The sequence below is a fragment of the Spirillospora sp. NPDC000708 genome, assembly GCF_040299565.1.
Lineage (GTDB): Bacteria > Actinomycetota > Actinomycetes > Streptosporangiales > Streptosporangiaceae > Spirillospora.
Genome location: NZ_JBEPCJ010000004.1, coordinates 185,641 through 243,311, shown reverse-complemented (window position 1 = coordinate 243,311; position 57,671 = coordinate 185,641). Strand labels below are relative to the sequence as shown.

Genomic DNA, 57,671 nt, shown 5'->3' with positions numbered 1-57,671 from the left:
CGGCGCGGCTGGCGGGCGTCGCGGCGCGGCTGCGGGGGCCGCAGGTCCCCGGGGACGCCGACGCCGACCGGGTCGAGGCGGGCGCCAGGGCCGCGCTCGGCGACGCCCGCTACGACGCCGCCTACGCCGAGGGCGCCGCCCTCACCCGCGACGAGGCCCTCGCGATGCTCGACGTCGGCGCCGGCCTCCCGTCGCCCGGCTCCTGGCGGGAGCTCACCGCCGACTGACCCGCCTCCACGGACCCGGTCGTACGCCGCTGACGGTTCGCGCGCACGGCCGCGCCCGGGACGGTCAGCGGACGGTGCGCGCCCCGTCAGCGCGCCCCGCGAACCTTGCGGACATGTACTCCTCAGCCCGCAAATGGGGCACGTTCGCGATCTGCTGCCTGCTCGCCATCGTGCCGAACATCGACCTGACCGCCCTCAACCAGGCCATCCCGCACCTGAGCGCCGACCTGCACCCGTCGGCGACGCAGATCCTGTGGATCGCCGACGCCTACGGGTTCGCGCTCGCCGGACTGCTGATCACCATGGGCGGGATCGGCGACCGGATCGGGCACAAGAAGCTGCTGCTGACGGGCACCGCGCTGTTCGCCGTCGCGTCCACCGTGACCGCGTACGCGCCGAGCGCCGAGCTGCTGATCGCCGCGCGGGCGCTGCTCGGCGTCGCCGGCGCGACGCTGATGCCGTCCGGGCTGTCGCTGATCCGCCGGGTGTTCAGCGACCCGAAGGAGCGGACGATGGCGATCGGCGTCTTCAGCGGCATCGGCGGCCTCGCCGTCGGCCTCGGGCCGGTCATCGGCGGCGCGCTGCTGGACCACTTCTGGTGGGGCTCGGTCTTCCTGATCAACGTGCCGATCATGGCCGTGGCGTTCGTCGCCGGGGCCTTCGTCCTGCCCGAGACGCGCTCCGCCGTGACCGGGCGGCTGGACCTCGTGAGCGTGCCGCTGTCGATCGCCGGCGTCCTCGGCCTGGTGTACGCGGTCAAGGAGGCGGCGGCGCACGGCGTGGACGAGCCCCGGGTGGCGGTCGCCGCGGTGGTCGGCGCCGCCGCGCTGGCCGCGTTCTGGATCCGGCAGACCCGGATCGCCGAGCCGCTGATCGACGTCCGGCTGTTCCGCCGCGCCGCGTTCTCCGGCTCCGTCGGCACCAACATGTTCGCGATGTTCGCCCTGGTCGCCCAGTCGCTGATCTTCTCGCTGTTCTTCCAGCTGGCGCTCGGCTGGTCGCCGCTCAAGGCCGGCCTCGCCGGGCTGCCGGGCGCCGCGGGCGCCATGGTCGGCGGCGCCGCCCTCGCCCCGCCGCTGATCAACGCCCTGGGCCGCGCCCGCGTCGTCGCGATCGGCATGCTGGTCGCCGCCGGCGGGTTCTCCCTCTTCGTCACCGTCGGCCTCGACAGCGGCTACTGGGTGATGCTGGCGGGGATGCTGATGTCCGGCATGGGGATGGGCATGGCGCTGACCACGACCGCCGACACCGTCCTCGCGTCGGTCCCGAAGGACCGCTCCGGCGCCGCGTCCGCGATCTCCGAGACGGCCACCGAGCTGGGCGGCGCCCTCGGCATGGCGATCCTCGGCAGCGTCCTGAACGCCGTCTACCGCGACTCCCTGCACCTTCCGGCGAACGTCCCCGCCCCCGCCGCGTCCGCGGCCCGCGACTCCCTCGCCGGCGCCTTCGAGGCCGCGTCCGCCCTGCCCGCCAGGGTCGGCGGCCCGCTCCTCGGCGCCGCCCGCGACGCCTTCGTGGACGGCATGCACGGCGCCCTGGTCTGCAGCGCGGGCCTCGCCGCCCTGGTCGCGGTCTTCGCCCTGGTCACCCTCCGCTCCGTCCCCAAGGTCATCCCCGACGACGCCCCCGCCGAGCCCCCCGCCCCGGCCCCCGTCCAGAACACCCGGTAACCCATGCCGGCCCGTGCGGCCCGGTCCCTCTCCAGGGGCCGGGCTTCCCCATTTGGAAAAAGTGATATCACTTTGCTATGTTAGTGATACTCACGGAGGAGGTGGCCGGCGTGGTGGACGCTGGGGCGAAGGTGGAGATGCCGCGGCCGCGGGTCGAGGAGCGGGCGGCGCGGGACCGCGGCGGGTGGCCGATGCTGGGGCTGGCCGTGGTCGTGGTGCTGGTGGGGGTCGCGGCGCTGGTGGCCGGGGTCAACGGGACGGGCGCGGCGTCGGTCGCCGGGGTCGCGGCGGGGATCGTGCTGATCATCGTCGGGATCGTGCTGGCGCTGGGGCTGACGCCGGTCGCGCCGGGCGAGGCTCGGGTGCTGCAGCTGCTGGGGCGGTACAAGGGGACGGTCCGCGAGGACGGGCTGCGGTGGGTGAACCCGCTGACGGACCGGCGGAAGGTGTCGACCCGGATCCGCAACCACGAGACGGGCCTGGCGAAGGTCAACGACCTGGACGGCAACCCGATCGAGATCTCGGCGGTGGTCGTGTGGCAGGTGCGCGACACCGCGCGAGCGGTGTTCGAGGTGGACGACTTCGTGGAGTTCGTGGCCTTCCAGACCGAGGCGGCCGTCCGGCACATCGCGGGCAGCTTCCCCTACGACGCGGCGGAGCGGACGTCGCTGCGCGACAACGCCGACGAGATCACCGGGCGGTTGTCGGAGGAGCTGCGGCAGCGGGTCGCCTCGGCGGGCGTGGACATCGTGGAGTCGCGGATCACCCGGCTGGCGTACGCGCCGGAGATCGCGCAGGCGATGCTGCGCCGGCAGCAGGCGGGCGCGGTCGTCGCGGCGCGGGAGCGGATCGTGGACGGGGCGGTCGGCATGGTGCAGCGGGCGCTCGACCGGCTGGACGAGGAGGACGTCGTGGAGTTGGACGAGGAGCGCAAGGCGGCGATGGTCAGCAACCTGCTGGTCGTGCTGTGCGCCGACCGGGACGTGCAGCCGGTCGTGAACACCGGCACGCTCTACCAGTGACCGCGGGCAGTGGCGACCGAGCGCAAGAAGATCCTGCTGCGGCTCGACCCGGCGGTGCACGACGCGCTGGCCCGGTGGGCCGGGGACGAGCTGCGCAGCACGAACGCGCAGATCGAGTTCCTGCTGCGGCAGGCGCTGGCCGACGCCGGGCGGATGCCGGGGTCGGCGGGACGGATGCGGCGGCCGGGCCGGCCGCGCAAGGCGCCCGGCGAGCAGGGGGCGCCGGACGTGCAGGGGGCACCGGGCGAGCGGGGCTCGGGGCGGGGTGAAGGCGAGGGGTAGGGGATGGTCGAGGTTCCGGAGACGCTGCCGGCGAGGATGTACCTGCTGGCCTACGACCTGCGCAAGCAGCGGATGACGGCGCGGGGCGCGCGGCTCGGGTACGTGCTGCGGGGTGCGGCGCTGACCGAGCTGTTCCTGGACGGGCGGCTGGAGGAGCGGCGGGGCAGGCCGGTGCCGGGCACGCCCGGCGAGGACCCGTACGGGCTGGTGGCGCAGATCTCGGCGTCGAAGCCGCGGCCCTGGCACCACTGGGTGCGCAGGGAGGCCCGGTCCGCGGTCCGGACGGTGCGCGACGAGCTGGAGCGGGGCGGCTGGATCCGGGTGCGGGGGCGCCGGGTGCTGGGTCTGTTCCCGGCCGAGGAGGTCACCGTCCGGGACCCGCGGGTGGTGAAGCAGCTGTGGGGCGGGGCGTCGTCGGCGCTGCGGGGGCGTCCGGTGGCTCACGTGAACAGCTACGACGCGGCGGCAGTGGCGCTGGCGGCGGCGGGCGAGCTGAAGTCGGTGCTGCCGGGGTCCGAGCGGCGGCGGCACAAGCGGCGGATCGCGGAGCTGACGGCGCGGTCGGGCCCGGCGGCGCCGGCGGTGAGCAAGGTGATCCGGTCGCAGCGGGCCGCGATGGCGGCGGGCGCCGCGTCGGCCGGCTCCTGACCCGATCCGCGTTCAGCTGCGGCGTGCCTCCCTCGCGAGGGCGGCACGCCGCGCGTCGGCGGTCACTCGATGACGAGCTCGACGGGGATGTTGCCGCGGGTGGCGTTGGAGTAGGGGCAGACCTGGTGGGCGCGCTCGACCAGCTCGCGGCCGTTCTCCAGGCCGTCGGGGAGCTCGACGCGCAGCACGACGCTGAGGCCGAAGCCCTTCTCGACGCTGCCGCCGATGCCGACCTCGGCGGTGACGGAGACGTCGCGGACGTCCTGGCGGGAGCCGCGGGCGACGGCGCCGAGGGCGCTGGCGAAGCAGGCGGCGTAGCCGGCGGCGAACAGCTGCTCGGGGTTGGTGCCGGCACCGCTGCCGCCCATCTCGCGCGGCGGGGCGAGGGTCAGGTCGAGGCGCCCGTCGGAGCTGACGGCGCGCCCCTCCCGCCCGTTGGCGGTGGCGACGGCGGTGTAGTGGGTGTCCATGCCGGTCCCTTCGATTGGTTGCCTCCAATTCAATTTGACACACTTAAAGTCGGTCCAGTGCGGAGACCTACAAACTTCCAAGGGTCGAACTTGTAACGGCCCACCACCGCCGGGGCGGGGGCGGGCGCCATAGCGTTCTCGGACATGGACCCCGAACGCGTTGTCTATCCCCTGATGAAGTACGTCGTTCTCGGACCCGCGATGCGGGTGGCCTTCCTCCCCCGGGTGAGCGGCCTGCGGAACGTCCCGCGGACGGGGCCGGTGATCCTGGCGGCCAACCACCTGGCGTTCATCGACTCGTTCGTGCTGCCGCTGATCGTGCCCCGGCGGGTCCACTTCCTGGGCAAGCACGAGTACTTCACCGGGACCGGCGTGAAGGGCCAGGCGACCGCGACGTTCTTCCGCGGCGTCGGCGCGATCGCGGTGGACCGCTCGGGCGGGCGGGCCGCGCTCGACGCGCTCGACACCTGCGCGTCCGTGCTGGAGCGCGGCGACGTCTTCGCGATCCACCCCGAGGGGACCCGGTCGCCGGACGGGCGGCTCTACCGGGGCCGGACGGGGGTGGCACGGCTGGCGATGCGCACCGGCGCGCCCGTCGTGCCGGTGGCCATCAAGGGCACCGACCGGGTGCAGCCGCGCGGGCAGGTCGTCCCGAAGCCGGGCCGCATCGAGGTCCGGATCGGCGAGCCGATGCGGTTCGCGGGACGCGACGCCGGGATGCCGCGCGGCAAGGTCGCCCGGGTCGTCACCGACGAGATCATGGAGGCGATCCAGAGCCTGTCGGGGCAGGAGTACGTGGACGACTACGCGCCGCGCCCCGCCGACACCCCCTGAAAAACCGGTCGTGGCGCCGGCCCGGGCGCCGGTACGGTCCCGGTCCATGGACGAGCGGTTCGGACGGTACCTGAACGTCGTCGACGTCGAGGCGACGTGCTGGGAGCGCAAGGCGCCCGGACAGGTGAACGAGATCATCGAGATCGGGCTGTGCGTCGTCGACCTGGAGGAGCGGCGGCGCATCGCGAAGCACCGGGTCCTGGTGCGGCCGGAGCGGTCGGTGGTCAGCGCGTTCTGCACGGAGCTGACCGGGCTGACCCAGGAGGAGGTCGACGGCGGCATCTCCTTCGCCGAGGCGTGCGCGCTGCTGGAGCGCGAGCACCGGTCCCATTACCGGGCCTGGGCGAGCTGGGGCGACTACGACCGCAAGCAGTTCGAGCGGCAGTGCGCCGGGGGCGTCCGGTACCCGTTCGGGCGGCGGCACACCAACGCCAAGGCCGCCTACTCCGCCGCGCACGGGCTGCCGCGCCGGCTGGGCATGGCGGGGGCGCTGCGGCACGCGGGGCTGCCGCTGGAGGGCCGGCACCACTCCGGCGCCGACGACGCGTGGAACATCGGCGCGCTCGTCCTCGACATCGTGGGACGCGGCGCCTGGCCGGACGGGACGGGTGCGACGCAGGGGACCGGAGGGGCCGGCGGGCCCGGTCTCCGCTGAGACGGGGGTTTGAGCGCGGGGCCCAGGGCACCCATCAAGGAGACGGACGCCGGAGACGACGGAGACGCGACATGGACATCAGCCTGGACCTCCTGCTCCCCCGGGAGACGGCGAGCGTCCCCGCGACGCGCAAGATCCTCGACGCGTCGCTGCAGGCCCTCGGGGTGGCCGAGGACATCCGGGACGACATCGAGGTGATGCTGACCGAGGCCTGCACGAACGTCATCAAGCACGCACGGCACGGCGACGACTACACGGTGCGCGCCCTGATCCACGACGACCGCTGCGTGATCAAGGTGATCGACTCGGGCCGGGGGTTCGACGCCGAGCGGATCCCGGAACCCGACCCGGTCTCGGAGGCCGGCCGCGGCCTGATGATCATGCGGTCGCTGGCCGACGACGTGCGGTTCGACTCCTACCCGGAGGACGGCGCGCTTGTCGCGCTGGAGAAGCACCTGGACTACGCCGCCGGCAGCATCGGCGGCCGGCTGGCCGAGCGGACCCCGCAGAGCTGACCCGAGCACCGAAGACCGGAGCCGCGAAGACCAGAGCGCCGAGGACCAGAGCGCCGAGGACCAGGGCGGCATGGAGCGGAGCGGTCGGCCGGCGCGGGCGGGGAACCGGAGACGGCCCCCCGCCCGCGCCCGTCTACCGCTCGACCCGGAGCACGGCCACCGCGACCAGCAGCGCCGCGGCGGCGAACCCCGCGCCGGTCGCGAACGCGGCGTCCATGTCGTGCAGGAGCGCGGCCGTGCCGGCGTGCCCCGACCCGTACACCGTGACCATCACGGCCGACCCGAGCGACCCGCCCGACCACAGCATCGTCTGCGCGACGCCGGACGCGGCGCCGGAGTCGGCGGGCTCGACGCTGCCGAGGATCGTCGCGTTCAGCGGCATGATCGACAGGCCGCCGCCCGCGCCCATCAGCATGAACGGGCCGAGCACCCCGGCGGCGTACCCGTCGCCGGGCGAGAGCCGCGTCAGCCACAGCAGCCCGGCCAGCGCGCACGCCATCCCGGCGATGACCAGGACGCGGGCGCCGAACCGCTGCAGCAGGCGCGGCGCGGCCCGGACCGTCGCGAACTGGAGCCCGACGAACGGCAGGAACGCGGCGCCGGCCTTGAGCGGCCCGTAGCCGAGGACCTGCTGGAGGTACAGGGTGCAGAAGAAGAACGCGCCGAAGTTCGCCCCGACCAGCAGCAGCTGGCACAGGTAGGACGCGGCGCGGTCGCGTCCGGTGAGCAGCCACAGCGGCATGATCGGCTGCGCGGTGCGCGCCTCCACGGCGACGAACCCGGCGAGCAGGACGGCGGCGGCGCCGAACGCGGCGAGCGCCCGGCCGTCGCCCCAGCCGTCCGAGCCGACCCGGATCAGCGCGTAGACCAGCGCGGTCATGCCGGTGGTGGCGAGGACGGCGCCGGCCGCGTCGAAGCGTCCGGGGCGGCGGGCCGTCTCGGTGAGCACGCGCGGGGCGACCAGCGCCAGCGCGATACCGACCGGCACGTTGACGAAGAAGACCAGCCGCCAGGACGCCGCCTCGGTGAGCACGCCGCCGACGAGCATGCCGACGGCGGCGCCGGCGCCGGTCACGGCGGAGAAGACGCTGAGCGCGCGGACCCGCGCCCGCCCCTCGAAGTTGGTGGCGATCAGCGCCATCGCGCTGGGCGCGGCGACGGCGGCGGCGACGCCCTGCGCGGCGCGCGCGGCCAGCAGCCACCACGCCGCGTTCGCGAACCCGCCGAGCAGCGACGCGGCGGTGAACAGCGCGACGCCGGCGGCGAACGTGCGGCGGCGGCCGAACACGTCCCCGGCGCGCCCGCCGAGCAGCAGCAGGCCGCCGAATGCGAGCATGTAGGAGTTCTGGACCCAGGCGAGTCCACCGGTCGACAGCCCGAGGCCCGCCCGGACGTCGGGGAGCGCGATGGTGACCACGGAGGTGTCGAGGCCGATCATGAGCTGGCAGCCCACGATGACGGCGAGGACGACGCCTGGACGATGATGGACGCGGGGGCCGGCCGGCGGAGCGGTGGGCTCCTCCGGCGCGGCCGTACGACCGTGCGGTGCGGCGGGCACGGCGAACCTCCGGAACGGAATTTAGGGAACGGCGAAGTACACTATGTGGGGAACGTACCACCGATCGGCGAGGAAGAGAACGTTCGCGTTCACTATTTTCGGGAGCATGCGGTGACCCCGGCCACCCGCAGGCGCGGCGACGCCCTCGAGGCGGCGATCTTCGACGCGGTGTTCGAGCAGCTCGAAGCGGTCGGCTACCGGAAGCTGACCATGGAGGGCGTCGCGTCCGCGGCCCGCACCGGCAAGGCCGCGCTCTACCGGCGCTGGTCGTCCAAGGACGAGCTCATCACCGACGCCCTCAAGCACGTCCTGCCCGAGCCGCCCGTGCAGGAGCCGAGCGGCGACGTCCGCGCGGACGTGCTGCGGCTGTGCCGGACGTTCCAGCAGACCATCGAGGCGTGCCACGGCGCGCCGGTCCGGGTCCTCAAGGAGGAGACCACCCGCGAGGACGGCAAGGGGCTCATGCACGACGTCGTGCAGTCGCGGATGACCGGCCCCGTCAAGGAGGCGCTGTATCGGGTCCTGGAGGACGGCGCCGAGCGCGGCGAGGTCCGCCCCGGGGCGGTGACCCGGCAGGTCGCCAACGTCGGCCCGGCGATGATCGTGTACCAGAACCTCACCGGGGCGCCGGAGGTCACCGACGACTTCATCGTCTCCCTGGTGGACGACGTCATCATGCCGATGATCCGCCCCTGAGCGGGGCGGACCGCCGGCGCCGCGCTCAGAGTGCCATCTCGTCCTTGCGCGCCGCCCCGCCCTTGCGCGCCGCCTTGTCGCCGCGCGCCGCCTCGTCCGTGCGCGGCGCCCCGTCCGTGCGCGCCGCCTCGTCGACGACCACGCGGTGGTGCCAGTACGGCGGCGCGATGCCCTCCTCGCGCAGCACGCGGTGCAGCCGCTTGAGGAACTGGTGCTTGATCTCGAACTGGTCGCCGAACTCGGTGGAGCGCAGGATGACGTGGAAACCGACGGTCGAGTCGTTGAAGTCGTCGAAGCGCACCAGCACGTTCGCGTCCTCGATGCCGCCCTGCACGTCGTGCATGACGTCCTTGCCGACCTCCACCAGCAGCTTCTCCACCCGGTCGAGGTCGACGTCGTAGGCCACCTTGGCGTACACCATCACCGACATGTCCTGCGCCGGGCGGTGGTAGTTGGTGAGGATCGTGTCGCTGAACCGCTGGTTCGGGATGACCTCGATGTTGTCCGACAGCGTCCGGATGGAGGTGTTGCGCCAGTTGATGTCGACGACGTACCCCTCCTGGCCGGTGGCCAGCCTGATGTAGTCGCCCGGCTCGATCGTCTTGGACGCGAGCACGTGCACCCCCGCGAACAGGTTCGCCAGGGTGTCCTGCAGCGCCAGCGCGACCGCGAGGCCGCCGACGCCCAGGGCGCCGAGCAGCGGCGTGATCGAGATGCCGAGGCTCTGCAGCATGATCAGGATGCCGATGCCCATCACCAGCACCCGGGTGATGTTCGCGAAGATCGTCACATTCGCGGCGGTGCCCTGCCGGGCCGACGCGACCGAGGTGACCACCCCGGCGATCATCCGGGCCAGCGCCAGCGAGAACACCAGGATCGTCGCCGCCGACAGCACCCGCCCCGTCACCAGCAGCGTGCCGTGCGGCAGCTTCAGCGTCTTCGCGGCGAACCACGCCCCGGTCAGCAGCGCCACCGGCACCGCCAGGTCGCGCACCAGCCGCGCCGCCAGGTCGTCCCAGGCCCACCGGGTGTCCCCGGCCCGGCGGAACAGCCGGGCGGTCAGCATCCGGAGCACGACCGCGATCGCGAGCGCCGCCACCATCACGACGGTGGCGGCGACCAGCCGCTCCCAGCTCACCCCGTGGAAGGCGTGCTGCATCGTTCCTCCTCAGGGCGGCCCCGCGCCGCCCGTCGTCCGGCAGTGCGCAATCCTTGCCGCAAACCGCCCTCGATCGTAGTGAAACCTCGCAATTCTGCGAGACACCTCACAGCGGGGTTCCCCTCACCCCCCGGATACGATCGATCAAGTGGTAGGCGTGGAGAGGATGCGCCGGCTCGGGGTCACGGCGCTCGGACTGCGGAACGGCCCCCACAAGGTGACGGTCGACCGCGACCTGGAGGTCCGGGCCGCCGACGGCGTCAGGCTGCTGGCCGACCGGTACGCGCCCGCCGACGTCGAGCGCGCGCCCGTCGTGCTCGTCCGCTCGCCGTACGGGCGGCGCGGGCCGTTCGGGCTGATGTGCGGGCAGGCGTTCGCCTCGCACGGCTTCCAGGCCGTGGTGCAGAGCGTGCGCGGCGGCTTCGGCTCCGGCGGCGTGTTCGAGGCGCTCGACGAGCGCGAGGACGGCCTCGCCACCATCGCGTGGCTGAAGGAGCAACCGTGGTTCGGCGGCACCTTCGCGATGCACGGCCCGAGCTACCTCGGCTACGTCCAGTGGGCGGTCGCCGCCGAGGCCGGACCGGAGCTGAAGGCCCTGTCGATGCAGGTCACCGCGTCCACCTTCCGGGACGCCGTCAACGTCGGCGGCACCTTCGCGCTGGAGTCGGCGCTCATCTGGGTCGACCTCACCGCGCGGATGAAGAACTCGCTGTCCGGCATCACCACCGGCATCATGTCGCCGCGCCGCGCCCGGCGCGCCGCGCTGTCGGGCCGCCCCCTCGCCGAGCTGGACCGGATCGCGACCGGCGAGCAGCAGCGGTTCTTCCAGGAGCTGCTGGTCAACGGCCCCGACACCCCGTTCTGGGACAAGCGCGACTTCAGCCCCACCGTCTCCCGGGTCGGCGCGCCGGTGAACATGACCGGCGGCTGGTACGACATCTTCCTGCCGTGGCAGCTCAAGGACTACGCCGCGCTCCGCGCCGCCGGGCACCGCCCCTACCTCACCATCGGCCCCTGGTTCCACGCCGACCAGCGGATGATGCGCGGCTCCGTGCACGAGTCCGTCAAGTGGTTCCGCGCGCACCTGCTCGACGACCCGTCCGGCCTGCGGGAGAAGCCCGTCCGGCTGCTGGTCACCGGCGTGGACGAGTGGCGCGAGTTCCCCGACTGGCCCGTCCCCGGGATGCGCGAGCAGCGCTGGCACCTGCAGCCGGCCGGCGCCCTCTCCCCCGACGAGCCGCCCGAGTCCGAACCGGACGCCTACCGGTACGACCCGGAGCACCCGACGCCCTTCCTCGGCGGCCCGACCCTGCTCGGCGAGACCCATCCCGTCACCGACCAGCGCCGCCTCGAACGCCGCCGCGACGTGCTCGTCTACACCTCGCCCGTGCTGGACGAGGACCTGGAGATCATCGGCCCGGTCACCGCGGACCTGCACGTCCGCTCGAACCGCGAGCACACCGACTTCGTCGTCCGGCTCTGCGACGTCACCCCGGACGGCGAGTCCCTCAACCTGTGCGAGGGCATGCGGCGGCTCGTCCCCGGCGCGCCCGAGCCCGGCGAGGACGGCGTCCGCCGCGTCACCGTGGAGCTGTGGCCCGCCGGGCACCGCTTCCGCCGCGGGCACCGCGTCCGCGTGCAGGTCGCCAGCGGCGCCTACCCCCGCGTCGCCCGCAACCCCGGCACCGGCGCGCCCATCGGCACCGCCACCGAGATGCTCACCGCCGACCAGGAGGTCCTGCACACGCCGGACCACCCGAGCGCGATCGTCCTCCCGGTCGTGCCCCTCCGCTGACCCGCGGAGCCGCGACCTGCGGAGCGCCGCCGCGGGGTCAGCGCGAGCGGAGCGCCTCCAGCGCCTTGTCGGCGTGGGTGTTCATGCGGATCTCGCTCTTGACGACGGCGAGGACGCGGCGGTCGGTGTCGATGACGAAGGTCTGGCGCTTGGTGGGGAGCACGGCCAGGCCCCGCTTGACGCCGAAACGGGCGCGGACGGTGCCCTCCGGGTCCGACAGCAGCGGGTAGGCGAACGAGTTCTTCTCCGCGAACTCCTTCTGCTTGGCGACGGGGTCGGCGCTGACGCCGACGGGATGCGCGCCGACCTCGGCGAGCTCGGCGACCAGGTCGCGGAAGTGGCAGGCCTCGGCGGTGCAGCCGGGCGTCATCGCGGCAGGGTAGAAGAACAGGACGACCGGGCCCTGCTCCAGCAGGCCGGTCAGGGTGCGCGGTTCGCCCGTCTGGTCGGGCAGTTCGAAGTCGTCAACGACGTCACCGACGTTCATGCGACGAACGTAGCCCTCCCGCGCCGCCGGCGGGAGGGCGGGGCGGGCCGAGGAGCGCGGCGATGCGCTCCCGCGTCCAGGGGCCGGACGCGCCGGGGCAGGCCGCGAGGTAGGCGGCGGCGCGGGCCGCGGACCAGTCGTGCGCCTCGCGGAGGCCGTTGCCGAGCATGGCGAGGTACGGCGCGGTCGGCGCGTTCAGCTCCGCGGCGGACGACGGGTGCGGCGCGGTGAAGGTCAGCATCGGGTGGCCGCCGCGCTCGCCGACCTTGACGATCGTCTCGTAGCGGCCGGGGCCGAGGCGCTGGCGGCCGTGCGCGACCGCCTCCGACAGGTCGTGGTCGGCGCCCACGTCGCGGCGCATCTCCTGGGACACCACGTCGCAGAACTGCGGGCGGGTCAGCAGGTAGGCGCGGGCGGCGGCGCGGCCGGGCAGGGCCGCGTCGTAGAAGGCCATGCCGCCGCCCCACACCCGGGACGTCAGCGCGAAGTAGATGCCGCCGGGCAGCGTCACCGACAGCTCGGCGCGCGCCGGGCGCGGGTCGCGGCAGCCGGTGTAGTGCCGGGCGCCGCCGGCGGGACGCCCGCCGGACAGGTAGCAGGCGAACCTCGCGCGGAACAGGTTCGAGCCGTACGCGACGTACCAGAGCGAACTTTCGTCCATCCCTTCCAGTATCCACGCTGGTGAGAGGCCCTGGAGGGGCGCGATGGGGAGAGCGTTCCGATTCGCGAGGTTTGACGGGGAGAGCGTCCGGAAATAGATTCCTGCGAGTCAGGTGTCTACGACGCAGATACCTCCAGGCTTCCCCTGTGTTGTCCCGGAGGATACGTCATGCACCGCACGCTGAACATCGCTCTCGTGTCCGCCTCCGACCTTGACGGCGAACACCTGCAGTCAGTCCACGTCCGGGATCTCGCCCGTTCGCTCGCCCGCACGGACGCGGGCCACCAGGTCACGGTCTACGCCCGGCGCCAGGACGAGGACGCCCGCGGCCGGGTCCGCCTCGGACCGGGCGCGACCCTCGTCCACCTGGACGCCGGCCCGGCGCGCCCGCTGACCGACGACGAACTGCTCGAGCACGTCCGCGACTTCGCCGACGAGCTGCGCCACCGCTGGTCCGGCGCCGGACGCCCCGACCTCGTGCACGCGCACGGCTGGATCGGCGGCCTCGCCGCCTGCGCCGTCGCCCGCGAGCTCGGCATCCCCTTCGCCCAGAGCTACCACGGCGTCGCCGCCTCCGAGCGGCGCGCCGGCCACCAGGTCCACCCGCACCGCGACCGGCTGGAGAAGGCGATCGGCCGCGGCGCCGACGTGGTGCTGGCCGGGCACGCCGAGGAGGCGGGCTCCGTGGTGCGGATGGGCGTGCCGCGGCCGTCGGTCGCGGTGGTCCCCTACGCCGTCGACGCCGAGCAGTTCGCGCAGACCGGCCCCGCGATGCCGCACGGCGACCGCGACCGCCTGGTGATGGTCTGCGACGACCTGGAGTCCGGCGACGTGGCGACCGCGCTGCGCGCGCTGGTGCACGTCCCGGGCGCCGAGCTCGCCGTGGCCGGCGGGCCCGCCCGCGAGGACCTCGAGAACGACCCGGTGGTGCACCGGCTGATGATGCTGGCCAAGGAGCTGCACGTCGCCGACCGCGTCATCTTCCTCGGCCGCCTGCCCCGCAAGGCGCTGCCGAAGCTGCTGCGCACCGCGAGCCTCGTGCTGTCCCTGACCCCGGCGCAGCCGTCCCCCGAGGTGCCGCTGGAGGCCATGGCCTGCGGCGTCCCGGTGGTGGCGACGCCCGTCGGCGCCAACACCGACGAGGTGCTCGACAAGATCACCGGCCTGCACGTGCCGGCCGGGCGGCCGACCGTGATCGGCCGCGCGGTGCGCCGCCTGCTCGGCGAGGAGACCACGCTGCACGGCTACTCGATCGCGGCCGCCGACCGCGCCCGGTCCCGGTACTCGTGGGACCGGATCGCGGCCGAGACGCTGCGCGCCTACGAGCGGGTGCTCCCCGTCCCCGAGCCCGAGCCCGTCGTCGAGGACGAGGTGGAGAGCGAGACCGAGCGGGTCCCGGCACTCGCCGGCTGACGCCTCCGCCACCGCGGGCCCCGGATCCCTCCCCCCAGGATCCGGGGTCCGTTTCATTTCGATCCCGGCCCAAGGGCCTCGCCTGGCGGCTCGCCCTTGACCGTGCCCGGGCGGGCGCGACCTCGCTTCGCGAGCTTCCCGGTGGGGGCTCGCGAGCATGTTTTCGCAGGTCAGGGTATGACTACGCACTGTGAAGACACTGAGACGCATTGAGATCGGGTGGCCCGTGCTGGGCGTCACCGTCGCCGCCGACCTGGACGAACGCAACCCTGCCCTGGCAGACGCGATCTGGGACGCGCTTCCGTACCGGAGCCTGCAGGGGCACGCCCTCATCGCCGGCCATCACCTCTACCACGTCACGCCCGTGCACGACGTGCTGCACCTGCCCGCCGCGCACCGGGTGGACCGCCGGACCGTCCCGGACGGCACCCTGTTCTGCTCGCGGCTCCAGCATCTCGGCATCAAGTACGGGGAGCTGACCGAGCCGATGGCGGCGACGCCGATCGGGCGGGTCGCGGAAGGGGACCTGGACGCGCTCGCCGACGCGGGGCGGGCCGTGTGGGAGTCGGTGTACTCGACCAAGAAGCCAGTCGTCGCGGAGGTGCGGCGCGCCGGGGAGCCGGGCGGGCACCGGGTGCCGCGCCTCGCCGCCGCCGACCCGGAGATGGACGCGCTGGTCGCCGACGTGCACGCGGAGACGGAGCGGATCTGGCTGGACGCGCCGCAGGAGCTGGTCGACCTGCACGACGGCCGCATCGCGTCGCGCGCGGGGACGCACGGGACCGTCCTGACGACGCTGCTGTTCGTCAACGGCGAGACGCGGCCGCTGGGCTACAACGCCTACAGCGGCCTGGTCCGGGCTGCGCACGAGGGGGTGCCGCTGGAGCCGCTGCGGCGGATGGCCCGCGCGCTGATCGCGGTTCCGGCCGAGTTCCTCGCCTACTGCGGGCTGGAGAGGCTCGGCGCGTTCACCGAGCGGCTGCTCGACGGCCTGGACCGGCTGGACAGGCGGCAGGACTTCGCCGCGGTGATGGCGCACATGGCGTTGTACGTGAACTGCCTCGGCGGATGGAACCTGCACCTGTTCCCGTGGAACGTCGGCGACCATCTGCGGCAGGCCGAGGCCGCGCCGTGACCCGCCCGGACCCGCAGGCGGACCCGGCGGTCGTGATCGGCGGCGGCGTCGTCGGCCTCTCGGCCGCGTGCCATCTGGCGGAGGCGGGCGTCCGGACGGTGCTGCTGGAGCGGGACGAACTGGGCTCGGGCGCGTCGCGGGCGACCGCGGACGTCGTCCGCACCTACTTCCCCGGCAACCCGGTCAGCTCGGCGATGGCGGTGCGGAGCCTCGCCGCGTACCGGGCGTTCGCTGACCGAGCCGGGGCCGCGGTCCCGCTGCGGCGGGTCGGCTACCTGGTGCTGTTCGGCGAGCGGGAGCAGGTCGCGGCGTGCGAGGCGGACCTGCCCGCGCAGCGCGCCGCCGGCGTCGAGGTCGAGCTGATCGGCGCGGACGAGGCGCGGCGCCGCAACCCGCTGATCGGCGACGTCCCGCTGGTGGCGGCGGCGTGGGCGCCGGACGCGTACGTCACGGACACCGCGGCGGTCGTCGGCGGGTTCGCCGCGGCGGCCCGGCGGGCGGGCGCGGAGCTGCGGACGGGCTGCCCCGTCAAGGCGGTCGACATCGAGGCCGGCCGGCTCGACACCGGCGACGGGCCGCTCGCCGCGCACGCCGTCGTCTGCGCGGCCGGGGCCTGGTCGGCGCCGCTGGCGCGCTCGGCGGGGGTGGAGCTGCCGCTCGGCGATCCGGTCGAGCAGGAGCTGCTGGAGTGCGGGCGGCCGCCGTCCGGGGTTCCGGTGCCGGACGTCCCGATGACGCTGCACGCGGCGAGCGGCCTGCTCGTCCGCAGGCGCGGGGACGGGCTGCTGGTCGGCATGGGCTATCCGGGCGCGGACCGGGACGGGTGGCGGGCGCGGGTGCGCGAGCGGCTGGCGGAGGTGTACCCGGCGCTGGCCGGGGCGGAGGTGCGGACGGCCTTCACCGGCGTCCGCGACGCCAGCCCCGACCGGACCGAGTTCATCGGGCGGCTGCCGGGCCCGATCCCGTTCCTGTACGCGGCCGGGTTCTCCGGGCACGGGCTCTGCACGGCGCCGGCCGCCGGGGAGCTGGTCCGCGACCTGTACCTCGGCCGCGCGCCGGGCGTCGACGCCGGGCGGCTCGCCGCGACCCCGGAGCGGGCGTGACGGCCCCGGAGCGGGCCCGGTTCGTCCTGGATCCGGGGGTCCGGGACGTCCACGGGGAGAACGCGCGGCTGCGCGAGGCGGGCGCGCTGGTGCCGGTGGAGATCGAGGGCGTGCGGGCGTGGGCGGCGGCGCGGCACGCGGCGCTGGAGGCGGTCCTCGCCCATCCGGACCTCTCGCGGGACGTCCGGCACTGGTCGGCGGAGGGGCGGCGGGCGCTGCGGGCGAACGGGTCGCTCGCGCCGATCGTGCTGGCCGCGACGATGCTGAACGCCGAGGGCGCGGAGCACCGGCGGCTGCGCGGCCCGCTGTCCCGGGTGTTCTCGGCGCGCCGGATCGGCGCGCTGCGCCCCCGGGTGGAGGCCGTGACCGCAGGGTTCGTGGACCGGCTGGCGGAGCTGCCGCCCGGCCCGGTCGACCTGCGCCGGGAGTTCGCGTACCCGCTGCCGTGCGAGGTCATCTCCGACGTCATGGGCATACCGCCCGAACGCCGTGCGGAGCTGGCCGGCGACGACCACGTGCTCACCACGACGCGGGGGACGCCGGAGCAACTGGCGAGCGCCCGCGCCGGACGGGACGCGGTGATCCGGGAGACCGTCGCGGAGCGGCGCCGCTCCCCCGCCGACGACCTGATCAGCGACCTGGTCGCGCTGGAGGGCGGGGAGCTGGCCGAGGACGAGGTGTTCGACACCGTCCAGGAGCTGTACGTGGCGGGGCACGTGACCACCGTCAACCTGATCACGAGCGCGGTGCGGCTGCTGCTCGCGGACCCCGGCCAGCTCGACCTGCTGCGCGGCGGCGCCCGGCCGTGGAGCGCGGCGGTGGAGGAGGCGCTGCGGCTGGAGTCGCCGCTCCGGCACTTCCCGATGCGGTACGCGGTGCGGGACGTGGAGATCTGCGGCACGACGGTCCGGAAGGGCGAGGCCGTCCTCGCCTGCTTCGCCGCCGCGGGCCGCGATCCCGACCGGTACGGGGAGCGGGCGGCGCGGTTCGACGTGGCGTCCGACCCGCCGCCGCACCTGTCGTTCGGGCACGGCCCGCACTTCTGCCTCGGCGCCCCGCTGGGGCGGCTCGTGGGCGAGGTCGCGCTGTCCGCGCTGTTCGCGGCGTTCCCCGGGCTCGCGCTCGCCAAGCCGCCGGACGAGCTGGACCCGGTGCGGTCGGTGCTCGCGCTCAGCACCACGACCCTGCCGGTGCTCCTCGGCGGGAGCGCCAGGTGAGCCCGGGGCTCGGGCCGGCGCTCCTCGCCGGGCTCCGGGCGGCGGGCCCGCGCGCGGTGCTGGTGCACGGCGGGCTGCGGCTGTCCGGCGACGACGTGCTCGGCATGGTCGCGGCGGCGGCCGGGCGGCTCGCGGCGAGCGGGGTCCGGCGGGGCGACACGGTCGCGTGCCTGTACGGCACCGGCACGGAGTCGCCCGCCGCCCGGATCGCCCCGCTCGCGCTCGGCTGCCGCTTCGTCCACGTCTCCGGCGGGGTGCCGGTCGAGGTCGCCGCGCGGGCGATGCGGACGCTGGACGCCTCGGCGCTGCTGTACGCCCCGTCCCGGCGGGAGGAGGCGGCGCCGCTGCTCGCGGAGTGCCCGGTGCGCGTCCGCCTGGCCCTGGACGACGACCTGTACCTCGCCCCGCCGGCCGCCGCCGCCGACATGCCGGGCGTCCCGGACGGCGCCTCCGTGGTGCGCTTCACCAGCGGCACGACCGGCCAGAACAAGATCCTGGCGTACGGCCCGGACGCCGAGGCCGCGCACCTCGCCGCCGCGCGGGCCATGTACGGGCCGCCGCCGTGGCGGCTGCTCGTCAGACCGTGCTCGCAGTACCTGACGGACATGTTCGTGATCTGGACGCTGGCGAGCGGCGGCACCGCCGTCCTGGAGCCGGGCGCGGGGCCGGAGCGGCTGGCGGAGGTGATCGAGCAGGAGGCCGTGACGCACCTGGTGGCGGGCCGTCCCGTCGACCTTTACGCGCTCGCCGAGCACCTGGAGGACGCGCCCGCCGACCTGACGAGCCTGCGGCTGATCGTCTACGGCGGCGCCGCCGCCGTCCCCGCCCGCACAGCGCGGGCCGCCGCGCGGCTCGGCCCGCTGCTGATGCAGAACTACGGGACGTCCGAGGGCGGGTTCCTGACCGCGCTGGAGCCCCGCGACCACGCCCGGCCCGAGCTGCTGATGTCGGCCGGGCGCGCCGTGCCGGGCGTCGAGCTGCGCGTCCGAGACCGGCACGGCGCCGACCTGCCCGCGGGCGAGGCGGGCGAGGTGTGGGCGCGGACGCCGCAGCGGATGAGCGGCTACGTGGACGACCCCGCGCGCACCGCCGCGGCGTCCCGGGACGGCTGGCTGCGCACCGGCGACGTCGGCCGCCTGGACGGCGACGGGCACCTGTTCCTGCTCGACCGGGCCGAGGACCGGCTCCCCGGCGGCCTGTACGCCCATCCGATCGAGCACGTCCTCAGCGGCCATCCGGCCGTGCTCGACGCCGCCGTGTTCGCGCTCCCGCACACCGCCGGGCGGGTCCTCGCGGGCGTCGTGGTCGGGCGGGACGGCCGGCCGGTCGATCTCGACGGGCTGCGCGCGCTGGTCCGCGGCGCGCTCGGCGCGCGCTGCGAGCCGCGGCACCTGTGGGAGATCGACGAGCTGCCGCGCACGCCCGGCGGCAAGCCCGACAAGGCCGCGCTCGCCTCCCGCTTCGCCGCGGACCAGGGCGCCGCCGGGTAGCCGGCCCGGAGGCCGCGCGAGGCGGTTCATCCCTTCCGCTGGGATAGTGTGCGGGATGACGGAAAGGGGCGGCTGGGTGCTGATCGGCAGGACCGCCGAACTGGCGGAGCTGACCGGCGCGCTGGACCGGGCCGCCGCCGGCGGCGCCGCCGTGGTGCTGGTCAGCGGCGACGCCGGGGTAGGCAAGACGCATCTGGTGTCCGCGCTCACCGCCGCCGCCCGCGAGCGGGACTGCGCGGTCCTGGTCGGGCAGTGCGCCGAGCTGGGCGAGAGCATGCCGTACCTGCCGCTGGCGGACGCGCTGTGGACCGCGTCGCGCGGCACGGGCCCCGAGGCCGCCGACGTGCGCGCGGCGCTGGAGTCCCGCCCGGTGCTGCGGCGGCTGCTCCCGGACGGCGAGGGACCACCCGACGCGGCGTCCGAGCTCGGCCAGCAGCAGCTGTTCGGCGCGGTGCTCGGGCTGCTCGGCGAGCTGGGCGCGCGCACCGAGGAGCGGGACCGGCCCGTCCTGCTCGTCCTGGAGGACCTGCACTGGGCCGACCGGTCGACCCGGCACCTGCTGACCTTCCTCAGCCGGGTGCTGTCGCGCGAGCGGGTCTGCCTCGTCGGCACCTACCGCTCCGACGACCTGCACCGCCGGCACCCGCTGCGGCCGGTGGTCGCCGAGCTGCTGCGGCTGCCGACCGTGACCGGCGTCGAGGTCCGCCCGTTCGGGCCGGCCGAGACCGCCGAGTACCTGGCCGGGCTCGCGGGCGGCGGCGCGAACGTCACCGCCGGCACCGTCGAGCGGGTGCACCGCCGCTCGGAGGGCAACGCGTTCTACGCCGCCGAGCTGTACTCGGCGGAGAGCACCGGCGACGACCTGCCCGCCGGGCTCGCGGACCTGCTGCTGTCGCGGGTCGAGCGGCTGTCGGAGGGCGCGCAGCGGGTCGTCCGGGTCGCCGCGGTCGCCGGCCGCCGCATCGACGACGAGCTGGTCCGGCGGGCGGCGGGCCTGGACGAGGCCGCGGTCGGGGAGGCGCTGCGCGAGGTCGTCTCGCACCAGCTGCTCGTCCCGGCCGGCACCGGGTACACCTTCCGGCACGCGCTGCTGCGCGAGGCCGTCTACGCCGACCTGCTGCCCGGCGAGCGGACCCGGCTGCACGCCGACTTCGCCCGGATGCTCGGCGCGGGCCCCGGCGACCCGCCGGACGGGCGGCGCGGGTCGGCCGCCGAGCTGGCGCACCACAGCCTCGCCGCGCACGACCTGCCGACCGCGTTCGCCGCGTCGGTGCGGGCGGGCCGGGAGGCCGAGCGGCTCGGCGCGCCCGACGAGGCGTTCGAGCACTACGACCGGGCCCTGGAGCTGTGGGAGGCGGTCCCGGACCCGGAGGGCGCGTCCGGCACCGACCGGATGGGGCTGGCGCTCGACACCGTCCGCACGTCGGGGCGGGCGGGCGAGCAGCGCCGCGCGATCTCCCGGCTGCGGCGCCTGCTGGAGCTCGCCGACCCCGCGGACGTCGTGCTCGGCGCCCGGATCCGGGACCGGCTCGCCGAGTACCTCGCCGACGTCGACGAGGACGACGAGTCGCAGGAGATGGCGCGCGCCGCGGTCGCGATGCTGCCGCAGGACCCGCCGCTGCCCGAGCGCGCCGCCGCCCTGTCCACCTACGCCCGCACCCTGCTGTACCGGGACGACCACGGCGAGATGCCCGCGGTCGCGGAGGAGGCGGTCGAGCTGGCGCGCGCCACCGGCGCCACCGGCGCCGAGGCGAGCCTGCTGGTGACGCTCGGCGTGTACCGGGAGACGCGGGAGGCCGACCCGGACGTGGTCGAGGTGTTCGCGCGGGCCCGCGACCTGGCGCTGGAGGGCGGCCGCCAGGTCGTCGCGCTGCGCGCCGCGTTCCACCACGCGCGGGCGAAGTTCGACCGCGGCGACCTCGCCGGCGCCACCGCCGCCGCCGACGAGGCCGTGAAGTGGACGATGGACGCCGGGCTCGGCTGGAGCACCTACGGGATCGTCCTGCGCTGCCTGCGGTACCTGATCCACTACACCGCCGGCGACTGGGCGGAGGCGGACCGGCTCGGCGCCGAGTTCGGGGTGCGGGTCGCGCGGACGCCGGAGGCGCAGGTGTCGGCGTACGCGCTGTTCACCGAGGTCGCGCAGGGCAGCCCGGCGGTGGAGGAGCGGCTGCGCTGGATCGCGCCGCTGTGGGCGCGGGACGCGTTCCTCAACTACGTCGCGCACGGCCTCGCCGCCGAGCACGCGCTCTGGAACGGCGACTTCGCGGGCGCGATCGAGCACATCGAGCGGACGCTGCGGGAGAGCGTCTACACGCAGGAGTCCCCCGTCATCCGCATCGCGGCGGTCGGCCTGTGGGCGCACGCCGAACTGGCGGCCCGCGCCCGCGCCGCGGGGGACGAGGAGGCGGTCCGCGCCGCGGCGGAGGCGGGCGACGACCTGATCCGGCGCGCCCGCGCCGCCGCCGCGGCCACCCTCGACGGGCGGCCCCGCGTGTGGCTCGGCGTCGAGGGCCGCGCCTGGCTGGCCCGCGCCGAAGCGGAGCGGCGCCGCCTCGACGGGGTCTACGACGTCGGGCAGTGGCGCGAGGTCGTGGACCTGTTCACCTACGGCGACCCGGACGGCGGGTTCGTGTACGAGGTGGCGCGGTCCCGGTGGCGGCTCGCGGAGGCCCTGGCCGAGAACGGCGACCGGGACGCGGCCGCCGAGGAGTGGCGGCGGGCGGTCGCGGCGGCCGAGCGGCTCGGCGCGGCGCCGCTGCTGGCGGCGCTCCGCGACCTCGGCGCCCGCGCCCGGCTGGACGCCGGACGGGCCCCCTCCCCCGCCCCGGCCGGGCCGTCCGGGCCGTTCGCCGCCCTCACCGCGCGGGAGCGGGAGGTGCTGAAGCTGGTCGCCGAGGGACGCAACAACCGGGAGATCGCGGCGGCGCTGTTCATCTCCCCGAAGACCGCGAGCGTGCACGTCTCCAACATCCTCGCCAAGCTGAACGTCAGCGGGCGCACCCAGGCCGCCGCGCTCGCCCTCCGCGAGGGACTCTGAAATAGGGCGCGGGAAACGGCACTTGAGAAATGCGCGCGGCTTGAGTAGATTCGGTTCCGTGACTGCCGGGTCGGCCATGGGCCACGAGCGAGTGAGGCACCCGGCCTCCGAGTGAGCCGGAGGCGGGCGCGCGGCCCGCCCTGCCCTTCCTCCTTTTCTCCTTTCCTTCCGCATAGCGCGACGTCAGCGGCCTGCCCGCACGCGACGCCGCCGAGCGCGGACACCCTCCTCCCGAGCACGCCTTTTCAGCGTGCCATTTCCGCACGCCGTCTCGCGCGCCTTTCTCGCGCGCCACTGCGCGCGTCTTTTCGCGTGCCGTTCCGCGGCCTGCGCGCATTCCCCTTCCACAGTCGATTCGCCATGCCCGAAAACAGAGAGGACGACCACCGCAGAATGGATTTCAACAAGCAGGTCATCGAGGAGTTCCGCGCGAACGGCGGCCGGGTCGGCGGCCCGTTCGAGGGCGGCCGGCTGCTCCTGCTGACCACCACCGGGGCCCGGTCGGGCGCCCCGCACACGACGCCGCTCGGCTACCTGCCGGACGGTGTCGGGCGCGTCCTCGTCATCGCGTCCGCGGGCGGGGCGCCGGAGCACCCCGCGTGGTTCCGCAACCTCGTCGCGAACCCGCGCGTGACGGTCGAGAGCGGAGCGTTCGCGTACGAGGCGGACGCGGTCGTCCTGGAGGGCGACGAGCGCGACCGGGCGTTCGCGCGGGCCGTCGAAAGCGACCCCGGCTGGGCGGACTACGAGGCGAAGTCGGGCCGGACGCTGCCGGTCGTCGCGCTGGTGCAGACCACGGAGGGGCCGCCGCCCGGCCCCGCGCGCCCCGGCGACATGCTCGTGGCGGTGCACGACGCGTTCCGCGACGAGCTGCGCCGGATCCGCGCGGAGGTCGCCGCGTCCGGCCCGGGGCTCGGCGCGCAGCTCCGCGTGAACTGCCTGGTGCTGTGCCAGGGGCTCGGCAACCACCACGCGGGCGAGGACCTGATGCTGTTCCCCGGCGTCGAGCGGGACCGGCCGGAGCTGGCGCCCGCGCTGGCGCGGATGCGCGAGGAGCACGAGGGGATCAAGGCGATCGTGGACGGCCTGCGCGCCCTCCTCGCGGCCGGCGCGCCGGACCGCGCGGCGCTCGCCGCCGACGTCGACCGGCTCACCGCCGACCTGGAGGCGCACCTGGACCGGGAGGAGGAGGTGCTCGTCCCGGTCCTCAACGCCGCCGCGCGGTAGGCCGGAACGCCGCCGCGCGGTAGGCCGGAACGCTCCCGGCGCGGGGCGGGTCAGAGCAGGCCGCGCCCGCTGATCGGCGGCAGGTCGAGCGCGGTGAGCAGGCCGGGCGGCGCCGCCACGACCGCGGGCACCGCGTTGACCAGCCGCATCGCGGTCGCCTTCAGCCCCGCGGTGTTGTGGTCGCCGTCGCCGCCGAGCAGCTGGAGGTCGACGGTGTAGTCCGGTTCGCCGCGCACCTCGACCCGGTAGCAGCCGGCCCCGGCGGGCTGCGGCCAGTCCGGGGCGAGGTCGTCGCGCAGCCGCGTGACGTGCTCCAGGACGAGCACGGGCTCGCCGCCGCGCATCCCGCGCACCTCGAAGCGCAGCGCGGCGGCGGTGCCCTTCTCGACCGTCCCGGCGGACACGTCGAACGTCTCCGGGGCGGGCAGCCGGGTGTGGTGCTCGGTGACCTCGTCCAGCTCCACGCCGAGCCCGGCGGCGAGCTGCCGGACCACGCTGCCCCACGCCATCGTCAGCACGCCGGGCTGCAGCAGCATCGGCGTCTCGTCCAGGGACCGGCCGAACCCCATGACGTCGAACAGGATGGTGCCCTGGTCGTAGGTGGCGTAGTTGAGGATCTCCATGCAGCGGACCTGGTCGATCCGCTCGCTGATGCCGGTGACGGCGAGCGGCAGCGCGTCGTTGGCGAAGCCGGGGTCGATGCCGTTGACGAACAGCGACGCGCCGCCCGCCTCCGCCGCCTCCCGCACCGGATCGGACATCTCCGGCGGGACGACGCCGTCGGGGAACTGCAGGAACACCGGGCTGCTCGAGACGACGTTGACCCCGGCGCGCAGGATGCGGCACAGGTCGTCGATCGCCTCCATCAGCCGGACGTCGGCCATCGAGGTGTAGACGACGCAGTCGGGGCGCAGCGCGAGCAGCTCCTCCTCCGACCCGGTCGCGGTCACGCCGAGGGTCCGGCCGAGCCCGGCCAGCTCGCCGGCGTCCTTGCCGTACTTGGCCGGGTTCGACACCCACACCCCGGCGAGCTCCAGGTCGGGGCGGGCGTCGATGCCCGCGATCGCGTGCCGGCCGACGTTGCCGGTGCTCCACTGGACGACGCGGTACGTCACAGGTCCTCCAGGCCGAGGTCGAGGTTCGGGACGTCGATGCCGCCGTCGACGCGCAGCACGGTTCCGGTGGTGTAGGCGGCCGCGGGCGAGGCGAGGTACAGCACGGCCGCCGCGACGTCCTCGGGGTCGCCGATCCGCCCGAGCGGGGTGCCCCGCTCCATCTGCGTGCGCAGCTCGTCGTTGGTCATGACGATGTCGAGCGCGGACGTGGCGACGGAGCCGACCGCGACCGCGTTCACGCGGATCCGCGGCGCGAGGTCGGTGGCGGCGAGCCGGGTGTAGTGGGCGAGGGCGGCCTTGGCGGTGCCGTAGGCGAGGTAGCCGCGCCCGGCGACCCGTCCCATCACCGAGGAGATGCTGACGACGGCGCCCGGCGCGGACGCGGTGGCCGACTCCAGGATGTGCGGCACGGCGGCGCGGGTCAGCGCGTGCGCGGTGCTGACATTGAACTGGAACGCGTTCTCGAGGTATGTCGGCGTGGTGTCCAGGAAGGCGTTCGGGATCGTGCCGCCCATGTTGTTGACCACGATGTCGAGGCGGCCGAGGCCCTCGACGGCGCGCGCGGCGAGGCCGGCGGCCGCGTCCGGCGCGCTGAGGTCGGCGGGGACGACCAGGGCGCGCCGGCCGGCCGCCTCGATCTCCGCGGCCACCTTGCGCAGCTGGTCCTCGGTGCGGGAGGAGACCACGACGTCGGCGCCCGCCTGGGCGAGCGCCACCGCGGCCGCCGCGCCGATCCCGCGCCCCGCTCCGGTCACCACCGCGACCCTGCCATCGATTCGGAACCGGTCCTGGATCACCGGCGTCACCTCCCGGTCGCTCGCCCGTGCCCGCCCAGCCTAGACAGGAACTAGAACCTGTTTCAATACGCTGTGCGCGGCGGTCCGGTCACGCCAGGAGGTCGACCTCCGTGCCCGTCCCCGCCGCGCGGGCGGCCCGGTACGCCGTCCAGCTCAGCGCGAGGTCCTGCCAGGGCAGGCCGACCGGCGCGTACACGGTCACCTCGCCGTCCTTCACCCGCCCGGGCACCTCGCCGAGCAGCAGGTCGCGCAGCGTCCCGGCGGCGTGCTTGACGTCCAGGCCGGCGCCCGCGAGCACGCCCATCTCGACCGCGAGCGGCACGTCGTCGACCACCACGCGGGCGCCCTCCAGCAGGTCGGCGCCCAGCTCGGCCTTCCCGGGCTCGTCCGCGCCGAGCGAGGTGACGTGGGCGCCCGGCGCGACGTCGGCGGCGTGCAGCAGCGGGCGGCGCGCCCACGTCGCGACGACGACGATCCCCGCGCCCCGGACGGCGTCGCGGGGGTCGGCGGCGACGGACGCCTCGGCGCCGAGCCGCTCGCCGTGCCGCCCGGCGAACGCGGCGGCGCGCTCGGCGTCCAGGTCGCAGACGGTCAGCCCGCGCAGCGGCCGCAGCTCCGCCAGCCCCCGCATCACCAGCTCGGCCTGCGCGCCCGCGCCGATGACCGCGACGGTGTCGGCGGCGGGACGGGCCAGCGCGTGCGTGCCGAGCGCGGCGGCGAGGCCGGTGCGCCACGCCGTGACGGTGGCGGAGTCCAGCAGCGCGAGCAGCTCGCCGGAGCCGAGGTCGTGCAGGCACACCACGCCGCGCAGCGCGGGCCGCGATCCCGGGAACTTGGCGTTCACCTTCACCGTGTAGGCGGGGATGTCCTCCACCACGCCGGGCAGCAGCGCCGTGGCGGTGCCCTGCCCCGGCACCTTCGCCACGACGCGGCGCGGCACGGTCCCGTCCTCGGCGGAGGTGAAGCCGCGGCGCAGCGCGTCGAGGCAGTCGGCCGGGACCAGCAGCGATTCCAGCTCGGAACGGGACAGAAGCAGTGTCACCGGATCATTCTCCCGTCCTCGCCCTGGACCGTGCCACCCGGGTCGCGATCGCCCCGCGCGTCACTCCGGACGGCGATGCGCCGCGGTGAGCCCGTCCCATCCGTTCAGCCAGTCATTGCCCTGCCCGTCGATGAACGAACCGGGCGGCGGGGTGACACCGTGCGCGCGCAGCCAGTCGCCCGGCCGGCGCATCCCGGGCCGGACGCTGCCGTCGCTCGGCATCAGCTGCGGCGGGATCGGCCCCGGCATCGCCTGCGGGACGTGCGCCTCGCTCTCCACCTCGGCGAGGTCCTTCTCCTCGGCCATCCCGATCGGGCCCTCGCGGCGGGCGTTGAAGAACTGGTTGACCGCCGGGTGCGTGCTGGACAGCACCATCTCCCGGGGGCCGAACATCACCAGCCCGCGCCGGAACAGCAGGCCGAGGTTGTCGGGCAGCACGCGGGCGGTGCCGATGTCGTGCGTGACGATCAGGAACGTCGCGCCCATCTCGGCGTTGAGGTCGACGAACAGCTGGTTCAGGTAGGCGGTGCGGACCGGGTCCAGGCCGGAGTCCGGCTCGTCGGCGAGGATGATGTCCGGGTCGAGGACGAGCGCGCGGGCCAGCCCGGCGCGCTTCTTCATGCCGCCGGAGATCTCGCCGGGCAGCTTGTGCTCGGAGCCGGTGAGCCCCACCATCTCCATCTTCTCCAGCACGATCCGGCGGATCTCCGACTCGCCCTTCTTCGTGTGCTCGCGCAGCGGGAACGCGATGTTGTCGAAGATGTTCATGGAGCCGAACAGGGCGCCGTCCTGGAACAGCACGCCGAAATGGCGGCGCATCTCGTACAGCCGCCCCTCGGCGAGCCGGGGGACGTCGCCCCCGCCGACGTAGACGTGGCCGCGGTCCGGGCGCAGCAGCCCCACGAGGTTCTTCAGGAACACCGACTTGCCGGTGCCGGACGGCCCGAGCAGCGCGGAGATCTCGCCCGCCGGGACGGTGAACGACACGTCCTCCCAGATGACCTGCCGCCCGAACGACTTCCTCAGCCCTTCCACCCGGATCTCGACTCCCATGGGCACTCCCGTGCCGGGGAACCGGGGGGCGGGGGATCCGCGTCATATGTCCGGTCCCCCGTCGCCTCGACTGTACGACGCGGAGCGCCGCGCGGGGAGGCCCATTGGACGCCGCGTCCAGCCGCGGCCGGCCGCGGGCGGGCCCGCCGCCCGGCCGCCGATCCGGCATGCCCGGCGGGCGCGTCCCTCCCCCGCCCGCGACCGGGGGCGCGCACCCATGGTGACAAGACGATCACCGGCACTTAGGCACTTTCTTCCCTTTCGTCCCCAATGACGCTTCTTCCACGATGTGCGGGACCTCCGGCGCACCACACGGGTGCGCCCAAATCCCCCTGGAGGCACAGTGAAGATCCGTCACGCACGCATCGGCGGCGCCGCCGCATTGGCGGCGACCGGGCTGCTGGCGACCGCCCTGGCCGGCGCCCCCGCCGCGCAGGCGGCCCCGGCCGCCGCGCCCGCCGCCGGCGCCGCGTCGGCCGCGACCACCGCGGCCGGGCAGGGCGCCGTGGCCGCGGCGCTCGCGCAGCGGCTCGGCTCGCGCACCGCCGGCTCCTACCTGAAGGGAGGCGAACTGGTCGTCACGGTGACCGACGCCGCGTCGGCCCGCGCCGTCCGCGCCGCCGGCGCCGTGCCGAAGACCGTCGCGCGCAGCGGCGCCGACCTGAAGAAGGTCATGGCCGCGCTCAAGCGCGACGCGACCGTCCCCGGCACCGCCTGGGCCGCGGACCCGGCCACCGACCAGGTCGTCCTCACCATGGACGGCACCGTCAAGGGCGCCGCGCTGAAGAAGGTGAAGGCCGCCGCCGCCAAGCAGGGCGCGGCCGTCCGCACCGAGCGCGTCGCCGGGGCGTTCCGCACGTTCACCCGCGGCGGCGAGGCCATCTACACCAGCGGCGCGCGCTGCTCGCTGGGCTTCAACGTCCGCAGCGGGAGCACCTACTACTTCCTCACCGCCGGGCACTGCACCAACATCGGCACGACGTGGACCGACTCGTCGGGCCGCACGCTCGGCCGCACCGTCCGCAGCGTGTTCCCCGGCCACGACTACGGGCTCGTCCAGTACACCTCCACCCCCGCCGACACCCAGGGCTCCGTCAGCCTCTACAGCAGCGGGACCCGCGACATCACCGGCGCCGCGAACGCCACGGTCGGGCAGACCGTGTACCGCAGCGGCAGCACCACCGGACTGCACAGCGGCAGCGTCACCGCGCTCAACCAGACGGTGAACTACCAGGAGGGCACCGTCAGCGGCCTGATCCGCACCACGGTGTGCGCCGAGCCGGGCGACAGCGGCGGCTCCCTGTTCGCCGGGTCGAGCGCGCTCGGGCTCACCTCCGGCGGCAGCGGCAACTGCTCGTCCGGCGGGACGACGTTCTTCCAGCCCGTCACGGCCGCGCTGAGCGCCTTCGGCGTCTCGATCTACTGACCGGGCGCGGCGCCCCGCCGGAGCTCCCAGCCGGCCGGTAGCCGCGTTCACCGCGACGCCGGGTGGGCGGCGGGCCGGGGCTCGGGAATCCCGAGCACCGGTCCGCCGCCCTGCCGCGTCAGGCGGGGACCTCCAGCGTGCGGTGGATCTCCTTGATGACGCCCGGCTGCTGGTCGGCCAGGTAGAAGTGGCCGCCCCGCAGCACCGTCAGCGTGAAGCGGCCGTCGGTGAGCGTTCCCCACCCCTTGGCCTGCGCCTCGGTGACGTGCGGGTCGGCGTCCCCGATGATCGCGGTGACCGGGACGGCCAGCCGCGTCCCCTCCCGGTGCTCGTAGGACTCGATCAGCGCGAAGTCGTTGCGCACGTACGGCAGGACCAGCTCGCGCAGCTCCGGGTCCCGCAGCGCCTCGGTGTCGGTGCCGCCGAGCTCCGCCATCGCCTCGACCACGCCGTCGTCGTCCCGGTCCGCCACGCGCTCGCCGCCCCGGTCGTGCGGGGGCCGGGCGCCGGAGGCGAAGACGTGCACCGGCGGGGTGCCCCGCTCCTGGAGCAGCCGCGCCACCTCGTAGGCCAGCACGGCGCCCATGCTGTGCCCGAACAGCGCCGCCGGCCGGTCCATCAGCGGCGCCATCGCCCCGGCGACGAGCCGGGCGAGCTGGTGCGCGTCGGTGACGAACGCGTCCGCCAGCCGGTCGGCGCGGCCCGGGTACTGGACGGCCTGCACCTCGACGGCCGGGCTGACCGCCTTCGCCCAAGGCCGGTAGAACACCGCGGACCCGCCCGCGTGCGGCAGGCAGAACAGCCGCATCGACGCCCACGGCCGGGTCTCCGGGCAGCGGAACCAGCTCACGTGATCAGCTCCTCCTCCTGGTACCGGCGGGACGCCGCGCGCGGGTCGTGCGGCAGCGGCCACGGCGCGACCCGCGGGTCCGGGACCAGCTTGGCCGCGGTCGTCTCCGCCGCCACCTTGAAGCCGCGGCGCCGGTAGTTGGCCATCGCGTTCGGATGATCGAGCGTACTGGTGCGCAGCCACACCCGCGAGGCGGGACCGCTGCCGGCGGCCCACAGCTCGCCGCGCTGCCACGCCCGCCGGGTGCACTGCTCGACGAGGTGGCCGCCGTAGCCGCGGCCGACGAACGCCGGGGTCAGCCCGACGAGGTGGATCTCGGTGTCGCCGCCGGGCTGGGCCTCCAGCTCGAAGAACCCGGCGATCGTCCCCTCGGCCATCGCGAGCCAGGTGGACAGCTCGGGGCGCTCCACCCAGGCCCGCCAGTCGGCGTGCGTCCAGGGGAAGCGGTCCGTCCAGCAGACGCGGGCGCCGACCATCGCGTACAGGGCCCGGTTGACGTCCGCGGACGGCACCCCGGCCAGGGTGAAGGTCATCTCGACGCCGGGCAGCGGCGCGGGCCGCAGGTCGGCGGCGTCGAGCATCTCCATCGCCCACTCGGTGACCGCGGGGATCTCCAGGGCGCGCCCCGCCGCCGGGTCACTCACCCATGGCCTCGATGAGGCTCTTCGGCCGCATGTCGGTCCAGTTCTCCTCGATGTACTCCAGGCAGGCCTGCCGGGTGTCCTCGACCTTGGCGACCGTCCATCCGTCGGGGACCTCGGCGAACGACGGCCACAGCGAGTGCTGGCCCTCGTCGTTGACGAGGACGACGTACGTGCCGTCGGCGTCCTCGAAGGGGTTCGTCATCGGAGTCCCTTTCCAGTGTTCCCAGGTGTCTGGTCGTTGACGTGCAGTTTGTCGAGTTTCGCGGCGAGCACGGCGCCCATCTCGGCGGCCGGGCCCGGCTCCAGCAGGAAGTGGTGCTCGACGTCCAGGGGGTAGTCCTCGATCTGCCCCTCGACGAGCGGCCCCCAGTTGGACGGCCCGGTCGGCGAGTCCGCGGTGCGGCCCCGCAGGGCGGTGAAGAAGACGACGTCGCCGCGGTACCGGCCGGGCCGGTACCGCTCGGCCTGGCGCAGGCCGTTCTCGTAGTTGCGGTAGACGTTGACGAGGTCGTCCTCCTGGAGGGTGGCGAGGGCGTCGTCGCGTTCGGCGAGCACGGCCATGATCTGGGCCATGTCGGGATTGCCGTCGCCGGCGACCATCCGCGCGTCGATCCCGATCGACTCCAGCAGCTCGGGGAGGATCTCCCGCTTCTCCGCCTCCAGGTCCTGGGTGTGGTAGGCGTCGATGAGCCCGAGCAGCCCGACGCGCTCCCCGGCCTCCTGGAGCCGGACGGCCATCTCGTAGGCGATGAGGCCGCCGAGCGACCAGCCCACGAGGTGGTAGGGGCCGGACGGCCGGACGGCGCGGATCCGCTCGATGTAGTCCCGCGCCATCTCCTCGACCGAGCCGGGCAGGTCCTCGCGGGTGAACGCGCTGCCCTGGAGGCCGTAGATCGGCTGGTCGGGGCCGAGGTGGCGCTGGAACTGCAGGTAGCTCCAGGCGAGGCCGCCTGCGGGGTGGACGAAGAAGACCGGCGGCCGGGTCCCGGTGGTGCGGATCGGCAGGAGCATCTCGAAGCCGAGCCGGTCCTCGGGCTCCCCGGCGCGCAGCAGCGCCTCGACGGTCTGGTGGGTGAACACGTCGCGGGGCGTCAGCTCGATCCCGGCCTGGCGGGCGCGGGTGACGAGCTTCAGCGCGGCGATGCTGTCGCCGCCGAGGTCGAAGAAACTGACGTCGGCGCCGACCCGGTCGAGGCCGAGGACGTCCGCGACGATCCCGCAGAGCGCCTCCTCATCGGGGGTGGCGGGGTCACGCCCGGCGGCGGCCTCGGCGTAGTCGGGCGCGGGCAGGGCCCGCCGGTCGAGCTTGCCGTTCGGGCCGACGGGGAAGGTGTCGAGCCGGACGAACGCGGCGGGCACCATGTACTCCGGCAGCCGCGCCGCGAGGAACTCCTTGAGCCCGTCGGTCCCGGGCGCGATGACGTACGCGACGATGGTCTTGGCGCCCGGGGCGTCCTGGCGGGCGACGACGGCGGCGTTCGCGACGTCCGGGTGCGCGGTGAGCGCGGCCTCGATCTCGCCCAGCTCGATCCGGAACCCGCGGACCTTCACCTGCTGGTCGGCGCGGTCGACGTATTCGAGGGCGCCGTCGGGGCGGTGCCGGACGAGGTCGCCCGTCCGGTACATGCGGGACCCGGGCGGCCCGAACGGGTCGGGGACGAACCGCTCCCCCGTCAGGGACGCGCGCCGCAGGTAGCCGCGGCCGACGCCCGGCCCCGCGATGTAGGCCTCGCCGACGACGCCGGGCGGGACGGGCCGCAGCGCCGGGTCGAGGACGTACGTCCGCCGGTCGTCCATGGGGTGCCCGAGCAGCGCGGACGTCTCGCCGGGGGCGGCGAGCAGCCGGGGCCGCTGCCGGTCGATGGTGGTGTAGGTGGTCGCCTCGGTGGGGCCGTAGACGTTGCCGACCTCGGTGTCCGGGCAGGCGGCGAGGACCCGGCGGACCGCGGCCATCGAGCCGGACTCGCCGCCGGTGAGCACCTCGCGGAGCCCGGCGAACGCCTGAGGCCGCTCGTCGGCGATCAGGTTGAACAGCGTCGTGGTGAGGAACAGGCCGGTGAGGCCGTGCGCGCGGACCAGCTCCTCGACGGACTCGCCGGTGAGGTGGCCGGGCGGCGCGACGACGGTGGCGCCGCCGTGCAGCAGCGGCGTCCAGATCTCGTAGATGTGCGCGTCGAAGGCGTGCGGGGAGTGGAAGAGCACGCGGTCGTGGGCGCCGCCGCGCAGCTCCCCGTCGGTGGCGAGGCTCACCGCGTCGCGGTGGCGGAGCATGACGCCCTTCGGCACGCCGGTCGAGCCGGAGGTGAACAGCACGCAGGCGAGCTGCTCGGGATGGCACGGGACGTCCGGGGCGATGGCGGGCTGCGCGCCGGTCTCCGGGTCGTCGTCCACGACGACGACGTGCGCGGAGGTGTCGAGGCGGTCGACGCGGCCGCGCATGGCGGTGTCGACGAGCAGGACGGGCGCGTCGACCTCGGCGATGGCCCACGCCGTCCGCTCGGGCGGGTAGGCGTGGTGGATCGGCGCGTAGGCGCCGCCCGCCTTGAGCACGGCCAGGGACGCCACGACGCCGGCCGCCGACCGCTCCACCAGAACCGCGACGGGCGTCTCGCGGCGGACGCCGAGCCCGGCGAGGCGGTGCGCCAGCCGGTTCGCGCGCTCGTCCAGCTCCGCGTAGGTGATCGTCTCCCCGCCCGCGACGACGGCCTCGGCGTCCGGGGTCTGCGCGAGCTGCTCGGCGAAGCGGCCGGTCAGCGTGCCGGCCCGCCGCTGCGTGCCGGCTCCCTGCCAGGCGCGCAGCACGAGGTCGCGTTCGTCGTCCTCCAGCACGTCGATGCGGCCGAGCGGCAGGCCGGGGCGGTGCGCGACGGACTCCAGGATCCGCACGAACCGCCGCATCAGCCGCTGCGCCCCGTCCTCGGTGAACAGGTCCGTGCGGAAGTCCAGCCGCAGCGACAGGCTCTGTCCGCCCCGACCAACCGACCCCGACCGACCTCCCGGGCCCGGGACGGCGGCGAGGGTCAGCGGGTAGTGGGTGGCGTCGTGGCCGTCGACGTTGTGGAGGGTGAGGCCGCCGAGGTCGGCGCCGGCGGCGTCGGGGTCGAACGGGTAGTTCTCCAGGACGGTCATCGTGTCGAACAGCGGCCCGGTCCCGGCGAGCCGCTGCACGTCCGACAGGCCGAGGTGGTGGTGCTGCATCAGCGCGGCCTGCTCGTCCTGCAGGCGGGCGAGGGCGGCGGCGACGGTGTCGGCGGGGCGGACCCGGACGCGGATCGGCAGCGTGTTGATGAACAGGCCGATCATCTGCTCGACGCCGGGCAGCTCGGGCGGGCGCCCGGACACGGCGGCGCCGAACACCACGTCCGTCGCGCCGGTGAGGCGGCCGAGCAGGACGCCCCAGCCGAGCTGGAGCACGGTGTTGAGGGTGACGCCCTGGGCGCGGGCGCGCGCGGACAGCGCGGCGGTGAGGTCCTCGGTGAGCCGGATCCGGACGCGGCCGGGCTCGGCGACACCGGGCTCGCCGGCACCGGGCGCGACGAGGGTCGGCCCGTCGACGCCGTCGAGGGCGCGTCGCCAGGCGTCCTCGGCGGCGGCGCGGTCCTGCCCCGCGATCCACGCGAGGTAGTTCTTGTACGGGGTGACGCGCGGCATGCCGGTGTCGTCGCCCTTGGCGAGGTACAGCGCGAACAGCTCGGTCTGCAGGACGGGCGTGGACCAGCCGTCCAGCAGGATGTGGTGGTTGGTGAACACCATCCGGTGCAGGCCGTCCGCCAGCCGGATCAGCAGGAAGCGCAGCAGCGGCGGCCGGGTCATGTCGAACGGGCGGGCCCGCTCGGCCTCGGCCAGCTCCCGCGCCCGCGCGTCCCGCTCGGCCTCGGGCAGGCCGGTCAGGTCGGCGTCCTCCCACGGCAGCCGGACGGCGCGGTGCACGACCTGGACGGGCGAGCCCTCCTTGCGCTGCCGGAACCCGGCGCGCAGGTTCGCGTGCCGGCGCAGCAGGGTCGCGGCGGCGGCGCGCAGGGCGGCCACGTCGAGGGGGCCGCGCAGGTCGAACACGATCTGCGCGGTGTAGACGTCGTGCCCCGAGTCGTACAGGGCGTGGAAGAACAGGCCCTGCTGCAACGGGGACAGCGGGAGGATGTCCTCAAGCTGCGACTTGCTCAATCCAGCTCCCATTCACCGTCGAGTTCGGCGGCGAGCTCGTCGATCTCGTCCTGGCTGACGTCGACCAGCGACAGGTCGGAGGGGGTGAAGCCGCCCACGGGCTCGTCGGCGGGCGCGTCCACGACGTGCGCGACGAGGCCGCGCAGCGCCGCGAACCAGCGTTCGGCGAGGTCGCGGACGGCGTGCTCGTCGAACAGGCCGCCCGCGTAGGTCCAGGTGGCGCTGAGCTCGGGGCCGTCCGGAAGGTCGCGGGTGTGGGCGTTGACCTCGACGGCGTGGACGAGGCCGAGCGCGTCGTCCTGCCCGCCGCCGAGCGCCTCGGCGTCGGCCTGCCCGGCGGGCCCCCAGTCGGTGGCCTCGGGCACCGCGGACCGGCCGAGGTAGTTGAAGGCGATCTGCGGGTGCGGGCGGCCGCCGAGCCGCCGCGCGGCGGCCGGGTTGAGGTGGCGCAGCAGCCCGTACCCGATCCCGTTGTCGGGGATCTCCCGCAGCTGCTCCTTGACCCGCTTCAGCGCGGTGCCGACGGCCTGCCCGCCCTCGCGGACGTCGCCGGGCTCGACCCAGCCGGCGTCGAGCCGGACGGGGTGGATCGCGGTGAACCAGCCGGCGGTGCGGGACAGGTCGACGCCCGGCACGATCTCCTCGCGGCCGTGGCCCTCCAGGTCGATGAGGACGGCGGTGTCGTCGCACACGCCCCGGTCGCGGCGCCATTCGGCGACGGCGAGGGCGAGGCCGGTGAGCAGGACGTCGTTGGCGCGGCCGTGGAACGCGGCCGGGACGTCGGTGAGCAGCGGCCCGGTGACGTCGGCGGGCAGGTGGAGGGTGAGGTGCCGGGCCGTCCCGAACGTGTCGGCCTTCGGGTCCAGGGGGCGGGCGCCGAGGGCGGGGTCGGGGGTGGCGAGGACGTCCTCCCACAGCGCCAGCTCGGCGGTGCGGGACGGGTCGGACGCCTCCGCGACCAGGCGCTGCGCCCAGCGGCGGAACGAGGTCGGGACCGGGTCGAGGGTCCCGCCCGCCCAGGCGGTGACGAGGTCGGGCAGCAGGATCCGCCAGGACACGCCGTCGACGACGAGGTGGTGCAGGGTCAGCAGCAGGCGGCCGGACGCGCCGGGGCCGGCGTCGAACCAGACGAGCTGCGCCACCGTCCCGGCCCCGGGGTCGAGGCGGTCGCGGGCGGCGCGGGCCTGCTCGGCGAGGACGGCGCGCAGCGCGCCGCCGTCAAGGCCGGTGACGTCGACGCGATGGACCAGCGGCGCCGCGTCGACCGCGCCGGGCTCGGCGACCTCGAACTCGCCGTCCCGCACGCGGAGCCGCAGCATGTCGTGGTGGTCGACGAGGGTCTGGAGGGCCGCCGCCAGTTCCCCGGCGCCGAGGCCGGGCGGGACCTGCAGCAGCATCCGCTGGCTGTAGCCGGTGGTCGGGCCGTCCAGCTCCTGGAACCAGCGCATGATCGGGGTGGCAGGGACCTGGCCGACGCCCGCGCCGGGCGCCTCCGCCTCGATCCGCTCGCCCTCGCCGACGGGGCGCGACGCCGCCGCCAGCTCCTCGACGGTCTGGTGCTGGAACACCTCGCGGGGCGTGATGACCAGGCCGGACTGCCGGGCGCGCGACACGAGCTGGATCGCGATGATCGAGTCGCCGCCGAGGTCGAAGAACCCGTCGTCGATCCCGACCCGCTCCAGGTTCAACACCTCGGCGAACAGCCCGGCGAGCGTCTCCTCCTCGGGCGTGCGCGGCGCGCGCGACGACGCCTTGGCGGCGAAGTCGGGCGCGGGCAGCGCCGCGCGGTCGAGCTTGCCGTTCGTGGTGAGCGGCAGCGCGTCGAGCACCACCACGGCGGCCGGGACCATGTAGTCGGGCAGGCTCCGGCCCGCGAACGCGCGCAGCTCCGCCGGGTCGGTCTCGCCGGTGGTCACGACGTAGCCGATCAGGCGGTCGTCGCGGACGACGACGGCCGCGTCCGCCACGGCGTCGTGCCGGGTCAGCGCGGACTGGACCTCGCCCAGCTCGATCCGGAAGCCGCGCAGCTGCACCTGCTGGTCGGCGCGGCCGAGGTATTCGAGCGTGCCGTCGGCGCGCCGGCGGCCGAGGTCGCCGGTCCGGTACATGCGGGTGCCCGGCTTGCCGTGGGGGTCGGCGACGAACCGCTCGGCGGTCAGGCCGGGGCGGTTGAGGTAGCCGCGCGCCAACCCCGGGCCCGCGACGTACATCTCCCCCACCACGTTCGGCGGGACGGGCTGGAGCCGCGCGTCGAGCACGTAGACGCGCAGGTCCGGGATGCCGGTACCGATGACGCTGCCCGGCGCGGTGGCCGCGGAGACCCGGTCGAGCGCGAGGTACGAGACGTGGACGGTCGTCTCGGTGATCCCGTACATGTTGACGAGGGTCGGCGCGTCCTCGGCGTGGCGGGAGTACCAGTCTTCGAGGCGTCCGAGGTCGAGGGCCTCGCCGCCGAACACGACGTACCGCAGCGCGAGATCCGCGCCCGGGTTCGCCTTGTCGGCGGCCATGAGCTGGTAGAACGCCGACGGCGTCTGGTTCAGGACGGTGACCCGCTCGTCGGCCAGCAGCTTCAGGAACTCGTCCGGCGACCGCGACGTCAGGTACGGGACCACCACGAGACGGCCGCCGTGCAGCAGCGGCCCCCACAGCTCCCACACCGAGAAGTCGAACGCGTAGGAGTGGAACAGGGTCCAGACGTCGTCCGGGCCGAAGTGGAACCACTCTTCGGTGGAGCGCAGCAGCCGGACGACGTTCTGGTGCGGGACCACGACGCCCTTGGGACGCCCGGTCGACCCCGACGTGTAGATCACGTACGCGGGATGGTCGGGCGAGACCGCAACGCCTAGGTTCGCGTCGTCGTAGCCGGACGCGTCCAGGTCGCCGGGACGCAGGGTCAGGACGGGGGCGGCGTCCTCGACCATGTACGCGATGCGGTCCTCGGGGTAGTCGGGGTCGATCGGAACGTACGCCGCCCCGGCCTTCAGGACCGCGAGGATCGCGACGACGAGATCAGCGGAGCGCGGCAGCGCCAGCGCGACGAACTGCTCCGGGCCGACGCCCTGCTCGGCCAGGCGCCGCGCCAGCCGGTTCGCCCGCGCGTTCACCTCCCCGTACGTCAGCGACACGCCCTCGAACGACACCGCCACCGCCCCCGGACGCGCCGCCGCCTGCGCCTCGAACAGCGCCGGGATCGTCGACCGCTCCACCTCCGGCGCCTTGCCGCCCGCCCACTTGCGCAGGATGGTGCGGCGTTCGGCGCGTTCCAGGATCTCGGCGGTGCCGATGGGGGCGTCCGGGTCGGCGACGAGGTCGCGGACGAGCCGCTCGAACCGTCCGGCGATCGCGGCGGCGGTCGCCGGGTCGAACAGGTCGAGGGCGTATTCGAGACCGGCCTCGATCCCGTCCGGCGCGCCGTCGCCGCCGTGCCGCTCCTCCAGGTAGAGGGACAGGTCGTACTTCGCCGTCCCGGCGGTGAGCGGCTCCGCCCCGCCGGTGAGGCCGTCCATCTCCAGGCGCGCCTCGGGGTTGTTCTGGAACGACAGGGCGACCTGGAACAGCGGGTGACGGGCCATCGACCGCGCCGGGTTCAGCACCTCGACGAGCCGCTCGAACGGCAGGTCCTGGTGGCCGTAGGCGGCGAGGTCGGTCTCCTTCACCCGCGCGACCAGCTCGCGGAACGACGGGTCGCCGGAGGTGTCGGTGCGCAGGACGAGCATGTTGACGAACATGCCGACGAGGTCGTCCAGGGCCTCGTCGGTGCGGCCCGCGATCGGCGACCCGATCGGGACGTCGGTGCCCGCGCCGAGCCGGGTCAGCAGCGCGGCGAACGCGGCCTGCATGACCATGAACAGGCTCGCGCCGCTCTCCCGGGCGAGCCGCAGCAGGCCCGCGTGCAGCTCGGCGTCCAGCTCGAAGGCGTGCGTGCCGCCCCGGTAGGACGCCTCCGGCGGGCGCGGCCGGTCGGTGGGCAGCCGCAGCTCCTCCGGCAGTCCCGCCAGCGCGTCCCGCCAGTACGCGATCTGCCGGGAGATCAGGCTGTCCGGGTCGTCCTCGGACCCGAACAGCTCGCGCTGCCAGAGCGTGTAGTCGGCGTACTGGACGGGCAGCGGCGCCCACTGCGGCGCCCGGCCCTCCGCGCGCGCCGCGTAGGCGAGGACCACGTCGCGGGCCAGCGGCGCCATCGACCAGCCGTCCGCCGCGATGTGGTGCAGCACCAGCACCAGGACGTGCGCGCCGCCGTCGTGCGTGTCACCGTCGTGCGTGTCACCGTCGAGGGCGAACAGCCGGGCCCGCAGCGGCGGCTCCACCGACAGGTCGAAGCCCCGCCCGACCTCGGCGGCGAGCGCCGCCGGCAGCGCCGCCTCGGCGACGGGGGCGACGTCGAGGCGCGGCCGGGCGGCGGCCGGGTCCAGGACGAGCTGGCGGGCGCTGCCCGACCCGTCCGGGAAGATCGTCCGCAGCGACTCGTGCCGCTCGACGACGTCGGCGAGCGCGGCGCGCAGCGCGTCCAGGTCGAGGGCGCCCTCCAGCCGCAGCGCGACCGGCATGTTGAACGTCGCGGACGCGCCCTCGAACCGGTTGAGGAACCAGAGCCGCTGCTGCGCGTACGACAGCGGCACGACCTCGGGGCGCTCGGCGCGGCGCAGCGGCGGCCGCACGTCCCCGCCGGCCCCGGCGAGCCGCTCGGCGAGGCCCGCGACCGTCGGGGCCTCGAACAGCGCCCGGACGGGCAGCTCGGCGCGCAGCGCGGTCCGGATCCGGCCGACGAGGCGGGTCGCGGTGAGCGAGTCGCCGCCGAGGTCGAAGAACCCGTCGTCGACGCCGACCCGCGGGACGCCGAGGATCTCCGCGAACAGCCCGCAGAGGATCTCCTCCTGCGGGGAGCGCGGCGCGCGGCTCACCGGCGCGCCGGTGTCGGGCGCGGGCAGCGCGGACCGGTCCAGCTTCCCGTTCACGGTCAGCGGCAGCGCGTCCAGCACGGTGAACGCCGGGACCATGTAGTCGGGCAGCCGCTCGGCCGCGGACCGCCGCAGCGCGGCGGCGTCCAGGCCCGCCGCCCGGTCGGCGGGCACCACGTAGGCGGCGAGCCGCCGGTCGCCGGGCCGGTCCTCGCGGACGACCACGGCGGCTTGTGCGACCCCGTCGAACCCGGCGACGACGGCCTCGATCTCCCCCGGCTCGACCCGGAACCCGCGGATCTTGACCTGGTCGTCGGCGCGGCCCAGGTACTCGATGGTGCCGCCGGGGAGCCAGCGGGCGAGGTCGCCGGTCCGGTACATGCGGTCGCCCGGCGCGCCGAACGGGTCGGCGACGAACCGCTCGGCGGACAGCCCCGGCCGCCCGAGGTAGCCGCGCGCGAGCTGCGCACCCGCGAGGTACAGCTCGCCGGGAACGCCCGCGGGCGCGGGCTGGAGCGCCGCGTCCAGCACGTAGGCGCGCGTGTTGCGGTGCGGCCCGCCGATGGAGACCCGCTCGGACCGCGCGACGACCTGGTTCATCGTGTCGATGGTCGACTCGGTCGGGCCGTAGAGGTTCCGCGTCGTCAGGCCGGGGACCCCGCGCAGCTCGTTCCAGAGCGCGTCGCCGACGGCCTCGCCGCCGAGCAGCAGGTGCGAGGGCAGGTGGCGGCCGTCATCGTCGAGCAGGCCCGCCTCGCGGAGCGAGGCGAAGTGCGACGGCGTGGTGTTGACCAGGTCGATCCGCGCGCGCGCCACGTACGCGGTGTACGCCTCGACGTCCCGGCGCGTCGCGTCGTCGATGAGGTGCAGCTCGTGGCCGTGCATCATCCACAGCAGCCCGTGCCAGGACGTGTCGAACGAGAACGACGCGAGGTGCGCGAACCGCATCCGGCGCCCGCCGGCCGCCGCGATCGCCGGGTCGATGAACGCGTCCCGGTGCGCCTCGAAGTAGTTCAGGACGCCGGTGTGCGGGATCGTCACGCCCTTGGGGCGCCCCGTCGATCCGGACGTGTAGATGACGTAGGCGGCGTTGCCCGCCCGCAGCGGCCGGACCCGGTCGGCGTCGGCGGGGTCGCCGGGGTCGCCGGGGTCGTGCTCGGGCCCGCTTCCGCCCAGCGGCAGGTCCTCGGCGGTGAGGGTGAGCGCGGGGCGGCAGTCGTCCAGCATGTACGCGATGCGGTCCGCCGGGTACTCGGGATCGACCGGCACGTACGCGGCGCCCGCCTTCAGCACGCCGAGGATCGCCACGACGATCTCGGGCGTGCGCGGCAGGACGATCGCGACGCGGTCCTCGGCGCCGATCCCCCGCGCGATCAGCTCGTGCGCGAGCCGGTTGGCGCGCCCGTTCAGCTCGGCGTAGGTGAGGGACGTGTCGCCGCACACGAGGGCGGTCTCGCCAGGGGTGCGCGCCGCCTGCGCCTCGAACAGCGCCGGCAGCGTGCCGGACGGGACGTCGGCGGCGGTGTCGTTCCAGCGCGCCAGGGCGGCGCGCTCGTCCTCGCTCGCCAGCGGGACCGCGCCGATGAGCTGGGACGAGTCCTCCGCGAACGCCTCCAGGAAGCGGCGGACGCGGGCCAGCAGCGCCTCGACGACCTCCCGCTCGAACACGTCGGGCCGGTAGTGCAGGCGCAGCGACAGCCGGTCGTCCGGTACCGCGACGAACGACAGCGGGAAGTGCGTCGCGTCGTAGGAGTCGGCGGCGGCGATGCGGACCCCGTTCAGCGAGCCGTCCAGCATGGCCGGGTCGAACGGGTAGTTCTCCAGCACCGTCATCGTGTCGAACAGCGCGCCGCCGTGGCCCGCGACCCGCTGGATGTCGGTGAGGCCGAGATGGTGGTGCGCCAGCAGCGCGGTCTGCTCCTCCTGGAGCCGCTCCATCAGCGCGGCGAGCGGCTCGTCCGGGCGGTGCCGGACGCGGATCGGCAGCGTGTTGATGAACAGGCCGATCATCTGCTCGATGCCGGGCAGCTCCGGCGGGCGGCCTGACACGGTCGCGCCGAACACCACGTCCTCGCTGCCGAGGAACCGGCCGAGGACCAGGCCCCACGCGCCCTGCAGCACGGTGCTGAGCGTGACGCCGTGCCGGCGGGCGGCCCGGGACAGCCGGCGGGTGGTGCGCTCGTCCAGCTCGGCGGCGGTGCGCTCCGGCGGGCGCGGCGCGCGTGCGGCGGCCTCCGGCGCGACGAGGCTCGGCTCCTCCACCCCGTCGAGGGCGCGGCGCCACGCCTCCTCGGCGGCGGCGCGGTCCTGCTTCGCCAGCCACGCCAGGTAGTTCTTGTACGGGGTGACGCGCGGGAACCCGGCGTCGTGGCCGCCCTGCACGTACAGCATGAACAGCTCGGTCGCCAGGATCGGCGTGGACCAGCCGTCCAGCAGGATGTGGTGGTTGGTGAAGATCAGCCGGTACCGCTCCGGGCCCGTCCGGACCAGCACGAACCGCAGCAGCGGCGGCGCGGTCATGTCGAAGCCGCGCGCCCGCTCCCGCGCCACGATCGCGTCGGCCTCGGCGGCGTCCGCCGCCTCGGTCTCCTCCCACGGCAGCTCGACGGTGCGCGGCACGACCTGCACGGGCCGCGACAGGTCCTCGTGCCAGAACGCGGCGCGCAGGTTGGAGTGCCGGCGCAGCAGCGTCTCGGCGGCCGTCCGCAGCGCCCCGGCGTCCACCGGCCCTTCGAGGTCGAGCACGATCTGCGCGGTGTAGACGTCCCTGCCGTCCGCGCCGTCGCCGTCGCCGCCCTCGCCGCCCTCGCCGCCCTCGGCGTCGAACAGCGCGTGGAAGAAGAACCCCTGCTGCAAGGGAGACAGCGGCAGGATGTCCTCGAGGTCCCCCCGGTTCACGACTGGCCCCTCCACGCGTTCTGCAGCTTGTCGATCTCGCTCTGGTCCAGGTCCACGAGCAGGTCGGACGGGGTGAACCCGCCGGCGGGGGCGGCGTCGCCGGCGGCGGCGACGTGCGCGACGAGGCCGCGCAGCGCGGTGAACCAGCCGTCGGCCAGCTCCCGGACGGCGGCCTGCTCCAGCAGCCCGCCGGGCCACGTCCACGTCGCCGACAGCAACGGGCCGCCGGGCACGTCCCGGGTGATCGCGTTGATCTCCAGGACGTGCGCGACCGGCATCCGCGGGTCCTCGCCCGCGGGCGTCTCCTCGGGCGCGATCGTCCAGTCGCCGTCCCCGTCGCCGGGCGCGACGCGGCCGAGGTAGTTGAACGCGATCGGCGCGGCGGGCGGTTCGGCGAGCTCCTCGGCGGCGTCGCCGCCGCCGTAGCGCAGCAGCCCGTACCCGATGCCGCCGTCCGGGACGGCGCGGAGCTGCTCCTTCACCTTCTTGATCGCGGTGCCGACGGCGGCGCCGCCGTCGCGGACCGCGGCCCAGTCGGCGGCGCCGGCGTCGAGCCGGACGGGGTGGATGGAGGTGAACCAGCCGGCGGTGCGGGACAGGTCCACGCCCGGCACGACGTCCTCGCGGCCGTGGCCCTCCAGGTCGACGAGCACGTCCGTGCCGCGGCCGGCGCCGTGCCGGCGGCGCCACTGCGCGACGGCGAGGGCGAGGCCGGTGAGCAGGACGTCGTTGGCGCGGCCGTGGAACGCGGCGGGCACGTCGGTGAGCAGCGGCCCGGTGACGTCGGCGGGCAGCTCCACGGTCAGCGACCGGGCGCGGGCTGCGATGTCCACGCGCGGGTCGAGGGCGCGCGGGGCGAGCCGCTGGGGCGGGCCGTCCACGATGTCGAGCCAGTCCTCCAGCTCGTCCTCGCGGTCGGCGGCGGTGGCGGTGAGCCGCTGCGCCCACCGGCGGAACGAGGTCGGGACGGGGTCGAGGGTCCCGCCCGCCCAGGCGGTGACGAGGTCGGGCAGCAGGATCCGCCAGGTGACGCCGTCCACGACGAGGTGGTGCAGGACGACGAGGAGGCGGCCCTGCTCGCGGCCCGCGTCGAACCAGACGAGCTGCGCCGTCGTCCCGGCCTCGGGGTCGAGGCGGTCGCGGGCGGCGGCGGCCTGCTCGGCGATGACCACGGCGAGCTTGTCGGCGTCGAGGCCCGCGACGTCCACCCGGGTGACGAGGGCGGCGGCGTCCACGGCGCCGGCCTGCCGGACGACCGGCTGCCACCGGTCGCCGTCGGCGTCGAGGCGGAGCCGGAGGACGTCGTGGTGGTCCAGGACGGTCTGGAACGCGGCCGTGAGGCCCTCCGCGCCGAGCGCGGGCGGGGTGCGCAGCAGCATCGACTGGTGGAAGCCCCTGATCAGGGACGCGTCGCCGCCGACCCGGTCGCGGAGCCACGCGACGATCGGGGTGACCGGGACCGGTCCGACGCCCGCGCCGGGCGCCTCGGCCTCGACGCGCTCGTCCTCGCCGACCGGCCGCGCGACCGCGGCGAGCTCCTCGACGGTCTGGTGCTGGAACACGTCGCGGGGCGTGATGACCAGGCCGGACTGCCGGGCCCGCGACACGAGCTGGATCGCGATGATCGAGTCGCCGCCGAGGTCGAAGAACCCGTCGTCGATCCCGACCCGGTCCAGGGTGAGGACCTCCCGGAACAGACCGGCGAGGGTCTCCTCCTCCGGCGTGCGGGGCGCACGAGAGGACGCCTTCGCGGCGAAGTCGGGCGCGGGCAGCGCCGCGCGGTCGAGCTTGCCGTTGACGGTCAGCGGCAGCGCGTCCAGCTCCACGACCACGGCCGGGACCATGTGGTCGGGCAGGTCGCCGCTTGCGAACTTGCGCAGCTCGGCGGGGTCGACGGGCGCCGAGGCGACGACGTAGGCGACGAGGCGGTCGTCGCGGACGACGACGGCGGCGTCCGACACGGCGTCGTGCCGGGCCAGGGCCGCTTCGATCTCGCCCAGCTCGATGCGGAAGCCGCGGAGCTGCACCTGCTGGTCGCTGCGGCCCAGGTATTCGAGGCGGCCGTCCTTCAGCCACCGCCCGAGGTCGCCGGTCCGGTACATGCGGGTGCCGGGGGCGCCGTGCGGGTCGGCGACGAACCGCTCCGCGCTCAGGCCGGGACGGTTGAGGTAGCCGCGCGCCAGCCCCGGGCCCGCGACGTACAGCTCACCGACGACGCCCGGCGGGACGGGCTGGAGCCGCTCGTCGAGGACGTAGACGCGCAGGTCCGGGATGCCGGCGCCGATGACGCTGCCCGGCGCGGTCGCGGCGTAGGCGCGGTCCAGGGCGATGTACGAGACGTGCACCGTGGTCTCGGTGATCCCGTACATGTTCACGAGGGTCGGCGCGTCCTCGGGGTGCCGCGAGTACCAGTCCTCCAGGCGGCCCAGTTCGAGGGCCTCGCCGCCGAACACGACGTACCGCAGCGCGAGATCCGCGCCCGGGTTCGCCTTGTCGGCGGTCATGAGCTGGTAGAACGCCGACGGCGTCTGGTTCAGGACGGTGACCTGCTCGTCGGCCAGCAGCTTCAGGAACTCGTCCGGCGACCGCGACGTCAGGTACGGGACGACGACCAGGCGGCCGCCGTAGAGCAGCGAGCCCCACAGCTCCCAGACGGTGAAGTCGAAGGCGTAGGAGTGGAACAGCGTCCACACGTCGTCGGGGCCGAAATCGAACCAGTGCTCCGTCGAGCGCAGCAGCCGGACGACGTTCTGGTGCGGGACCACGACGCCCTTGGGACGCCCGGTCGACCCCGACGTGTAGATCACGTACGCGGGGTGGTCCGGCGAGACCGGCACGCCGAGGTTCGCGTCGTCGTAGCCGGACGCGTCGAGATCGTCCGGGCCGATGGTCAGGACGGGGGCGGCGTCCTCGACCATGTACGCGATGCGGTCCTCGGGGTAGTCCGGGTCCATCGGGACGTAGGCGGCGCCCGACTTCAGCACGGCGAGGATCGCCACGACCAGGTCCGCCGAGCGCGGCAGTTTCAGCGCGACGAACTGCTCCGGGCCGACGCCCTGCTCGGCCAGGCGCCGCGCCAGCCGGTTCGCCCGCGCGTTCACCTCCCCGTACGTCAGCGACACGCCCTCGAACGACACCGCCACCGCCCCCGGACGCGCCGCCGCCTGCGCCTCGAACAGCGCCGGGATCGTCGACCGCTCCACCTCCGGCGCCTTGCCGCCCGCCCATTCGCCGAGCACCAGGTCGCGCTCGGCCGGGTCGAGGACGTCCGCGGCGCCGATGGGGGCGTCCGGGTCGGCGAGCAGCGCCGACAGGTACCGCTCGAAGCGGGCGACGAGCCGCTCCGCCGTCGCCGGGTCGTACAGGTCGAGCGCGTACTCCAGCTCGCCGTCGAGGCCGTCCTCCCGCTCGGTGAGGACCATCAGCAGGTCGAACCGGGACACGCCGGCGTGCAGCGGCTCCGCCTCGGCGGTGAAGCCGGGCAGCTCCAGCCGCGCCTCCGGGTTGTTCTGGAACGTCAGCCCGACCTGGAACAGCGGGTGCCGGGCGAGGTGCCGCGGCGGGTTGAGGACCTCGACGAGCCGCTCGAACGGGACGTCCTGGTGCGCGTAGGCGGCGAGGTCGGTCTCCTTGACCCGCGCGACCAGCTCGCGGAACGACGGGTCGCCGGAGGTGTCGGTGCGGAACACCAGCATGTTGACGAACATGCCGACGAGGTCGTCCAGGGCCTCGTCGGTGCGACCCGCGATCGGCGACCCGACCGGCACGTCCGTGCCCGCGCCGAGCCGCGTCAGCAGCGCCGCGAACGCGGCCTGCGCGACCATGAACGGGCTGGCGCCGGTGTCGAGCGCGAGCCTCCGCAGCGCCGCGTGCACGTCGGCGCCGAGCCGGAACCGGGCCGTCGCGCCGCGGTAGGACGCCTGCGCCGGACGCGGCCGGTCGGCCGGCAGTCCGAGCTCCTCGGGGAGCCCGGCGAGCGCGTCCCGCCAGTACGCGATCTGCCGGGAGATCAGGCTGTCCGGATCGTCCTCCGACCCGAACAGCTCCTGCTGCCAGAGCGTGTAGTCGGCGTACTGGACGGGCAGCGGCGCCCAGTCCGGCGCCCGGCCCTCCACGCGCGCCGCGTAGGCGGTGAGGACGTCGCGGGCCAGCGGCGCCATCGACCAGCCGTCGCCGCCGACGTGCTGCAGGAGCAGCAGCACGACGTGCTCGTCCGGCGCGAGCCGGAACAGGTGCGTGCGCAGCGGCGGCTCCGCGGAGATGTCGAAGGCGTAGCCGGCCGCCATGGCCAGCCGCGCCGGCAGCTCGGCCTCGGCGGTCTCGGTGATCTCCAGCTCCGGCCGGGCCGCGGCCGGGTCCAGCACCTGCTGGCGCGGCACGCCGCCGCTGTCGGGCAGGATCGTGCGGAGCGTCTCGTGCCGCCCGACGACGTCGCCGACGGCGGCGCGGAGCGCGCCCACGTCGAGCGGGCCGCGGACGCGCAGCGCGATCGGCATGTTGTAGGTCGCGGACGGTCCCTCGAACCGGTTGAGGAACCACTGCCGCTGCTGCGCGTACGACGGCGGGACGGTCTCGGGCCGCTCCCGGGGCTCCAGCGCGGGACGTCCGGGCGCGGCGTCCCGGCGGTCCAGCAGCGCGGCGAGCCCGGCGACGGTCGGCGCCTCGAACAGCGCGCGGACGGGCAGCTCGGCGTCCAGCGTCCGCCGGACACGGCTGACGACCCGCATCGCGATCAGCGAGTTGCCGCCGAGCGCGAAGAAGTCGTCGTCGGCGCCGACGCGGTCGAGGCCGAGCAGGTCGGCGAAGACGGCCGCGACGGCCTCCTCCCGCTCCCCCGACGGGGCCCGGAACGCGGTGGCGGGGACGGCGGGCGCGAGGTCCGGCTTCGGCAGCGCCCTGGTGTCGACCTTGCCGTTCGGGGTGAGCGGCAGCTCGTCCAGCACGACGACGGCGGCGGGGACCATCGCCTCGGGCAGGTTCGCGCGGACGTGCGCGCGCAGCTCCTCCGGGTCGACGGCCTCGCCGGGCGCGGCGACGACGTAGGCGACGAGGCGCTTCTCCACCGGCCCCGCGGCCGGTTCGGCGACCTCGACGAGGGTGACACCGGGCAGGTCGAGGCCGTCCACGGTGACGGCGGCGCGGGTCGCGGCGACCTGTTCCAGGGTGCGCAGGTACCAGCCGGCGAGCCGCTCGGCGGTGCCCGCGTCGAACAGGTCCCGCGCGTACTCCAGGACGCCGCTGAGGCCGCCGTCCGGGGCGCCCTCCAGCAGGAACTCCAGGTCGAACTTCGCGACGCCCGGGTCCACCGGCTCGACCGCGACGTTCAGGCCGGGCAGCTCGACGGACGCCTCGGGGTTGTTCTGCAGGGTCAGCATCACCTGGAACAGCGGGTGCCGGGCCAGCGACCGGACCGGGTTCAGGACCTCGACGAGCCGCTCGAACGGGACGTCCTGGTGCGCGTAGGCGGCGAGGTCGGTCTCCCGGACCCGCGCCAGCAGCTCCGCGAACGACGGGTCGCCCGAGGTGTCGGTGCGGAGCACGAGGGTGTTGACGAACACCCCGACGAGGTCGTCGAGGGCCTGGTCGGTGCGGCCCGCGATCGGCGAGCCGATCGGTACGTCGGTGCCGGCGCCGAGCCGGGTGAGCAGCGCGGCGAGCGCGGCCTGCAGCACCATGAACACGCTGACCTGGTGGTCGCGGGCGACGGCGCGCAGCCCCTCGTGCAGCTCCGCCGGGACCTCGAAGGCGGCCCGCCCGCCCCGGTAGGAGGCGCGGTCGGGGCGCGGCCGGTCCAGCGGGAGGGCGATCTGGTCGGGCAGCCCGGCGAGGGCGTCCTTCCAGTAGGCGATCTGGCGGGCGGCGAGGCCGTCCGGGTCGTCCTCGGAGCCGAGCAGCTCGCGCTGCCAGAGCGCGTAGTCGGCGTACTGGACGGGCAGCGGCGCCCACTCGGGCGCCTTCCCGTCGCGGCGCGCCAGGTAGGCGGTGACGACGTCGCGGGCCAGCGGCGCCATCGACCAGCCGTCGCCCGCAATGTGGTGCAGGACGAGCAGCAGCAGATGCTCGTCCGTGCCGAGGCGGTACAGGTGGGCCCGGAGGGGCAGGTCGGACGCCAGGTCGAAGCCGCGGGTGGCGTCGGCGAACACCGCCCCGAACAGGTCGCCGGGGTCGGCGTCGCCGATCGTCAGCGGCGGGTCGGCGTCGGCCGGGTCCAGGATGATCTGGACCGGTTCGCCGTCGGCGTCGCCGAAGACGGTCCGCAGCGACTCGTGCCGGGCGACGACGTCGCGGAGCGCGGCGCGCATCGCGGCGACGTCGACCGCGCCGGTCAGCCGCAGCGGGATCGGCAGGTTGTAGGTCGCGGTGAGGCCCTCGAGGCGGTTGAGGAACCAGAGCCGCTCCTGGGCGTGCGACACCGGCAGCGGGTCGGGCCGCTCCGCCGGCCGCAGCGCGGGCCGCCGCGCCTCGCCGCCGGACGCGGCGATCCGCTCGGCGAGGCCGGCGACGGTCGGCGTCTCGAACAGCGCCCGGACGGGCAGCTCGACGTTCAGCGCGGCGCGCGCCCGCGCGACGACGCGGGTCGCCTTCAGCGAGTCGCCGCCGTGGTCGAAGAACCCGTCGTCGACGCCGACCCGCTCCACCCCGAGGACGTCGGCGAAGATGCCGGCGAGGATCTCCTCGCGGGCGTCGCGCGGGCCCCGCGCGGACTCCGGCGCGGCGAGGTCCGGCTCGGGCAGCGCGGCACGGTCCAGCTTCCCGTTCGGGTTGAGCGGCATCGCGTCCAGCGCCACGATCGCCGACGGCACCATGTACGCGGGCAGCGTCCGGCCGACGAACCCGCGCAGCTCCTGCGCCGGCACCGCCCTTGCGTCGGGGCCGACGACGTAGCCGACCAGGACGGTGTCGCCGGCGGCGTCGCGGCGGGCGACGACGACGCTCTGCGTCACCGCGGGATGCGCCGACAGCGCCGCCTCGATCTCGCCCAGCTCGATCCGGAAGCCGCGGACCTTCACCTGGTGGTCGAGGCGGCCGAGGTACTCGATGTTCCCGTCGCGGTTCCAGCGGACGAGGTCGCCCGTCCGGTACATCCGCTCGCCGGGGCCGCCGAACGGGCAGGCCACGAACCGGTCGGCGGTCAGCCCCGGGCGGCGCAGGTAGCCGCGCGCGAGGCCGTCGCCCGCCACGTACAGCTCGCCGGGCACGCCGACCGGGACGGGCCGCAGCCGCTCGTCCAGCACGTACGCGCGGGTGTTGGCCATCGGGCCGCCGATCGGCGCCATCCCCGAGGCGTTGCCGTCGTCGAACCAGCCCGTCACGAAGACCGTCGCCTCGGTGGGCCCGTAGATGTTGGAGATCCGCGCGTCCGGCAGCAGCGCCCGGACGTCGCGCAGCAGCCGCGGCGAGAGCGCCTCCCCGCCGAGCGCCACGTCCCCGACCTCGAGCCGGAAGTCCTTCCGCGCCAGCAGCACCGACACCGCCGACGGCACGCCGCTGATCAGGGAGCCCGACCAGCCGCCGCGCTCGGCGACCTCCAGCAGGTCGCGGACGATCTCGATCTCGCCGCCGGCCGTCAGCGGCACCAGCCACTCGAACAGCGACACGTCGAAGTTCAGCGACGTGGAGAACAGGACGCGCCGCATCCGCTCGGGCCCGTAGCTCACCATCGACTCGGCGCAGAAGTCGACCACGTTCGCGTGCGAGATGACGACGCCCTTGGGGCGGCCCGTCGAGCCCGAGGTGTAGATGACGTAGGCGGGGTGGGCCGGGCGGAGCGGCCGGACGCGCTCGGCGTCGGTGAGGTCGTCCCCCGGCAGGCCGCCGAGGTCGAGGACGTCGAGCTCGACGCGGGGCGTGCCGCCGGGCAGCTCGGCGGAGCGGGTCGTGATGACGCAGGCGGGCGCGGCGTCGTCCAGCATGTAGGCGATACGGTCCGCCGGGTAGGCGAGGTCGATCGGCTGGTAGGCGGCGCCCGCCTTCAGCACGGCCAGCGCCGCGACGACGAGGTCCTCGTCGCGCGGGAGGGCCAGCGCGACGAAGTCCTCCGCGCCGACGCCGCGCGCGACGAGGTGCCGGGCGAGCCGGTTCGCGCGGGCGTTGAGGTCGGCGTAGGAGAGGCGGACGTCGCCGGCGGCGACGGCCGTCCGCGCGGGGGTCCGCGCCGCCTGGGCCTCGACGAGCTCCGGCACGACGGCGGGCGCGACCGGGTGCGCCGTGTCGTTCCACCGCCGCAGGACGAGGTCGCGCTCCGCGTCGTCGAGCAGCTCCACGTCCCGCAGCGGCGTCGACGGGTCCGCCTCGCCGAGCGCGCGCATGAACCGGACGTACCGCTCGTGGTGCGCGGCGACCTGCTCCTCGGTGTACAGGTCGGGGTGCGCCTCGAAGTCGACACGGATCCCGGCGCCGTCGAGGTTGTCGTAGATGTTGATCGCGAGGTCGTCGATCGGGCCGATCGTGATGGCGTGCATCCGCGCCGGCAGCCCGGCGAAGTCGAGCCGGTAGTCGAACGCCATGATGTTGATGACGGGGCCGTAGAGCCGGCGCCGCTCGCCGAGCAGCTTCAGGTCGCGCAGCAGGTCCTCGCGGCGGTACCGCTGGTGCCGCAGCGCCCGCGCGCTCGCCCGCGTCGCCGCGCGGACCAGCTCGTCCACCGTCATGTCCGGCCGGACCTGGACGCGCAGCGGCAGGATCGTCGACAGCATCGCCGGCGTCTCCCGCGCGATCCGCGTGGTGCGGCCGCTGACCGCGAGGCCGAGGATGACGTCCTCGGTGCCGGTCATCCGCGCCACGTACGCGGCGGTCGCCGCGATCGCGAGACCCTGGGTGGCGGTGCGGAGCCGGCGCGCCCCCGTCGCGAGCGCCGCGGACTGCTCCGGCGGGACGACCTCGACCCGGCTGATGAAGTCGGCGGTCGGCTCGGCCATGTCGTCGGCCAGGCTCACCGCGACGGGCTTGTCGGCGAACCGCTCCGTCCAGTAGGCGCGGTCCCGCTCGAACCGCTCCGACGCCCGGTACTCCTCCTCCTCGGCGAGGACGCGGCGGTAGTCGCCGAGCTCCGCCGGGACGTACTCGCCGCCGTTCGCCAGCGAGGTGTACACCTCGGCGGCCCGGTGCATGATCAGCGGCCCGCTGTGGCCGTCCTGGATCGCGTGGTGGGTGCGGATGAACCACCGGTGCAGCACGGGCGACAGCCGCAGCATCGCGGTGACGAACAGCCGGTCGCCGTCCAGCGGCAGCGGCTCCGCCATCCGCGCCTTCATCCACGCCCGCGCCGCCGCGTCCGGGTCGGGCTCGACGGACAGGTCCACCAGCGGGATCGAGACGCTCGCGTCCGGGTCGAGGACCTGCCGCACCGCGCCGTCCCGCTCGGCGAACCGGGCGTGCAGCGCCAGCACCTCGTGCGCGCCGATCCGCGCCACCCGGTCGAAGAGTTCGTGGTCGAGCGGGCCCTCGATCTCGATGTACTGCGCGATATGGATCGGCGTTTCGGGCGCCAGCTGCTGCGCGTACCAGACGCTCTGCTGAGCGGCCGATAGAGGAACGTACTCGGTGGACGACATCAAGTGGTGCTTTCCCGGTCGAAGGGGGTTTGCTTTGTGCCAGGCTTCGGCGTCAGGAAGGCGCCGGCGGGCGGAATTCAAAGAGAATGACCACAGAACTGATCGGGCTGCTCCCCGTCCCCTTTCACCCGAGTCCCTTCCGGGAACGCGGCGGCGGCGCGCGGACCCGGGGATCGACGCCCCGTGGTCCCGCCAATACAGAGCGCCGCCGCTTTCCGCCCTCGACCGGGACCCGCCCCGCGACCCATCGTCCTACTCAGGAGTAGCGGGGCCACAGTTAACCAGCCTGTCACATGCCTCGCAATCCCCTCGAAAGTAGAACTTGACCCCGCCAATTGCTCACGGGAGTGACAAAAGACCCGGTCACCGGCATGGGCGGTCAGCGGCAGGACGCTCACCCTATGACAAAGGTTGACAACTCAACACGAACAAGGCGATTACGGAGCGTTAAATGATCTCCGTGCGAGGAGTGCCGCCGGCCGCCCCGGCCCGGCCGCTACCTGGCCGGGTACTCGTGCACGACGACGGCCGCGGCGCGCACCCCGGGATGCCGCTGCAGCACCGCCTCGATCTCGCCCAGCTCCATCCGCACGCCGGAGATCTTCACCTGCCGGTCGACCCGCCCCAGGTACTGCAGGGTCGGGCGGTCCTCGCCGCCCGCCCCGGCGGGCAGCAGCCGCACGGCGTCGCCCGTCCGGTAGAGCCGCCCGGTCGGTGACGGGCCGAACGGGTCCAGGTAGAACGCCTCCCGGGTCCGCTCGTCGTTGCCCAGGTAGCCGCGGCCCACGGCGACGCCGCCGACGAACAGCTCGCCGGTCTCGCCCGCGTCGCACGCCGTCCAGGTCCCGTCGTCGCCCTCCCGCAGGACGTGCAGGCGCGCGTTGACGACCGGGGTGCCGATCGGCAGCCGCAGCAGGTCCAGGTCCCCTCCGGTCACCGTGTGGTGGGTGACGTCGTCGGAGCACTCGGTGGGCCCGTAGGCGTTGAGCAGTCGCGCGTGCGGCATGGCCTCCAGCCAGCGGCGCGCCAGCTCGGCCGGCAGCTCCTCGCCCGTAGCGATCATCCAGCGCAGCCCGCCGAGGCTCCCCTCGGGCGCCCCCGGCAGGTCGTCCAGCAGGTGCCGGACCATGGTCGGGACCAGCTCGACGACCGTGATGCCCTGCTCGTCCACCGCCCGCGCGAACGCGACCGGGTCGTGGCCGACCTCGTCGCCGATCACGTCCACCCGGCCGCCGACCAGCAGCGGGGCCAGCATCTGCCAGATCGAGATGTCGAACCCGAGCGGCGCGGTGAACGCGAGGACGTCGTCCCCGGTCAGCTCCAGGTCGACGATCTTGGCCCAGAGGTGGTTGACCATCCCCTGGTGCTCGACGACCGCGCCCTTCGGCCGGCCCGTGGACCCCGAGGTGAACAGCACGTACCGGGGCCGGTCCAGGCCGTGCAGGCGCGGCCCGCCCGCCCACGGCTCCAGGCCCGCCGCGTCCGCCGCGCGCAGCACCCGGCACCCGGCCTCCGCGGCGCCCTCCAGCAGCGCCGGCGCGCTCGCGCCGTCGTCCACCAGCACCAGCACCGACGCGCCCGCCTGGTCGAGGACGTCGCGGACGCGCCCGGCCGGCCAGGTCTCGTCGGCCGGCACGTACAGCGCGCCGACCAGCTCGATCGCCAGGAACGCCGCCACCACCGCGGCGCAGCGCCCGCCGCCGACCCCCACCACGGTGCCGGGCTCGACGCCCGCGCCCGCCAGCAGCGCGGCCAGCCGGCGCGCCTCCGCCGCGAGGCCGGCGTAGGACAGCGACCGGGTCCGGTCGGTCACCGCGGGCCGGTCCCGCTCGGCGGCGAACCGCTCCACCCGGACGATCAGCGGGTCGGCGAGGTCGACCGCGTGCTCGCGCACCATCCCGTGCCGCGCCGCCAGCTCCCGCGCCCGCTCCGCCTCGCCGGCGGGCACGGCGAGGACGGGCAGGCCGTCCAGGGGCAGCAGCCGATCCACGGCCGGGCCGCGAGCGCTCATCTTCACTCTCCGTGATGTCGTTCTTCTCCACCGTCATCGGCAAAAGAAGTGGAGGTCATAGCTTATGTCCGGCTCCGGTCGGCACCGCTCCGGATTCCGCGGATTGGACCCTACTCGCAGGTAATCGGGGGTTGCGACGGAACATGCCCGAAGGTACGGTGAGGCTCCGCCATGGTCTGGCGTGAGGCCCGCGGCGAACTCGGGGGAAGATGAGGGAATTGTTTCTTCATTCAAGGGTGACAGCGTGCCGATAATCACCTCGCCGCAGGATTTCAATGTGGACGACCTTTACGTCGACCTACGCCGCGTCATCGACCGTCCGCTCTTCCTCAAATGCGAGGGATTCAATTTCGCCGGCTCGGTGAAACTGAAGGCCGCAGCCGCGATGGTGGAGGCCGCCGAACGCGAGGGCGTGCTCGCCCCCGGCTCGACGATCGTCGAGTCGTCCTCCGGCAACCTCGGCATCGCGCTCAGCCTGATCGCCGCCGACCGCGGCCTGCGGTTCGTCTGCGTCACCGACCCGCGCTGCAACCCCGCCTCCGTCAAGGTCATGCGCGCGCTCGGCGCGGAGGTCCGCGTCATCGCCGACAAGGACGCCAACGGCGGCTACCTCGGCGGCCGCATCAAGTACGTCCAGGACCTGTGCGCGTCCGGCGACGGGTACGTCTGGCTGAACCAGTACGCCAACCGCAACAACTGGCTCGCCCACTACCGCGGGACCGCGCCGGCGATCGACAGGCAGTTCCCCGACCTGGAGGTCCTCTTCGTCGGGGCGGGCACCACCGGCACCCTGATGGGCTGCGCCCGCTACTTCCGCGAGCACCGCCGGCCCGTCACGATCGTGGCGGTCGACGCGGTCGGCTCGGTCACCTTCGGCGGCATCCCCGAGCGGCGGATGGTGCCCGGCCTCGGCACCAGCGCCAGGCCCGCGCTCGTCGACGAGTCCTACATCGACGACGTCGTGCACGTCGCCGAGCCCGACACGATCCGCACCGTGCACGCGCTGTCCTCGCGCGGGTTCCTGTTCGGCGGCTCGACCGGGACCGTGGTGTCCGGCGCGTCCCGCTGGCTGGACGCCAAGTACCCCGGCGAGGACCCCGTCGCCGTCGCCATCGCCCCCGACCTCGGCGAACGCTACCTCGACTCCCTTTACGACGAGAGCTGGCTCGGCGAGCACTTCGGCGAACTGCTCCCGGGCCTCGATCTCCCGGCCGCCGGTATTCTCGGCGTCTGATCATCCCGAACACCGCGAAAAGGACACGGAGTCCCTCCATGACGCAGGCCCCCACGTTCGCCGTGATCTCCGGCGCCCAGGTCCACGACGCGATCGCCGGGCGCGAGGAGCAGGTCATCGGCATGGTCGAGGCCGCCTACCGGCTGCACGGCGAGGGCCGCACCGTCAACCCCGACTCCTACTTCCTGCGGTTCCCGGACCGGCCGTCCGACCGGATCATCGCGCTGCCCGCCTCCGTCAAGGGCGACGTGGACGTGCACGGCATCAAGTGGATCTCCAGCTTCCCCGGCAACGTCGCGAACGGGATCCCCCGCGCGTCCGCCGTGCTGATCCTCAACGACGCCGAGACCGGCTACCCGTTCGCGTGCCTGGAGAGCTCCATCATCTCCGCCGCGCGCACCGCCGCGTCGGCGTCGCTCGCCGCCGCGACCCTCGCCGACGCGCGCGGCGACCGGCCCCGCCGGGTCGGCTTCGTCGGCGTCGGCCTGATCGCCCGGTACATCCACACCTACCTGGCGGGCAACGGCTTCACGTTCGACGAGCTCGGCATCCACGACCTGTCCCCCGAGCACGCCGAGGGCTTCAAGGGCTACCTCGAACGCTCCGAGAAGGGCACGGTCACCGTCCACGACTCCGCCGAGTCGCTGATCCGCTCGTCCGACCTGATCGTCTTCGCCACCGTCGCGGGCGAGCCGCACGTCACCGACCCGGCCTGGTTCGCGCACAATCCGCTCGTGCTGCACGTCTCGCTGCGGGACCTCTCCCCCGAGATCATCCTGTCCGCGTACAACGTCGTGGACGACGTCGAGCACTGCATGAAGGCCAACACGTCGCCGCACCTGGCCGAGCAGAAGGTCGGCAACCGCGACTTCGTCGCCGGCACCCTCTACGACGTCCTCACCGGCGCCACCACCCCGCCCGCCGGCAAGCCGGTGGTCTTCTCCCCGTTCGGCCTCGGCGTCCTCGACCTCGCCGTCGCCAAGTACGTCCACGACCAGGTAACCGCCGCCGGAAACCTGCACACGATCCCCGGCTTCTTCCACGAGATGAAGCGCTACGGCTGACCCGCACCTCGAAGAGGCCGCCCGCCCGCGCGGCATCCCACCGGGTCACGCGAACTCGGACGTGTCCAGCTCGATCCCGAACGGCTCCGGCAGCGAGATCGCCTTCCCGAACGGCACCTGGTGCGAGTCGCCGTAGTCCCTGCCGTCCGGCTCGCTGAACAGGGTCACCCTTCGCCTCTCCCGGTCCACCAGCAGGTAGTGCGGGATGTTCGCGCGGGCGTACGCGCACCGCTTCGCCTCGCGGTCGCGTTCCGGCCGGAAACCCGTGACCTCGACGACCATGGCGATGCCGTCAGACGGTGACCAGGGGTCGCCGCTGTGGACGTAGTGCCCGTCCGACGGGACGAGCACCAAGTCCGGTCGCACGTGGTCGTCCAGGTCGCGGTCGCGCCCCGGCAGGACGACGCCGAGGCTCGGCAGCGGATCGAACCTGCGGGCGCAGCGTCCGCAGACCTGCAGGATCAACTCGGAAACGCAGTGCTCGTGCGATCCCACCGGAACGCCGGTCACGAAGATCTCCCCGTCGATCAGCTCGACGCGGTAGCCCTTCGGGGCATCGGTCTCCAGGAAGTGCTCCAGGAGAACGCCCTCCCGCTCCCGGGCACCCACGTCGTTGTCCGCCGTCACGAGCGGCTCCTCTCGTCTCGACGGGGAACCTATATTCAACGTGTGACAGTTCGAGTGCGCTTCGTCATGGGAGGGTCGAGCTCGTCCCAGCCGAGTGGATAGGAGGGGCGGGGAGCGGGCACGGGTCGGTCATGGACGAGCGAGACGATCCGCGTGGGGACGTTCAGGAGCTGAGCGACTTCGAGCTGGCGGTGTACGAGACCGTGGCGGAGATCGACGTCGAGGGCCGCGCGGCGGACTTCGAGACGATCGAGCGGCTGATGGAGGCGCCCGAAGAGGATCTCTGGGCCGCGCTGGGCCACCTGGTGTCGATCAATCACCTGCACTCGACCCCGAAGGGCTACGTCCTCGGCCCGCACGACTGGGACGCCTGACCCGCCGGCCGGGGACGTCCCGGTGAGCGGGAGGCGGTGGCGCCGGACGGGCGCGGGGCGGGAGGATGGTCCACTGCCGTGCACGTGTCTGGTCAGGGAGGCCGCCGGATGGAGCTCGTCGTCACCGAGGAACAGCGGGAGCTGCGCGACGCGCTGCGGCGGTTCTTCGCCGACCGGTCGCCGTCGGCCGAGGTGCGGCGGCTGATGGAGACGGCCGAGGGCCACGACCCGAAGATGTGGGCGCAGATGGCGGAGCAGCTCGGGCTGCAGGGCCTGGCGGTCCCCGAGGAGCACGGCGGCGCGGGCTTCGGCGTCCGGGAGCTGGCCGTCGTGTTCGAGGAGATGGGGCGGGCGGTCGTGTGCGCGCCGTTCCTCGCCACGATCACCGCGGCGGAGGCGCTGCGGGCCGGGGAGGGCGGGCACGACCTGCTGCCCGGCATCGCGGACGGTTCGACCATCGCCACGCTCGCGATCGCGGAGGACGGCGGAAGCTGGGACCTCGACGCCGTGGAGACGCGGTTCGAGGGCGGCGTCCTGCGCGGGACCAAGAGCTTCGTGCTCGACGGATGCCTCGCCGGGCTCGTGCTCGTCGCGGCGAACGACGAGGAGGGCG

39 protein-coding genes (2 of these 39 only partly in view) are annotated in these 57,671 nt (G+C 74.7%); 22 read left to right on the top strand and 17 right to left on the bottom strand.

Annotated features, from left to right (window positions below; translation table 11 throughout):
* The 5 genes from ABT299_RS05330 to ABT299_RS05310 all read left to right on the top strand — a co-directional run.
* Nucleotides 1–227, top strand: the end of a protein-coding gene (locus ABT299_RS05330) for an AfsR/SARP family transcriptional regulator (RefSeq protein ID WP_500249840.1). Its footprint begins 2,947 nt before the window's first position; the window shows 227 of its 3,174 coding nt (coding positions 2,948–3,174); its start codon lies off the left edge, out of view; the stop codon is at nt 225–227.
* A 113-nt stretch (nt 228–340) separates the two neighbouring features.
* Complete coding sequence (locus ABT299_RS05325) at nt 341–1,897, top strand: MFS transporter (protein WP_387023507.1); 1,557 nt, start codon at nt 341–343, stop codon at nt 1,895–1,897.
* Nucleotides 1,898–1,974: 77 nt separating this feature from the next.
* The gene (locus ABT299_RS05320; protein WP_500249839.1) at nt 1,975–2,919 is read left to right on the top strand and encodes an SPFH domain-containing protein; all 945 of its coding nucleotides are present in this window, start codon (nt 1,975–1,977) and stop codon (nt 2,917–2,919) included.
* 9 nt (nt 2,920–2,928) lie between these two features.
* Entirely contained in the window at nt 2,929–3,201 is a 273-nt protein-coding gene (locus tag ABT299_RS05315) for a type II toxin-antitoxin system antitoxin (RefSeq protein WP_500249838.1), read from the top strand.
* 3 nt (nt 3,202–3,204) lie between these two features.
* Nucleotides 3,205–3,849: a GOLPH3/VPS74 family protein gene (locus ABT299_RS05310; RefSeq protein ID WP_433248597.1), complete on the top strand. Its 645-nt coding sequence runs from the start codon at nt 3,205–3,207 to the stop codon at nt 3,847–3,849.
* Between the two features lie 62 nt (nt 3,850–3,911).
* On the opposite strand, the gene ABT299_RS05305 is transcribed toward ABT299_RS05310, so the two are convergent.
* Complete coding sequence (locus ABT299_RS05305; protein WP_190863777.1) at nt 3,912–4,319, bottom strand: organic hydroperoxide resistance protein; 408 nt, start codon at nt 4,317–4,319, stop codon at nt 3,912–3,914.
* A gap of 144 nt (nt 4,320–4,463) precedes the next feature.
* On the opposite strand from ABT299_RS05305, the gene ABT299_RS05300 reads away from it, so the two are divergent.
* From ABT299_RS05300 to ABT299_RS05290, 3 genes are all read left to right on the top strand, one after another.
* Nucleotides 4,464–5,153 (top strand): lysophospholipid acyltransferase family protein, encoded by a 690-nt coding sequence (locus ABT299_RS05300; protein WP_190863779.1) that lies wholly within the window; start codon nt 4,464–4,466, stop codon nt 5,151–5,153.
* Between the two features lie 46 nt (nt 5,154–5,199).
* Complete coding sequence (locus ABT299_RS05295) at nt 5,200–5,808, top strand: 3'-5' exonuclease (RefSeq protein ID WP_500249837.1); 609 nt, start codon at nt 5,200–5,202, stop codon at nt 5,806–5,808.
* Nucleotides 5,809–5,879: 71 nt separating this feature from the next.
* Nucleotides 5,880–6,323 (top strand): ATP-binding protein, encoded by a 444-nt coding sequence (locus tag ABT299_RS05290; protein WP_190863783.1) that lies wholly within the window; start codon nt 5,880–5,882, stop codon nt 6,321–6,323.
* A gap of 133 nt (nt 6,324–6,456) precedes the next feature.
* On the opposite strand, the gene ABT299_RS05285 is transcribed toward ABT299_RS05290, so the two are convergent.
* Entirely contained in the window at nt 6,457–7,881 is a 1,425-nt protein-coding gene (locus ABT299_RS05285) for an MFS transporter (RefSeq protein ID WP_500249836.1), read from the bottom strand.
* A 111-nt stretch (nt 7,882–7,992) separates the two neighbouring features.
* Between ABT299_RS05285 and ABT299_RS05280 the strand changes: the two genes are divergently transcribed.
* Nucleotides 7,993–8,577 carry a TetR/AcrR family transcriptional regulator C-terminal ligand-binding domain-containing protein gene (locus ABT299_RS05280; RefSeq protein WP_190863785.1) on the top strand — a complete coding sequence of 195 codons (585 nt, stop codon included), beginning with the start codon at nt 7,993–7,995 and terminating at the stop codon, nt 8,575–8,577.
* Between the two features lie 25 nt (nt 8,578–8,602).
* On the opposite strand, the gene ABT299_RS05275 is transcribed toward ABT299_RS05280, so the two are convergent.
* Entirely contained in the window at nt 8,603–9,736 is a 1,134-nt protein-coding gene (locus ABT299_RS05275; protein ID WP_500249835.1) for a mechanosensitive ion channel family protein, read from the bottom strand.
* A 166-nt stretch (nt 9,737–9,902) separates the two neighbouring features.
* Between ABT299_RS05275 and ABT299_RS05270 the strand changes: the two genes are divergently transcribed.
* A complete protein-coding gene (locus ABT299_RS05270; RefSeq protein ID WP_387024013.1) occupies nt 9,903–11,531 on the top strand; it encodes a CocE/NonD family hydrolase in 1,629 nt (542 codons plus the stop codon).
* Between the two features lie 37 nt (nt 11,532–11,568).
* Here ABT299_RS05270 and ABT299_RS05265 read toward each other — a convergent pair whose 3' ends face one another.
* Nucleotides 11,569–12,018: a peroxiredoxin gene (locus ABT299_RS05265; protein ID WP_190863787.1), complete on the bottom strand. Its 450-nt coding sequence runs from the start codon at nt 12,016–12,018 to the stop codon at nt 11,569–11,571.
* Nucleotides 12,005–12,679: a histone deacetylase gene (locus tag ABT299_RS05260; RefSeq protein WP_500249834.1), complete on the bottom strand. Its 675-nt coding sequence runs from the start codon at nt 12,677–12,679 to the stop codon at nt 12,005–12,007. Before ABT299_RS05260 ends, ABT299_RS05265 begins: the two co-directional genes overlap by 14 nt.
* Nucleotides 12,680–12,847: 168 nt before the next feature.
* Between ABT299_RS05260 and ABT299_RS05255 the strand changes: the two genes are divergently transcribed.
* The 7 genes from ABT299_RS05255 to ABT299_RS05225 all read left to right on the top strand — a co-directional run bounded on the left by ABT299_RS05255 (nt 12,848) and on the right by ABT299_RS05225 (nt 23,304).
* On the top strand, nt 12,848–14,092 hold the full coding sequence (locus tag ABT299_RS05255; RefSeq protein ID WP_190863792.1) for a glycosyltransferase: 1,245 nt from the start codon (nt 12,848–12,850) through the stop codon (nt 14,090–14,092).
* Between the two features lie 190 nt (nt 14,093–14,282).
* The gene (locus ABT299_RS05250; protein WP_190863794.1) at nt 14,283–15,227 is read left to right on the top strand and encodes a cucumopine synthase-related protein; all 945 of its coding nucleotides are present in this window, start codon (nt 14,283–14,285) and stop codon (nt 15,225–15,227) included.
* Nucleotides 15,224–16,330 (top strand): NAD(P)/FAD-dependent oxidoreductase, encoded by a 1,107-nt coding sequence (locus ABT299_RS05245; protein WP_433151826.1) that lies wholly within the window; start codon nt 15,224–15,226, stop codon nt 16,328–16,330. Before ABT299_RS05250 ends, ABT299_RS05245 begins: the two co-directional genes overlap by 4 nt.
* The gene (locus ABT299_RS05240; RefSeq protein ID WP_500249833.1) at nt 16,327–17,547 is read left to right on the top strand and encodes a cytochrome P450 family protein; all 1,221 of its coding nucleotides are present in this window, start codon (nt 16,327–16,329) and stop codon (nt 17,545–17,547) included. The genes ABT299_RS05245 and ABT299_RS05240 overlap by 4 nt, the downstream gene beginning before the upstream one ends.
* On the top strand, nt 17,544–19,037 hold the full coding sequence (locus ABT299_RS05235) for a class I adenylate-forming enzyme family protein (protein ID WP_500249832.1): 1,494 nt from the start codon (nt 17,544–17,546) through the stop codon (nt 19,035–19,037). The genes ABT299_RS05240 and ABT299_RS05235 overlap by 4 nt, the downstream gene beginning before the upstream one ends.
* A gap of 55 nt (nt 19,038–19,092) precedes the next feature.
* The gene (locus ABT299_RS05230) at nt 19,093–22,077 is read left to right on the top strand and encodes a helix-turn-helix transcriptional regulator (RefSeq protein WP_500249831.1); all 2,985 of its coding nucleotides are present in this window, start codon (nt 19,093–19,095) and stop codon (nt 22,075–22,077) included.
* Nucleotides 22,078–22,470: 393 nt separating this feature from the next.
* Nucleotides 22,471–23,304 (top strand): nitroreductase/quinone reductase family protein, encoded by an 834-nt coding sequence (locus ABT299_RS05225; RefSeq protein ID WP_500249830.1) that lies wholly within the window; start codon nt 22,471–22,473, stop codon nt 23,302–23,304.
* Between the two features lie 50 nt (nt 23,305–23,354).
* Here the strand turns inward: ABT299_RS05225 and ABT299_RS05220 are convergent, their stop codons facing one another.
* The 4 genes from ABT299_RS05220 to ABT299_RS05205 form a co-directional block, all read right to left on the bottom strand.
* Complete coding sequence (locus ABT299_RS05220) at nt 23,355–24,419, bottom strand: diacylglycerol kinase (protein ID WP_190863812.1); 1,065 nt, start codon at nt 24,417–24,419, stop codon at nt 23,355–23,357.
* Nucleotides 24,416–25,174 carry an SDR family oxidoreductase gene (locus ABT299_RS05215; protein ID WP_387023536.1) on the bottom strand — a complete coding sequence of 253 codons (759 nt, stop codon included), beginning with the start codon at nt 25,172–25,174 and terminating at the stop codon, nt 24,416–24,418. Before ABT299_RS05215 ends, ABT299_RS05220 begins: the two co-directional genes overlap by 4 nt.
* Before the next feature lie 130 nt (nt 25,175–25,304).
* A complete protein-coding gene (locus tag ABT299_RS05210) occupies nt 25,305–26,258 on the bottom strand; it encodes an ornithine cyclodeaminase family protein (protein WP_433151806.1) in 954 nt (317 codons plus the stop codon).
* 60 nt (nt 26,259–26,318) lie between these two features.
* The gene (locus tag ABT299_RS05205; protein WP_190863819.1) at nt 26,319–27,311 is read right to left on the bottom strand and encodes an ABC transporter ATP-binding protein; all 993 of its coding nucleotides are present in this window, start codon (nt 27,309–27,311) and stop codon (nt 26,319–26,321) included.
* A gap of 343 nt (nt 27,312–27,654) precedes the next feature.
* Here ABT299_RS05205 and ABT299_RS05200 point away from each other — a divergent pair, with 343 nt between their 5' ends.
* Nucleotides 27,655–28,737: a S1 family peptidase gene (locus ABT299_RS05200; protein WP_500249829.1), complete on the top strand. Its 1,083-nt coding sequence runs from the start codon at nt 27,655–27,657 to the stop codon at nt 28,735–28,737.
* Nucleotides 28,738–28,855: 118 nt separating this feature from the next.
* On the opposite strand, the gene ABT299_RS05195 is transcribed toward ABT299_RS05200, so the two are convergent.
* The 7 genes from ABT299_RS05195 to ABT299_RS05165 all read right to left on the bottom strand — a co-directional run bounded on the left by ABT299_RS05195 (nt 28,856) and on the right by ABT299_RS05165 (nt 53,759).
* The gene (locus ABT299_RS05195) at nt 28,856–29,587 is read right to left on the bottom strand and encodes an alpha/beta fold hydrolase (RefSeq protein ID WP_190866511.1); all 732 of its coding nucleotides are present in this window, start codon (nt 29,585–29,587) and stop codon (nt 28,856–28,858) included.
* Complete coding sequence (locus ABT299_RS05190; protein ID WP_433151794.1) at nt 29,584–30,231, bottom strand: GNAT family N-acetyltransferase; 648 nt, start codon at nt 30,229–30,231, stop codon at nt 29,584–29,586. The genes ABT299_RS05195 and ABT299_RS05190 overlap by 4 nt, the downstream gene beginning before the upstream one ends.
* Nucleotides 30,224–30,433, bottom strand: coding sequence for an MbtH family protein (locus ABT299_RS05185; protein WP_500249828.1), 210 nt, complete (start codon nt 30,431–30,433; stop codon nt 30,224–30,226). Before ABT299_RS05185 ends, ABT299_RS05190 begins: the two co-directional genes overlap by 8 nt.
* Nucleotides 30,430–34,395, bottom strand: a complete 3,966-nt coding sequence (locus tag ABT299_RS05180; RefSeq protein WP_500249827.1) for an amino acid adenylation domain-containing protein — start codon at nt 34,393–34,395, stop codon at nt 30,430–30,432. Before ABT299_RS05180 ends, ABT299_RS05185 begins: the two co-directional genes overlap by 4 nt.
* Entirely contained in the window at nt 34,392–42,194 is a 7,803-nt protein-coding gene (locus ABT299_RS05175; RefSeq protein ID WP_500249826.1) for an amino acid adenylation domain-containing protein, read from the bottom strand. The genes ABT299_RS05180 and ABT299_RS05175 overlap by 4 nt, the downstream gene beginning before the upstream one ends.
* Complete coding sequence (locus ABT299_RS05170) at nt 42,191–51,748, bottom strand: amino acid adenylation domain-containing protein (RefSeq protein WP_500249825.1); 9,558 nt, start codon at nt 51,746–51,748, stop codon at nt 42,191–42,193. Before ABT299_RS05170 ends, ABT299_RS05175 begins: the two co-directional genes overlap by 4 nt.
* A 496-nt stretch (nt 51,749–52,244) precedes the next feature.
* Nucleotides 52,245–53,759 carry an amino acid adenylation domain-containing protein gene (locus tag ABT299_RS05165; protein ID WP_500249824.1) on the bottom strand — a complete coding sequence of 505 codons (1,515 nt, stop codon included), beginning with the start codon at nt 53,757–53,759 and terminating at the stop codon, nt 52,245–52,247.
* Nucleotides 53,760–54,036: 277 nt separating this feature from the next.
* Between ABT299_RS05165 and sbnA the strand changes: the two genes are divergently transcribed.
* Both sbnA and sbnB read left to right on the top strand, forming a co-directional pair.
* The gene (gene sbnA / locus ABT299_RS05160) at nt 54,037–54,993 is read left to right on the top strand and encodes a 2,3-diaminopropionate biosynthesis protein SbnA (RefSeq protein ID WP_347257059.1); all 957 of its coding nucleotides are present in this window, start codon (nt 54,037–54,039) and stop codon (nt 54,991–54,993) included.
* Between the two features lie 38 nt (nt 54,994–55,031).
* A complete protein-coding gene (sbnB, locus tag ABT299_RS05155) occupies nt 55,032–56,057 on the top strand; it encodes a 2,3-diaminopropionate biosynthesis protein SbnB (protein WP_500249823.1) in 1,026 nt (341 codons plus the stop codon).
* Nucleotides 56,058–56,102: 45 nt separating this feature from the next.
* Here the strand turns inward: sbnB and ABT299_RS05150 are convergent, their stop codons facing one another.
* A complete protein-coding gene (locus ABT299_RS05150; RefSeq protein ID WP_500249822.1) occupies nt 56,103–56,684 on the bottom strand; it encodes a Uma2 family endonuclease in 582 nt (193 codons plus the stop codon).
* Nucleotides 56,685–56,815: 131 nt separating this feature from the next.
* Here ABT299_RS05150 and ABT299_RS05145 point away from each other — a divergent pair, with 131 nt between their 5' ends.
* Nucleotides 56,816–57,058 (top strand): hypothetical protein, encoded by a 243-nt coding sequence (locus ABT299_RS05145; protein WP_190866492.1) that lies wholly within the window; start codon nt 56,816–56,818, stop codon nt 57,056–57,058.
* 108 nt (nt 57,059–57,166) lie between these two features.
* Nucleotides 57,167–57,671 carry the 5' end (the start) of an acyl-CoA dehydrogenase family protein gene (locus ABT299_RS05140; protein ID WP_387023557.1) on the top strand. It continues 587 nt past the right edge of the window, so 505 of the gene's 1,092 nt are visible here — the first part of the coding sequence; the start codon lies at nt 57,167–57,169; its stop codon lies beyond the right edge, outside the window.

Bases quoted from the DNA above. Each gene is read 5' to 3' on its own strand.
- ABT299_RS05325 (WP_387023507.1), top strand. From the start codon at position 341: ATGTACTCCTCAGCCCGCAAATGGGGCACGTTCGCGATCTGCTGCCTG.
- ABT299_RS05320 (WP_500249839.1), top strand. From the start codon at position 1,975: ATGTTAGTGATACTCACGGAGGAGGTGGCCGGCGTGGTGGACGCTGGG.
- ABT299_RS05310 (WP_433248597.1), top strand. From the start codon at position 3,205: ATGGTCGAGGTTCCGGAGACGCTGCCGGCGAGGATGTACCTGCTGGCC.
- ABT299_RS05305 (WP_190863777.1), bottom strand. From the start codon at position 4,319: ATGGACACCCACTACACCGCCGTCGCCACCGCCAACGGGCGGGAGGGG.
- ABT299_RS05300 (WP_190863779.1), top strand. From the start codon at position 4,464: ATGGACCCCGAACGCGTTGTCTATCCCCTGATGAAGTACGTCGTTCTC.
- ABT299_RS05295 (WP_500249837.1), top strand. From the start codon at position 5,200: ATGGACGAGCGGTTCGGACGGTACCTGAACGTCGTCGACGTCGAGGCG.
- ABT299_RS05290 (WP_190863783.1), top strand. From the start codon at position 5,880: ATGGACATCAGCCTGGACCTCCTGCTCCCCCGGGAGACGGCGAGCGTC.
- ABT299_RS05275 (WP_500249835.1), bottom strand. From the start codon at position 9,736: ATGCAGCACGCCTTCCACGGGGTGAGCTGGGAGCGGCTGGTCGCCGCC.
- ABT299_RS05270 (WP_387024013.1), top strand. From the start codon at position 9,903: ATGCGCCGGCTCGGGGTCACGGCGCTCGGACTGCGGAACGGCCCCCAC.
- ABT299_RS05265 (WP_190863787.1), bottom strand. From the start codon at position 12,018: ATGAACGTCGGTGACGTCGTTGACGACTTCGAACTGCCCGACCAGACG.
- ABT299_RS05260 (WP_500249834.1), bottom strand. From the start codon at position 12,679: ATGGACGAAAGTTCGCTCTGGTACGTCGCGTACGGCTCGAACCTGTTC.
- ABT299_RS05255 (WP_190863792.1), top strand. From the start codon at position 12,848: ATGCACCGCACGCTGAACATCGCTCTCGTGTCCGCCTCCGACCTTGAC.
- ABT299_RS05230 (WP_500249831.1), top strand. From the start codon at position 19,093: ATGACGGAAAGGGGCGGCTGGGTGCTGATCGGCAGGACCGCCGAACTG.
- ABT299_RS05225 (WP_500249830.1), top strand. From the start codon at position 22,471: ATGGATTTCAACAAGCAGGTCATCGAGGAGTTCCGCGCGAACGGCGGC.
- ABT299_RS05205 (WP_190863819.1), bottom strand. From the start codon at position 27,311: ATGGGAGTCGAGATCCGGGTGGAAGGGCTGAGGAAGTCGTTCGGGCGG.
- ABT299_RS05185 (WP_500249828.1), bottom strand. From the start codon at position 30,433: ATGACGAACCCCTTCGAGGACGCCGACGGCACGTACGTCGTCCTCGTC.
- ABT299_RS05170 (WP_500249825.1), bottom strand. From the start codon at position 51,748: ATGTCGTCCACCGAGTACGTTCCTCTATCGGCCGCTCAGCAGAGCGTC.
- ABT299_RS05165 (WP_500249824.1), bottom strand. From the start codon at position 53,759: ATGAGCGCTCGCGGCCCGGCCGTGGATCGGCTGCTGCCCCTGGACGGC.
- sbnB (WP_500249823.1), top strand. From the start codon at position 55,032: ATGACGCAGGCCCCCACGTTCGCCGTGATCTCCGGCGCCCAGGTCCAC.
- ABT299_RS05145 (WP_190866492.1), top strand. From the start codon at position 56,816: ATGGACGAGCGAGACGATCCGCGTGGGGACGTTCAGGAGCTGAGCGAC.